Source organism: Lysobacter sp. 22409 (assembly GCF_052045105.1).
GTDB lineage: Bacteria > Pseudomonadota > Gammaproteobacteria > Xanthomonadales > Xanthomonadaceae > Lysobacter > Lysobacter antibioticus_B.
Genome location: NZ_JBQEOE010000001.1, coordinates 130,517 through 171,240 on the forward strand (window position 1 = coordinate 130,517; position 40,724 = coordinate 171,240).

The window sequence follows — 40,724 nt, forward strand, 5'->3', positions numbered from 1 at the left end:
GATTTTCCGATAAGACGTCCCTGTCTTATCGGAAAACGCCGCACGTCCTGTGCGGCGCCCTCCGGGTCTCCACTTGACCGACAAAGCGGCAAAGCAGCAAAGCGGCAAAGCAGCAAAGCAGCAAAGCTGCAAAGCTGCAAAGCTGCAAAGCAGATCAAAATCTCGGCAACGGCAACGGCAACGGCAACGGCAACGGCAACGGCAACGGCAACGGCAACGGCAGTTCAGCGCCGCAGCTCACGTAAATCGCGGAAGGAACGCGGTCGGGGCTTGCGCCGCTCCTACCCCCGCGAAAGTGCGCCGCTTCGATGGGCGTCATTTGCGCCATGGCCTCTACTCGTCCCTTGGTCGCGACTCACGTCGCTCCTACAGGAGGTAAGGATTCGCAGGCTACTTCGGAGCAGTTGCAGAGCTCGCGGCGGCCGACGCCCCATGCCAGCGGCACCCGCCGAATACCTACGGAAAACACATTGTTTTCACCGATTTCGGCGACCGCCCGTCGGCCAGACATCGATCTGTGACGGCAGCCGCACGTGGCCCCGCAACGGGCGGGGAATCCGTCGCAATCGTGTAGTCGTTTAGCGGCCACACTCCGCAACGTTCGTGGTCCGCCCGGACCCTTACCCGCCCGCCATCACCGTTACGGAGACAGCCAGTGAACCCCATGCTCAAGGGCCTGCCCGCCCAGGGCGCGATCGCCTCGTTGTTGATCGCCGCCGTTCTCGCGCCCGCATCGGCCAGCCAGCGCACGCTGCAGCTGTCCGAGGACGACACCTTCAGCAAGCCGGTGCCGGCGCCCAAGGCGACGCCGCTGGCCAAGGCCGCTGCGCTCGACCGCGTCTGCGAAAGCGGCGCCAAGTGGATGCGCCTGGGGTTCAAGCAACTCAACCTGGGCGGCTACGACTCGCTGGTGCTGACCAGCAGCGGCGGCGACCGCTTAGTGTTCGAAGGCAAGCACTGGAACGACCGCAGCTTCCACACCCGCGCCCTGCGTGGCGACTGCGTCGACATCAAGCCGTATTTCAGCCAGCCCGACAGCGCCTTCCAGCTCGACCGCTATGAATACAGCTCGACGGCGCTGGAACTGGCGAGCGTGGTCGTGGCCGGCGCCGGCGACATCTGCGACACCAGCGGCACCGCGTGCAAGGGCACGTCCGATCTGATCGTTTCGATCAACCCGACCGCGGTGTTCACTGCGGGCGACAACGCCTACGACAGCGGCACGTTGAGCGAATTCAACAACCGCTACGCACCGACCTGGGGCCGCTTCAAGGCATTGACCAGCCCCTCGCCGGGCAACCACGAGTACTACACCAGTGGCGCCAGCGGTTACTTCGATTACTTCAATGGTGTCGGCAACGCCGATGGCCCGGCCGGTAATCGCAGCAAGGGCTATTACAGCTGGGATGTGGGCGACTGGCACTTCATCGCCTTGAACACGATGACCGGCGGCACGGTGTCGTCGACCCAGATCACCTGGCTCAAGAACGATCTTGCCGCGAATACCAAGCCCTGCACCGCGGCGTATTTCCATCACCCGCTGGTGAGCCGGGGCAGCTATAGCGGCTACAGCCAGGTCAAGCCGTTCTGGGATGCGCTGTATGCGGCCAAAGCCGATCTGGTCCTGGTGGGCCACGACCACAACTACCAGCGCTACGGCAAGATGAATCCGAGCCAGGCCGCGGCCAGCGACGGCATCCGCCAGATCCTGATCGGCACAGGCGGGCGCGCGTTCTACGACATCGACGGCAGCCATGCCTCGCTGGAAGCGAGCAACGACAACACCCACGGCGTGCTCAAGCTGACCCTGACCGCGACCGGCTACACCGGCGACTTCGTGCCGCGCGCCGGCAGCAGCTATACCGATCATTTCACCGGCACCTGCAACAAGGGCGGCAATCCCTCGCAGTCGCTGACCCTCAATGCGGTGCGCGACGTCACCGTCAAATCCGGCGGCAGCCGCGTCAATACCGCGGTACTGTATGCCGACGGCAGCGACGGCGGCCAGCAATTGCGCGGTCTGATGGGCTGGAACGTCACGAGCGCCGCGGGTCTGAACCTGGTCTCGGCGCAGGTGAAGCTGCAGGTCAGCGATCGCGCGACCGGCGTCTACGACCTGTACCAGGTCACGACGAGCTGGAGCGAAAGCAACGCGACCTACAGCGGAGCCACGCTCGGCACCAAGCTCGGTTCGGTCACCCCGAGTGCGACCGGCGCGCAGTACGTGACCCTCAACGCCGCCGGCCTCCAGTTGGTGAAGAACTGGGCCGCGGGCACGGTCGCCAACAACGGCGTGATCCTGGTGGCGGCCTCCGGCGTCACCGACGGCGTCGACTGGTCCTCGCGCGAAGGCGCGAACGCGCCGCAGCTATTGCTGAGCTACACGACGCCCTGAGCCGGCGCTCCGAAGCGGCGTTTGAGCGGCCGACGATCGCTTCGTCGGCCGCTGCGATGGGTGGCGCACGATGCCGTCGCGACGAACCAGCTTCCAACGCCCGCAGCGAGCCTGCGGGCGCTGGACACCGGACGATGCCGTTGCCGGCGACGGCAACGGAGATTCGCGTTGCGGCAGATCGAATACGGGTCGATGCGTGTTGCGGGTCAGCCTATCGCCTGCAACAGCGTGCGCGATCCGACGCCGGCGCCGATCATGAGCTTGACCGATTCCTTGATCCGGTCCGCGCCGCCGAGTTTGACCGCGGCGACCAGACGCTCGCCGATGGTCTTGCTCTCGTCGGTGGAATGCGCCTGCGCGCCGAGCACCGCGAAACCTTTCTCGGTCAGGCGATAGCGCAAGGCCATGTGGACGAAGGCCACACCGTTCAAGGACTCTTTCACGCAGGCGTTGCTGCGCAGATAGCCTTCGTCGAGCAACCATTCGAACGTGGCGCCGCAAGCCAATACCGCGGCAGCCATGTCTTCGCGATTGGCCGGGTCCAGGCCTGGGATATGTCGCGCCGATTCCTCGGCGTTGAAGCGGGCTACGACGGGATGCTGTTCTAGCGCCGCTGCACAGATGCGCGCAGTGGCAATGCTGAAAACTTCGATATTTTTCATTGATGACGCCCCCTGACGTCCTTGCTATTTACGAGGGGCTTACGTCAACGCCGTGTGATGGAAAAAACGCGTAAAGATTTGAATATCAAGGCGATTTATTGATGTACGTCTCGTCGAATCTGTGACTGCCGATGTGCGGCCATCAACAATCTGACCCACTACGGCAGATGCACGCCAACAGCGGCACCCGCGTTGGCCCACAGCGTCAGGCAGACCGGGCCGCGCGCACAAAACGGCACAACTTCGTCGCAATCGGCGGCCTCAGGATTCTGTCGGAACCAGCTCGATCACGGTGTCGATCGCGTCGGGCAACTGCTTGGGCAACTCGACGATCAGTTGCCGGCCTTCGCGCCGCGTCGTCAATGCCGCGCCGCCGTCGAGCAGACGTGCGCGACGGGCACCGTCGACGTCCAGGCGCAAGCGGCCGTCGGCAGGGCGTTCGAACACGTGCAGATACATGCGGTCGGGTTTCGCGGTGATGCGCCCCCAGGCGACCGCGTCGAGCGGGCTGGCCTGGGTGGCGTATACCGATTCGCCGTTGCGGCGCAGCCAGGCGCCGATCTGTTCGAGCCGGGTCGCGCTGGCCTTGGGCACGCTGCCGTCGGCCTCCGGCCCGATGTTGAGCAGGAAGTTGCCGCCCTTGCTGGCGGTGTCGACGAGGTTGCGGACCAGCTCGCGCGTCGATTTCCACTGGTCGTCGAGCGCGCTATAGCCCCAGGTGCCGTTCATGGTCATGCAGGCTTCCCAGTCGACACCGGCCATGCCCTGCGCCGGGATCGCCTGCTCGGGCGTGGTGAAGTCGCCGTGCGCGCGATCGAACCAGCGCAGGCTGCCTTGCGGATCGTCGTAGCCGAGCGAGCGATACAAGCGATTGTTCATGACGATGGCGGGTTGCGCGGCGCGCACCATCGTCATCAACTCGCCGGCACGCCAGGTTTCGCCTTCGGCGCCGGGATTGGAATAGTCCCACCACAGCACGTCGATCGGGCCGTAGTGCTCGACCAGCTCGCGCACCTGCGCCTGCAGGAAATCCTGATAGGCCTTGAGGTTCGCGCGTCGGGCGTAGTCGGGATCGTCCCGGTCGGTGGCTTTCTCGAGCGGATGCGGCAGCGGGTGTTCGAGGCGGGCGAAATCGCGATACGGGTAGGCCGGGTGATGCCAGTCGATCACCGAGTGATACAGGCCCACCTTGAGGCCTTCGGCGCGCGCGGCGTCGACGATCTCGCGGACCAGATCGCGGTCGACCGCGTCTTTCGCATCGAAGCGCGTGACCGCGCTGTCGTGCAGGGCGAAGCCTTCGTGGTGCTTGCTGGTGAACACCAGATACTTCGCGCCGGCGTTCTTGGCCAGCTTCGCCCATTCGCGGGCGAAGCCGGGCTTGGGCTTGAACAGCGGCAACATCTGCCGTGCGTACTCGTCGGTCGGCACGTGCGCATTGCGCTGGATCCATTCGGCCGAGCCCTTGATCGGCTCGCCGTTCCAGCGCCCGGCCGCGCCCGAGTACAGGCCCCAGTGCACGAACATGCCGAAGCGCGCCTCGCGCCACCAGCGCATGCGCGCATCGAACGTGGCCTGGCTCTCGCTCGGCGCCGTCACCACCGGTGCGGGCGCGTCAGCGGCCGGCGTCGCCGCTATTGCGCTGCCGGCCGTCGCCCACAAGGCGCCAAGCAACGCGGCGGTGAGGGACGCTCGATGGGGCGAACGATGCTGGGGGCGACGCGTACACGACATGCTATTGCTCCGGCGGTGACGAACCGCAGGCATCGGAACAGACCGATGCCGATGCGGTCAACCGTTGTGCGTCGTCGATCGGCCGCCGTCATCGCGAAAGCGATAAGGTTTTTGACGCAGGTGCGAATCTCCAAAAAATTCCAATGTCTGTCCAGACATCGCATAAGCATGTGCGTGGATTCGAGTACGCATGCGGATTCATCCGCGCACGCCTGTGAGCGACGCGCCACTGCGACTAGACTCGGATCATCGAATACCGCCGTAGACCGCATCGGTCGCGGCCGCAACGCGAGGAGTTCCATGGATCGACGTCGTTTCCTGATCGCCGGCGGTGCCGGCGCCGTGGCATTGGGCGCCGCGCCGACGGTTTCTGCGCACCCGGCAACGTCGAGCGCACAACGCGAAACCTTGTCGCGGCCGCGGCCCACGCCGCAGCAATTGGCCTGGCAACGCGAAGAGCTGGCGCTGTTCGTGCATTTCACCGTCAACACCTTCACCGATCGCGAATGGGGCGAGGGCGACGAAGACCCGCAGGTGTTCGCGCCGACGCAACTCGACGCCGGGCAGTGGGCGCGCGCGGCCAAGGCCGGCGGTTTCCGCAGCCTGATCCTGACCGCCAAGCATCACGACGGTTTCTGCCTGTGGCCGACCGCGACCACCGCGCACAGCGTGCGCAATAGCCCGTGGCGCGACGGCCGCGGCGACGTGGTCCGCGAGTTCGTCGATGCCTGTCGCGCCGAAGGCCTCGGCGTGGGGTTCTATCTGTCGCCCTGGGACCGGCACGAACCGCGCTACGGCAGCGGGCAGGCCTACGACGACTTCTACATCGCACAGCTGACCGAGCTGTTGAGCAACTACGGCCCGGTGGTCGAAGTCTGGTTCGACGGCGCCAACGGCGAAGGCCCGAACGGCAAACGCCAGGCCTACGACTGGCCGCGCATCCATCGCACCGTGCGCGAGTTGCAAGCCGATGCGATCGTGTTTTCCGATGCGGGCCCCGACGTGCGTTGGATCGGCAACGAACGCGGCGTCGCCGGCAGTACCTGCTGGGCTTCGGTCGACCCGGCGCGCGTGCCCTATGCCGGCTTCGACCGCCCATGGGTCGGCGAAGCCCTGCAGCAGGGCGACCCTTACGGTTCGGTCTGGCGCCCCGGCGAAACCGACGTTTCGATCCGCCCGGGTTGGTTCTGGCATGCGGCCGAAGACGCGAAGGTACGCAACGCGCAACAGCTGATCGACTTGTATTTCAGCTCGGTCGGGCGTAACAGCAAGTTGCTGCTCAATGTGCCGCCGACCCGCGAAGGCCGTTTCCACGCCACCGACGTCGCCAACCTGGCCGCATTCGGACAACGACGACAGGCCCTGTTCGCCGGCGGCAATCTGCTCGCCGGGGCGCGGCTGCATGCGAGCGCGAGCGCCGACGGCCATGCGCCCGCGCACGTGCTCGACGGCGAGGCGGACTCGTATTGGGCATCGACGGCCGATGCGCGCAGCGGCTGGATCGAGTTCGAACTCGAACGCGAGATCGAATTCGATCTGTTGTGCCTGCAGGAAGCGATCGTTCACGGTCAGCACATCGCCAACCATCGCGTCGAACACTGGCGCGATGGCGTCTGGCAGCCGTTCGCCTGGGGCACGACCATCGGCTACAAGCGCCTGGAGCGCTTCGACCCCGTGCGCACCCATCGCCTGCGCGTGAGCATCGAGCATGCTTATGACACGCCGCGCCTGGCGAGCGTGGCTGTGTATCGCAGCCCGCGTTGATCGTCGCTCGAGGGTAGGAGCGGCGTCCCGGGGATTTCCTCCGGTCACAAGCCGCGACAGACCAAAGCGATGTACGTAAGCGTGGTGGGCGGATGCCGGATGCCTGAAGTCGGCCGGGACTATGCCGCTTCGGATGCTTGCGTGGTATTCGGCTGCTGCGGTTGGTCGCGCTTCGCGCCGCTCCTGCCCTGAAAGCCCGGGCCCAGGCGCCCCGGTAACCTGAACTGAAATTCAGCCGCACCCGTGCTAAGGTGCGCGCCAGAAGGGGAGTAGCTCCCGCTGTCGTATCGTCATTACGGGCTTACCGCCCCGGTGCGACAGGCGTCCGGACCTTGGATCGATCGATCCGGCCGTACGCGGGCAAGACCTTCGCCGCCAGCGGCGAAGCGCCCATCCTCCCCGATTCCTTCCGGATGAATGACGCCTCGCGGCTGCGGTCGCGCAGTTTGCCGTCAGCTTTTCATCTCCGGGAGAACCACATGCAAACCATCGGAAGTCCGATGCTCTGGGGGGCGTTCGTCGCCTTCGTCGTCGTCGCCTTGCTCGTCGATCTGGTGCTGATGCGCCACGGCGGGCCGCACAAGGTGACCTTCAAGGAGGCCGCCTGGTGGAGCGTCGGCTGGATCGGCCTGGCGCTGGCGTTCAACGCCGGCCTGTGGTGGTGGGTGACCCAGCAGTCCGGCGCCGAGATCGGCAACCGCATCGGCCTGGAGTTCCTGACCGGCTACTTGGTCGAGAAATCGCTCGCGGTCGACAACATCTTCGTGTTCCTGATGCTGTTCTCCTACTTCGCCATGCCCGAGGAGCAACGCCAGCGGGTGCTGGTGATCGGCGTGCTCGGCGCGATCGCGTTGCGCGCGATCCTGATCTTCGCCGGCGCCCTGTTGTTGGCGAAGTTCCACTGGATCCTGTACGTGTTCGGCGTGTTCCTGGTGGTGACCGGCATCAAGATGCTGTTGGCCGCCGGCAAGGCGCCCGACCTCGACAGCAACCCCTTGCTGAAATGGATGCGCAGCCATCTGCGCTTGACCGACGGCTACCACGGCGCGGCGATCTCGATCCAGCGCGATGGCCAGCGCTGGTACACGCCGCTGTTCGTGGTGATCGTGTTGATCGGCGTCACCGACGTGATTTTCGCCGTCGACTCGATCCCGGCGATCTTCGCGATCACCGAAGACCCCTTCATCGTGCTGACCTCGAACGTGTTCGCCGTGCTCGGCCTGCGCGCGATGTTCTTCCTGTTGCAGGGCATGGCCGACCGCTTCCATCTGCTGCCCTACGGCCTGGCCCTGGTGCTGGTGTTCATCGGCACCAAGATGCTGTTGATCGACGTGTACAAGGTGCCGATCCTGGTCTCGCTGCTCGGCGTCGCCGCGATCATCGGCGCTGCCATCGCCCTGAGCCTGCTGCGTCCGGCGCCGGCCAAGAGCGAGACCGAGACCGGCTCGACCGAGGTCTGATGCGGCGGGTCTGATCGCAAGCGTCGGGACATGGCGGACGGCGGCGCCGATGAGTACATTGGCGTCGCCGTCTTCGCGAGGGTAAGGACATGGCCCGCACTGCCGCCACTCAGGCCGTTGCCAAGGCGACCCGCACGCCGTCCGCGAGCAAGCGGGCGGCTTCCAAACAGGCGGCTTCCACGCGGGAGGCTCCGGCCGCATCGCCACCGCCGCTCGCCGAACGCTTGGGCGATGCGCTGGCGCAACTGCGCGCCGCCGCCAGCACGAGCCATCGCGATGGTTTGGCGCGCTACGCGATCCCCACCGAGCGCGCCTTCGGCGTGCCGATGGCCTCGATCCAGGGCATCGCCAAACGCCTCGGCCGCGACCGCGAACTCGCCGAGGCCTTGTGGGGCAGCGGCTGGTACGAGGCGCGCTTGCTCGCGTCCTACCTCGACGACCCGGCCCAAGTCAGCGCCGCGCAGATGGATCGCTGGGGCCGCCAATTCGACAACTGGGCGGTGTGCGACACCGTCTGCTTCGCCTTGTTCGATCGCAGCCCGCACGCCTGGCGCAAGATCGGGCAATGGGCCGGGCGTCGCGACGAATACCTCAAGCGCGCGGCGTTCGCACTGCTGGCCAGCAAGACCGTGCACGACAAAGCCGCCCCGGACCAAGCCTTCCTGCATGGGCTGGAACTCATCGAGGCGGGTGCCGGCGACGAACGCAACTTCGTCAAGAAAGCCGTCAACTGGGCCCTGCGTTCGATCGGCAAACGCAATGCCGTGCTGCACGCCGCAGCGCTCGCCGCGGCGAAACGCTTAGCCGCCTCGGAAGACGCCGCGCCGCGCTGGGTCGGCAAGGATGCGCTGCGCGAGCTCAACAGCGCCGCCGTCGTCGCCCGCGTGACGGCCAAGGCGGCGCGCGTGCCGGCACGCAAGGCCGCGGCGAAGGCGCCGCGCACACGCAAGTAAGCCCCGAGGCCGGCCTCTTTGCCCAGGCGATCGCGTACATTCGCTGCGGCCATTGCCTGATCGCGAATCGTCCATTAGCGTCCCAAGCTCGGCACGGTGGTCGGCGTGAGCGCCGTACTGTCTCGCCTCGTCTCCGCTTTCACTTTCCGGCCTTCCGCATGCTCGCTTCGATCATCGTCGCCAACCCCGATCCGCTCAGCTTGAGCCACGCCATGGCCCAGCTCGCGCAGCGCACGCTTGCCGTACGCGGTTACGAAATCGCGTTTCACGATCTCAATGCGGAGGGTTTCGATCCGGTCCAGCCCACGGGCGAAAGCGCCAACACCGCATCGGCCGATGCCCTGGTCGAACAGCACTGCGCCGAACTCGCGCAGGCCGACCTGATCCTGGTGTTCCATCCGAACTGGTGGGGCCAGCCGCCGGCGATCCTCAAGGGCTGGATCGACCGGGTGTTCCGGCTTGGCACCGCCTATGGCTATCCGCCGGGCGTGTCCTACGAGGGCGTGCCGGTCGGTCTGCTGCGAGCGCGCCACGCCATTGTCGTCAATACCTCGAACACGCCGCCGGAGCGAGAGGCGGCGGTATTCGGCGATCCGCTCGAGGCGATCTGGAAGCACTGCGTGTTCGGGTTGTGCGGGGTGGGCAGCGTGATCAGGCGGATGGTCGGGCCGGTATCGGGCAGCAGCGCCGAGCAGCGCGCGCAATGGCTGGCCGAGGTCGAGACCCTCGTCGCCGAGCTGGCCTGATCGCGCTCAGGCGCGCCGCCATTTCTCCGCCACGCCCTTGAAGAAGCTGTAGCAGAAAGTGCCGTCGGCGCGGGTGGTGCGGCGCAGGTCGGCGAGGCCGGCGTCGAACGCGGCCGGCGTGCTGAGCCCGGCGGCGATCGCGGCATCGCGCACGCCTTCGACCATCGCGCAGAAGGTCTTGTCGGTGAACCCGTCGACGAGCGCGGGACGGCCGGCATCGGCATAGACCATGCGCGGCGACACCGCGACCCGGTCGAAGCCGACCGCGACCAGCAGCGGATACAGGCTGCGACCGATCAGGGCGTTGCCGCCGGCGCGGCGTTGCAGTTCGACCTGGCAATCGATCGTCGCGCGTGCGGCGGCGCTGTCGGGGTGGAAGCAGATCGTGCCGTGGTCGCCTTCGATCACCGTGATCGTGCCGCCGGGCTTGAGCACGCGGTCGAGCAAGGCCAGGGCCGCGAGCGGACGCGCCAGGTGTTCGAGCACGAAGCAGACGAACACGTGATCGAAGCTGCCGTCCGCGAACGGCAGCTCGAACAGATCGGCCTGCAGGAACTCGACGTTGTCGAGGCCGGCCGCGTTGGCGCGCCGGCGCGCTTCATCGACCGACTCGGCGGAACGGTCGATCGAGGTGAACTGTGTTCCCGGGCTGCGTCGGGCCAGGGTCAGCGTTTGGGCACCGACGCCGCAGCCGACTTCGAGCACGCGGCTGCCGGGCGGATAGACGGTGTCGGCGTGCAGCAGGTCGGCGAGGGTGCCGGCCTGATCCTGCAGGCGTGCGTGTTCGCGCGGGTGATAACCGTGGACGTAGTTGGAAGTCATGGCGGCGGCATCGAGGACGGAGACGGCAGTCTCGTGCGGCCTCGACCGCGCGTCTTGAAGCTTATTGCGGCGGTGCGGCGCCGTCGTTGCGCGGCCGGCGAGCCGCTGCCGCCCGCTGCCAGGCGCCCGGGGTGAAACCGAACTGGCGCGCGAACGCACGCGTCATATGGCTCTGGTCGGCGAAGCCGCTGTCGGCTGCGGCATCGGTCAGGCTGCGGCCGCGCCGGATCAGGTCGCGGGCGCGCTCGACCCGCTGCTGGACCAGCCAAGCGTGCGGCGGCAGACCGTAGGCGCGCTGGAAGCGGCGCAGCAGTTGGTACTTGGTCAGCCCGAACGGGGCCGCCAGTTCGTCCAGGCTTGGCGCCCGCTGCGGGTCGTCGGCGAGCCGTTCGCGCACGTGGGCGAGGTCGGCCGACACTGCCGGCGCCGGCGCCTGGGTGCTGTGGCGTTCGAGCAATTGCGCGCAGACCTGCACCAGGGCTTCTTCGCAGGCCAGGCCGTCGTCGTCGTGGGCCTGGCCCTGGTTCCAGCGGTCGAGACGGGCGAACAAGCGCAACAGCAAGCCCTGCAATCGGGCGTCGCGGATGACCGGGCGGACCAGCTCCAGCGAGCCTGCCGACGCCAGCGACGGCGCAACGCAGGGCGCGCTCATCGAATGCATCAGCTGCGGATCGAGGTAGAGCATGCGCCAGCGCCGTGCGCCGCCGAGCGGACGGCCGTCGTGCACTTCGCCGGGGTTGGTCGTGATCAGGTCGCCGGCGCGGGCGTCGACCTGGCCGCGTCCGCTCGCCGAACTCTGCGCGCCGCGTTCGAGCAGGCCGAGGCCGTAGGTTGCGTGCCAATGGCGGCCGAACTCGCGCGCGCTGTCGATCTGGGTGCCGTACAAGCCGGCCCAGGGCGAGGCGGTGACGCGGCTGCGATGGTCCGGGGCGGCGGGCATGGCGCCAATCATCGCACCCCCATCGCATCTCATCGCATCGCTCTGCCCGGAGCGCGCCGCGCTGCGCCGTGCCGGTGCCAGCGGCATGGCCGCCAGCGGCCTAGGGACCGCCCTAGCGTTCGCCGCCGCCGCACCGGTGCTACGGTCCCCGCCAAACGACTTTCGCCCGAATCCGAGCGGACCACGCCATGAGCTTCATCAACTTCCTCGATTCCGTTTCGCGCGCGGTGCAGCAGCTCGCGACCCAACCGGCCGCGCCGGTGCACGTGGTCCAGCGCCACGAGACCTTGCCCGACATCGCCGCGCAACACCGAGGCACGGTGCCGCAGGAGGTCTACGAACAGAGTCTCAAGGACGCCAACCCGCAGGTGTTGAACTGGGAGGCGCTGTACCCGGACACGCCGTTGCAGTTGCCGCCCGCGCACGACGGCGAGGCCGATCCGGTGGTCCATGCCGCCGCGCCGGCCCAGGCCGACAAGCCGACGCTGTCGCCGGAAGCGCAGCGCGTCGACGCCGCGCTCAAGGCCGACGCCCAGCAGTCCACGCCGCAGACCCAGGCCGAGTTGAAGTCGGCGATCCAGGCCGAGATGAAGGCGCGTTTCCAGGTCGAGTTCGACGCGCGCCCGACCGGCGCGATCTACGACACCAAGGCGATCGCCTCCTATGGCGACAGCATCGCCGCGCGCCACGCCGACGACCCGGCGGCGCAGGCGAGCATCAAGGCCACGGTCAAGGACATCAGCATCGACCATGAAGTCGAATTCGCGCTGATGGTGTCCGGCGGCGGCGATGCCAAATCGGTCATGTCGATCCTGAAGTCGCAATGGGCGTCGATGTCGCCGGAAGCGCAAGCGCGCTTGTCGACCAGCCCCGAGCTGGGCCGCTTGCTCAACGACAAGGTCGAGCCCTACGTGGCGGCGCCGTATGCGAATTTCAGCAGCGACGACCCGCGCGAGCAGCGCGTGCCGGCCAACGAGGCGGCCAAGCGCCTGGCCGAACTGGTCGACGGCCTGCCGCCCGAACTCGCCAATGCGGTGGTGACGCAGAACCTCGACACGGTGATGCGCATCGTCCAGGTCAAGCCGATGTACGCCGGCGAGAAGTTCGGCGGCAGTTCCTATGCCGACATGGCGCGCGTGGTCGGCGCGCTCGGTAACGGCGAGGACGGCAAGCGCATGCGTGCCGACATCGCCAGCATGTACCTGGCCAAGCCCGAAGCGCTGCGCGGGCAGTGGGTGCCGTTCTCGGAGAACATCTCCAACGCGATCCGCGACGGCGCCAGCCCGGCGCTCGCGCTGGAGATGGCCCAGCAACTCAAGAATCAGGGCTTGAACGAACAGGCCGGCGTGTTCCTGCGCGGCATCAGCCACGGCGCCGAGTTGCTGCAAGGCAAGATCGACGCCGACCTGAAGGAATACCAGTCGATGATGGGCGAGCTCGGTCGCCTGTTGAAGTACTCCGAAGGCCTGCCGCCGGAAGCGATCTCGCAGGCGGTCGACAAATACCTGGCCGGCAAGGGCAAGACCGATCCGGGTTGGCTGGAGAAATTCCACGGCCTCGAAGAACGCCTGACCGCGAACGCGAACGTGCTCAAGGACACCCTGGGCGGCTTGAACGCATTGCCCGAGGACCTTAAGGCGACTTATCCGGACCTCGGCAAGGAAATGCAGGCGGTCGCCAACAACGACTCGGTGCTGCAGGCCTTCGGCCTGGCCGCCGCGCGCGACCGCGATTTCCTGATCGGCGCCGAGGCCGATGCGGCGACCAAGCTGTTCGACGTCACCAAGGTGTCCAAGGAAGGCGCCGAATATCTCAAGCGCCTGGCCAACGACGGCATCCAGCAGGCGGCGTTGAAGGTCTTCTCCGACCTCGATTCCTCCGACCCTACCAGCATCGCCAACGCCAAGACCCAGCTCGAATCGCTGAGCACGCGTTACGCCAGCCTGCTCGGCAAGGACTCCGAGCAATACCGCGAGGCGATCCGCGCGCTCGAAGGCCTGACCAGCGTGCCGGCGGGCGACACCGCGGCGATGGAGGCCCAGCTCAAGCAGTTCAATCAGGCGTTGAGCGGTATCGACGGCTTCAACGCCAATCAGCCCGCCGGCGTGACCTTCCGTTCGCTCGGCGTGGCCGCGGCCGGCCTGGCCTTCGCCAAATCGAGCAGCGACCTGATCAGCGACCCGGGCTGGGCCAACGCGGTCGGCGCCTTCGCCGATGCCGCGGGCTTGGCCAAGGACGTGCGCGATCTGATGCACCGTCCGGGCAGCATTCCGATCGACGCCGATTCGGCGCTGGCCGACAGCCACGCCCGCGCCGGCGTGCGCTTCGAAAACTGGAACCGCGCGCTGGGCCTGCTGTCGGCGACCGGCGACATCGCCAAGATGGCCGACGCCCTGCTGTCCGACCGCCCGTACAAGGAAGCCGAGGCGGCGTTGTACGGATTGGGTGCGACCGGCACGGTGGTCATGACCTTGTCGAGCGGCCCGGTCGGCGCCATCGTCGGCGCGGTGATGATCGGTGTGTCGGTGTTCGGCCAGTCGGCCCTGGCCGACGGCCGCGACAAGGACGCCAAGATCAAGGGCTCGCAGGAGTTCCTGCAGAACGCCGGCTTCGACGCCGATGCGGCGCGGATCATGGGCGATCTCGGCGAGGACGAGCACTACCAGTCGATCCCGGTGGTGCCGCTGATGATGGAATACGGCAAGCGCGACGGCCTGGGCACCGGCAAGCCGATGACGCCGGAAGAGACCATCAAGGCGATCAACGACATGCCGCCGGATCAGCTGCAGGCCATGGTCAACCGCTTGCGCATCGCCGCGCGCTAACGCCTGTGAGCGAATCGCGACGGCCGTTGCGGCCGTCGCGGCCGGTCGAACTGTACTGCTGCGGTCAGGGCGTGTCGGCGGGTTCCGCCAGGGCTTCGTCCTGGTAGATCGCCACGTGCGGCACGCCGTCGGCGCCGATCCAGCCGCGGTACATGCCTTCGGTGTTGAAGGGCAGGGCGAAACGGCCGTCGGCGCCGAGCGCGATCGCGCCGCCGTCGCCGCCGGCCTTCGGGATCGCCTCGTTGATCACCGCCTTGGCGGCCTCGCCGATGCTCTGCCCGGCGTACTGCACGCGCGCGCAGATGTCGTAGGCGGCCACCGCGCGGATGTAGTACTCGCCCCAGCCGGTGCCGGACACCGCACAGCGCGCGTTCGCATAGGTGCCTGCGCCGATGATCGGCGAATCGCCGACGCGGCCGTAGCGCTTGTTGGTCATGCCGCCGGTCGAGGTGCCTGCGGCGAGGCGGCCGTCGGCATCGAGCGCGACCGCGCCGACCGTGCCGAAGTGCTTGGCGGTTTCGACATCGGCGTGGGCCTTGCCCGAGGCCTCTTCCTTGAGCGCCTTCTGCAACTGCTGCCAGCGCTTCTCGGTGCGGAAATAGGACGGATCGACCAGCGTCACGCCCTGTTCGCGGGCGAAGGCTTCGGCGCCGTCGCCGACCATCATCACGTGCTTGGATTTCTCCATCACCGTGCGCGCCAGCAGGATCGGGTTCTTGACCCGGTGCACGCCGGCGATCGCACCGGCGCGCAGGCTGGCGCCGTCCATTACCGCCGAGTCGAGTTCGTTCTGGCCGTCGTGATTGAACACCGCGCCGCGCCCGGCGTTGAACATCGGCGCGTCCTCGAGCACGGTGATCGCGGCGGTGACGGCGTCCAGCGCGGGCTTGCCGGCCTTCAGCTGCGCATGACCGGCGCGCAGGGCCTGTTCGAGCGCGGCGCGTGCGGCGGTTTCGTCGGCCGGGGTCAGGCCGGCGCGTTCGACGCCGGCGCCGCCGTGGATCACCAGCACCGGTTTCGTCGCCTTTTTGTTCGCCGGCGGTGCGTCGGCGGCGTGGGCGAGCGTCGCCGAGCCGAGCAGCAGCCAGGCGAAACAATGATGACGCAGGGCAGTTGGCATGTTCGGCTCCGGACAGCCCCGGCGAGGGGCGAGAGTGATCAGGGCGGCGGCGGGGGCCTTGCGTTCTCATCGCGCCCGACCAGGCGCCCCGCTTCGACATCATAAAGCGCGGAGAAGGCCGGGCGCTCGACGCGAAAATCCGCCAGGTGCAGCACGCTGTCGCCGCCGACGCCGAGCACCGGCACCGCGCGCACACTGAGCGGCTTGCCCGCGGCATAGACCTCGGCCGCCGGCTGCGGACCCACCAGCCAGGCGTGCCCGCCGTCGCCGCTGAAGACGCGGCCGATGCCGTCGCCGTCGATGCACAGCGCGGTGTACTCGTCGACGCCGATGCCGACCAGGTCGTCGCGGCCTTGTTCCTGCGCCAGCCGCGCCAGCATCGCGATCAGGCGGCCAAGCCGCTCGCGCTTGCCGAAATGGCTGTCGGTGAGCACGCGTTCGAGATAGGGCAGATGCAGGAAGTCATCGACCAAGGTCAGCGCCGGTCCGGCCGGGTCGCGCAAGGCGTCCTTTGAGGTCAGGCTGCCGCCGTCCATGGCGCCGTAGGCGTGTGCGCCGAGAATCGCCAGCCCCGCGCTGGTGCCGCCGATCGGCTTGCCGGCGCGCACGTGCGCATCCAGCGCGCGATTGAGCGGCGTGCCTTTCCAATAGCGCACGTAGTTGGACTGATCGCCGCCGGCGAGGAAGATGCCGTCGGCCTGGCGCACGATCTCCAGCACCTGCGGGTCGCTGGCGGCGCGGCGATCCTCGAACACCAGGGTCTGCGCGGCGGTGATGCCGCCGATGTCCCGGAAGAACTCGTCCTGCGCCTCGGTGCTGCCGGAGGCGCGCAGGATCACGATGCGGCCGTGGCCGGCGCGCTCGATCATCCAGCGGAACGCCGGGTAGGGCCAATCGCCGCCACCGACCAGCATCGCCCCGGCGCGGGTCGGCGCCGGCCGCGGCGCGGCGAGGTCGCCGATCGCGTAGTAGCGATAGCCGTCGCGGCGCGACTCGGTGGTGTCCGCGGCCAATGCGCTGGTGCAGCCAACGGCCAGGACAGCGCCGAGCACGCCTTGGCACAGCGTTCGAGCCAACACGGACCGGCGGGACCACAGGCGCATCGTTCGACTCCGGCTGGGTATGAAGGGCCAAGACGAACCAGCGCCGGCTTTCCCCCATGTCCGTTCGCAAATTCGCGCCCGCGCGCGCAATCCGCCGATCGGCTGCCGCGGCCGCTACGGAATGGACGTCGGAATCGGCTAAGGTCGGCGCATGAACGCTGCCCTCGACGCTTGGTTCGCCCGCGAGATCCTCGTGCACGAAGAGGCGCTGGTGCACGTGCTGCGGCGTTATTGGCCGCATCGCGACGACCTTCACGACCTGCGCCAGGAGGTCTACGTCCGCGTGTACGAGGCTGCCGGCAAGGCCTTGCCGACCCAGCCCAAGTCGTTCCTGTTCGCGACCGCGCGGCACCTTATGACCGACCGCCTGCGCCGCGGCAAGGTGGTGTCGATCGAGCCGGTGGGTGATTTCGAGGCTTTGAACGTCTTGATAGACGAGGTCTGTCCGGAGCGCCGGCTCGGCGCGCGGCAGATCCTCAAGCGTCTCGCCGAAGCCTTCGACCGTCTGCCCGATCGCTGCCGCGAGGTGGTGTGGCTGCGCCGGGTCGACGAGTTGTCGCAGAAGGAAGTGGCCGAGCGTCTGGGCATCAGCGAGAAGACCGTGGAGAAACAGATGGCCAAGGGGGTGCGTCTGATCGCCGAGTATTTCTACGGCGGCGAACCCTCGCGTGCGGACTTGCCGCGCAAGCCGCAGGCCGACAAGGAAACGGAACATGGCAAGCAGCAGACAGATTGAGCGCGACGCAGCGCAGTGGTTAGCCAGGCGCGAGGGGGGCGATTGGTCGGCGCTGGAACAGGCCGAGTTCGACGCCTGGCTTGCGGCCTCGACCGCGCACCGAGTCGCGTTCCTGCGTCTGGACGCGGCCTGGGCACAGAGCGACCGGCTCAAGGCGCTCGGCGCCGGGGCCGCTTCGGACGGCGTGCCGGCGCGTGGGCAATGGCTGCATTCGAGCTTCGATCTGCAGGCGCCGCGCGCCGAGTCGATGCCGGAACCGCCGGCGCCGGCATCGACCGGTCACGACGCCGCCGCGCTGGTGTTCGCGCCGCGCCGCTCGGTCGCGCGCGGCGGCCGTGGCCTGCGTTATGCGGGCGTCGCGATGCTGGCGTTGTTGGGCGTCGCCTCGTTCTGGGGTTGGCAGCGTCAGGCCGTGGTCGAACAGGCTTCCTACCGCACCGCGATGGGCGACCTCAGCGACGTCGCCCTGGCCGACGGCTCGCAGGCCACACTGAGCAGCGACAGCCGCATCGAGGTGGCCTTGTCGCGCAGCGAGCGTCATGTCGAACTGCAGCAGGGCGAGGCCTTCTTCGATGTCGCCAAGGACGCGCGGCGGCCGTTTGCGGTGGTGGCCGGCGGCCGTCGGGTGATCGCGGTCGGCACCCGCTTCTCGGTGCGCCGTGAGGGCGCCGACCTGCGCGTGGTCGTCACCGAAGGCACGGTGCGGCTCGAATCCGAGCCGGTCGGCGGCCGTCGCCAGCCGACCAGCGTATTGCCGGCTGGCAGCACCGCCTTCGCCAGCCGCAGCGGCGTGTTGGTGCGCATCGGTTCGGTCGAGGACGCCGAGCGCCAGGTCGATTGGCGTCGCGGCTATCTGGTGTTCCGCGACACGCCGTTGAGCGCAGCCGCGGCCGAATTCAACCGCTATAACGCCCGCAAGATCGTCATTGGCGATGCCGCCGCGGGCGAGCTGCGGGTCGGCGGCAACTTCCGCTGGTCCAACACCGAAGTGTTCGTGCGCCTGCTCGAACAGGTCACGCCGGTCCGCGTCGAGCACCACCCGGACCGCATCGTCCTGCACAGCCGCTAGCCGGCTCCGCGTCGGCAGGCCGCAGCGCGTGCGGGATTTGCCGGCTTCGTTCGTCCTGATATCCCGATGGGCGCTGCAAGGCGCCGATGGGGAGGGGAACCCGATGTCGCGAAGTGCGCGTGTGTGGTGGTTGAGTCTGGCCTGTTCGGCCGCGTTGTCCGCCCAGGCGCAAGTCGCGGCGAAGCGGGAGGCGATCGATATTCCGGCGGGGGAGCTGGTGTCGGCGCTGGATGTGCTGGCGAGGCAGTCGGGGGTGCAGTTCGTCTACCGCGCCGATCGTCTCAAGGGGTTGCGTACTCGGGGGGTGCAGGGCGCGATGTCGGCCGAGGCCGCGCTCGACCGCCTGCTGCTCGGCAGCGGTCATGTGGCGCGGCGCGATGCGTCGGGGGCGATGGTGATCGTCAAGGATCCGACGCCGCCGAAGCCGCGCAAGAAAACCTCGCTGGCGCCGAAGGGGAGCGGCGCCGACATCGTCGAAGCATCGCCGCCGTCGACGACCGAGCTGGAGGGCGTGCAGGTCACCGGCTCGCGCATTCCGCGCAGCCAGATCGAAGGCCCGGCGCCGATCACGGTGATGACCGCGCAGGAGATCAAGGCCAACGGCTTCACCACCGTGCCCGACGTGCTGCGGGCGATGACCCAGAACGGCGGCGAGACCCAGAGCCAACAGTCGGCCAGCGCCGCCGACTTCTCGCCGGGCGCGCAGCAGGTCGACCTGCGCGGGCTCGGTCCGAACCACACCCTGGTGCTGGTCAACGGCCGCCGCATCGCCGACTTTCCGATGCCGTTCAAGGGCCGCAGCAACTTCACCGACATCTCGAATATTCCGCTCGGCATGGTCGACCGGATCGAGATCCTGACCGGCAGCGCCTCGGCGATCTACGGCTCGGATGCGATCTCCGGCGTGGTCAATTTCATCCTCAAAAAGCGCGCCGACGGCACCACCGTCGACTTCCGCCTCGGCGACACGACGCGCGGTGGCGGCGAGTCGTTCAACCTCAGCGTCTCCAGCGGCTACGGCAACGATCGCTTCGACGCGGTCTACGGTTTCGAGCTGCAGGTGCAGAACCCGTTGTGGGCCTACGAGCGCTCGATCCAGGACTCGACCCGGGATGCGCCGACCGCGCGCACGCGCGCCGCGCGACGCGCCTTCCTGCGCACCAACTGGGACGACGAATACCTCGATCCCGGCGCCGCCTGCGGCCCCTTGGCCTCGCTCAACGGCGGCACCACCTACCGCGCCTCGCGTTCCGGCTGGGGGCCGGACGGCGAGGACGGCTACTACTGCGGCAGCGACGAGTCGATCGGCTACGGCACCATGATCAACAAGCGCGAAGGCCTCAATGCCTACGCCTCGTTGAGCTACGCCTTCGGCGACGCCAGCGAATGGTTCGCCGATGTGCAGTTGGGTTATCACGAACTGTCGATGTACCGCGACGTCACCGAATGGAGCTACCAGGCCCCCGACGGCAACGAGGCCGGCTATTTCCACAACCGCGCCACCGACCAGGTCGAGTATTGGCAGCGGCAGTTTTCGCCCGAGGAAATGGGCGGCCTGGACCGCGGCATGATCCGCAACCGGCAGCGTACTTTCAGCTTGGCCACCGGCTTCAAAGGCCGCTTCGGCGAGGCCTGGGACTGGGAAGCCGCGCTGAGCCATTCGCAGTACCAATCGACGATCGGTTGGCCGCAGATCGTCGCGTCCCGGGCCAACGATCTGTTCCTCGGGCCGCAGCTCGGCGTCGACGACGACGGCTTCGCGATCTTCGACGCCGACCCCGAGCGCCTGTACCGGCCGCTGAGCCGGCAGGAGTACGACGCCATCGGCGCGCGTTCGACCTATCGGCCGAAGTCGCGCACCGACGCGCTGTCGCTGACCCTGACCAATACCGAGCTGTTCGCCCTGCCGGCCGGTGCGGTCGGCTTCGCCGGCACGCTCGAACTCGGCAACCAAAGCTACGACCTGCGCCCCGACCCGCTCGCCACCGGCTATCACTACTACAGCTGGCGCGATTCGGACGGCCGCGGCAGCCGCGACCGCTGGGCTGCGGCGGGCGAGTTGCGCCTGCCCTTGCACGAGCGCTTGAACCTCAGCGTCGCCGGCCGCTACGACCAATACCGCTACGGCGGCCACGACATCGACAAGTTCACCTACAGTGCCGGCCTGGAATGGCGGCCGCTCGACTCCCTGCTGCTGCGCGGCTCCTACGGCACCGCGTTCCGCGCGCCGGACCTGCATTACGTGTTCGCCGGCGAAGGCAATCAGGAATCGAGCGGGATCGATTATTACCGTTGCCGCAGCGAAGAGCCCGACAGCGACCTCAACGATTGCTCGTACGCCGACGAAGGCCTGGTCGTCACCCGCAGCGGCAACCGCAAGCTGGAACCGGAAACCAGCACCTCGTGGACCGCCGGCGTGGTCTGGTCGCCGCGTCCGAATCTGGATTTCTCCGTCGACTACTTCGACATCGATCTGCGCGACCAGGTCCAGGACCTGCGTATCGACGACGTGCTGCGCGACGAAGCCGGTTGCCGCCTCGGCACGCGCGCCGACGGCAGCGCGGTCGATACCGGCTCGCCGACCTGCGCCGATGCTTTGGCACGGATCCGGCGCTCCGGCGAAGGCAAGCTCTACGGCGTCTACGTCAACCCGATCAACATCGCCAGCGAACGCACCAGTGGCGTCGATTTCAGCACCCATTACCGCCTCGACACCGGCCTGGGCACCTTTCGCCTCGGCGCCAGCTACACCTGGGTGCGCGAGCACGAAAGCCAGCAGTACGCCGGCGACCGCGTCGAAGACCAGTTCGCGGTCAACAGCGGTTTCGACATCCCGCGCACCAAGGCCAGCGCCAGCGTGAGCTGGGAAAAGGAGCGCTGGTCGGCGACCGTGCACGGCGAACGCCTGGGCCGATTGCCGAGCGGGGATTCCTACAACGAGGTCTACGAGCCCGGCGGCGATGCCAGCGCCTGGATCGGCGCGACTTATCGCTACAACGCTTCGCTGCGCTACCGCTTCAGCGACCACGCCCAATTGTCGCTGGCGGTGACCAATCTGTTCGACAAGCTGCCGCCGAAGGATGCGACCTACAGCAGCTATCCGTATTACGACGTGTCCTGGTTCGATGCCGTCGGCCGCCAGGTCTTTCTGCAGTACACCCACAAATTTGGCGGCCGAGCTCTATAGGCCAACCCCGCGTCCCGCGGCAAGGATGGCCGCGGGACGATTTTCCATCGGCCGAATTCAGGCGGGCGCCTGCAACGACGTCAGCGCTGCGCGGTGCGCGCGACGACGAAGATGCGGCGGAACTCGAACCAGGTGGTGCCGTCGCTGCGCGGCGGATAGGCGCGGTCGAGCCGCGGCGCGAGCTCGCTGCGGAAGCGTTGCCAATCGGCGCCATTAAGCGCGGCCTGGATCGGTCGCAAGGCCGTGCCGCTGATCCATTCCAGCACTGCATCCGGGCCGGACAAGCGCTGGACGTAGGTGGTTTCCCAGGCATCGACTTCGCAGTCCTGCGTCGCCAGCAATTCGGCGTAGGCGCGCGGCGCATCGACCGCGCCGCCTTCGCGCAGCTCCACCGAGCCCAGCAGCGGCGCCCACGACGCGCTGGCCGCCAGCTCGCGCACCAAAGCGTGCGAGGGCGCATCGAAGTTGCCCGGCACCTGGATCGCCAACCACGCGCCGCCCGGCAGTTGACGCGCCCAACGTCGCAGCAACTCACGATGTTCGGGCACCCATTGCAGCACTGCGTTCGAGACCACCACGTCGGTGTCGGGCCGCGGCACCCAGTCGCGCACGTCGCGCAATTCGGCGGCGACGCCGGCGGCTTGCGCCGCCTGCACCATCTCCGGCGAGTTGTCGCTGGCTTCGAGCGCGGCCCTGGGCCAGCGTGCGGCCAAGGCACGGGTCAGATTGCCCGGGCCGCAGCCCAAGTCGACCACGCGGCGTGGGTGCTCGGCGCGCACGCGTTCGATCAGGTCGAAGAACGGCCGGCCGCGCAGATCGGCGAAGTCGAGGTATTTGTCGGGGTCCCACATGGCGAGCTCCGCGAACCGATGGTCGGTCTGTCTTGCTGGTCTTGCTTGTTCGTTTTGGGTGGTCCGCCTTCGTGCATGCGCGGCGCTGCGATCGGCCTGTGCGGTGGGCAGCTCGGCGTTGCAGTTCACGCTCAGCATTCCATCGCCGGCGTTAACGCGATGTTGAATCGTGTGGGCGATCACAACCCGAGCGTGAGCGACTAAGGCCTTCGGCAAGTCTATGAACGAACGGTCATAAACTTCGCCGCCGCATCGATTATGGTGCCGCGCACAGGGGGCTTCGTCCTGACCGGAGCCTTGCACCATGAGTACGAAACTTTCCGCGGACGCTACGACTCTGCCCTTGAGTTACTGGGCGTTGAACTATCGTCATGCGGCGTTCTATCGCGATGGCACCCGGTTCGAGGATTACGCACCGGCGATCTATCTCGGCATCACCGCGCAGATCGAGAATCCGGGCCTGGTCTTCGACGACGTGGTGCCCGAGCTGGAAGCGCGTTATCAGCAGATCTGTTCCGGATCGACGCTGTCCTGGTCGCAGGCCGCCTGTGCGGCGGAAGCGGCGTGGACGCGTGCGCGGATGATTTCCGGCGCGGCCCGCGCCGCGTTCGAATCCGAGCTCGCCCGGCGTCGCGCCGCCTGAGCCCGGCGATGCGCGCCCGCGGCCGTCGGCCCGGGCGCGCCGATTCTTTATTCGCTGCTTTTTCGCTCAGGCGCGCGCTTCGTACCAGCCCTTGCTGGCGTTGACGATCCGCACCACCGACAACATCACCGGCACTTCCACCAGCACGCCGACCACCGTCGCCAGCGCGGCGCCGGAGTGCACGCCGAACAGGCCGACCGCGGCAGCCACCGCCAGTTCGAAGAAATTGCTTGCGCCGATCAGCGCCGACGGGCCGGCGACGCTGTGCGCCACGCCCAACTTCCGATTGAGCAGATACGACAGGCCCGAAGTGAAATAGACCTGGATCAGGATCGGCACCGCCAGCATCGCGATGATCGCCGGCTGGGCCACGATCTGCCGGCCCTGGAAACCGAACAGCAGCACCAGCATCAGCAACAAGGCGGCCAGCGACAACGGCCCGAGACGATGCAGCAGCTTCTGCAAAGCCGCATCGCCGCCACGGCGCAGCACCGCCTTGCGCAGCAACACTGCGATCGCCACCGGCGCGACGATGTACAGCCCGACCGACAGCAGCAGGGTCGACCACGGCACCACGATCGACGACAGCCCCAGCAGCAGGCCGACGATCGGCGCGAACGCGACCACCATGATCAGATCGTTGAGCGCGACCTGGCTCAGGGTGAACTCCGGGTCGCCGTCGCACAGGTTGCTCCACACGAACACCATCGCCGTGCACGGTGCGGCTGCGAGCAGGATCAGGCCGGCGACGTAGGAATCGAGTTGCTCGACCGGCAGGCGGTCGGCGAAAGCGTGGCGGATGAAGAGCCACGCCAGCAGCGCCATCGAGAACGGTTTGACCGCCCAGTTCACGAACAGAGTCACGCCGATGCCGCGCCATTGCCGCCGCACCTGCGCCATCGCGGCGAAGTCGATCTTCAGCAGCATCGGCACGATCATCAGCCAGATCAGCGCCGCCACCGGCAGGTTGACCTTGGCGACCTCGGCCTCGCCGAGGGTCGCGAACAGGTCCGGCAGGGCGTAGCCGAGCGCGGTGCCGGCGACGATGCAGGCCAGCACCCACCAGGTCAGGTGGCGCTCGAACGCGCCCATGCGCTTGGACAACAGGGTCGGCGCGGCGGCTTGCGCGGCCGCGCTCATGCCTGCGCCTGCTTGGGGCTGGTGCAGCTGTCGGCCTGCGGATCGCAGCTGGCCGGCGCGCACTGCTGCGGCTGGCCGCCGCAGCAGTTGCGGGTCAGGAACTCGATCAGGCCGTTCATGGCGCCGAAGTCGGCCCGGTAGCAGATGTAGCGGCCCTGCGACTCGCCCTGGACCAGGCCGGCGGCGCTGAGTTCCTTGAGGTGGAAGGACAGGGTCGCGCCCGGCAGCGCCAGGGCCTCGGCGATCTCGCCGGCCATGCGCCCGGCCGGGCCGGCCTCGACCAGCAAACGGAAGATCGCCAGGCGGGTGGACTGGCCCAGGGCGGCGAGGGCGGTGGTGGCTTGATTGATTTCCATAATTCCAGAATAGTAGAAACAACAACCGACCTCAAGCCGAGCCGCCATGACCCACCTACCCAACCTCGTCAGTGCCGCCCTGGACCTGCCCGACCTCGGCAAACTCGCGCTCACCGGCGCGACCCACCCGCCGCGGATCCTGATCCTGTACGGCTCGCTGCGCCCGCAATCGTTCAGCCGCAAGGCCGCGCTGGAAGCCGAGCGCATCCTGCGCCACTTCGGCGCCGAGACCCGGGTGTTCGACCCGCACGATCTGCCGATCCTCGACAGCGTGAGCGCCGACCACCCCAAGGTGCGGCAACTGCGCGAGTGGTCGCTGTGGTCCGAGGGCCAGGTCTGGGTCAGCCCGGAGCGCCACGGCAGCCCGACCGCGGTGTTCAAGAACCAGATCGACTGGCTGCCGCTGGAAGAGGGCAGCGTGCGCCCGACCCAGGGCCGCACCCTCGCGGTCATGCAGGTCTGCGGCGGCTCGCAATCGTTCAACGTGGTCAACGCGCTGCGCGTGCTCGGCCGCTGGATGCGCATGATCACCATCCCGAACCAATCCTCGGTGCCGAAGGCCTGGCAGGAGTTCGACGAACAGGGGCGGATGAAACCCTCGCCGTATTACGATCGCATCGTCGACGTGATGGAAGAGCTGTTCAAGTTCACCCTGCTGGTGCGGGATCGCAGCGACTACCTCAGCAGCCGCTACAGCGAACGCAAGGGCGATCTCGCCGCGCAGGCGTTGGCGGTGGCTTCCGGCGCGGTAGCGCTGCCTGGGAGCGCCGCTGCGGACAGCGCCGCGAACGATGCCGCGACTGAGGCTGCGAACGAGGCCGAAGCCGATACGAACACCGCAATCCACCCCAGCGCCGCTGCGCGCACGCCGTCGGCGTGCTGCGGCAGTGCCTGCGCCTCCAACGAGAGCTGAGCCATGGACATCACCATCTACCACAACCCCGCCTGCGGCACCTCGCGCAATACCCTGGCCTTGATCCGCCACGCCGGGATCGAGCCGACCGTGATCGAGTACCTGCAGGACCCGCCGTCGCGAGCGGCCCTGGTCGAACTGATCGCCGCGGCCGGCCTCAGTGTCCGCGAGGCCATGCGCCAGAACGTCGCGCCCTATGTCGAGCGCGGCCTCGACGATACGACGCTGTCGGACGATGCCCTGATCGAAGCGATGCTGCGCGATCCGATCCTGATCAATCGTCCCTTCGTGGTCAGCCCGCTCGGCGTGCGCCTGTGCCGTCCGTCCGAACTCGTGCTCGACCTGCTGCCCCCGATCACCCGGCCTTTCAGCAAGGAAGACGGCGAAGTCGTGATCGATGCCGATGGGCGCCGGGTGTCGTAGCCTCGCAGGCTGATCGGTCAAGATATGTTCGAACCTCCGCCTACCCGGAAACCACGATGACGCCCGCCATACGCCCGCTCGCCGCCGACGAAACCGCCGCCGTGCGCACCTTGTTGCTCGACAGCGGCCTGCCGGTCGACGATCTGGCCAGCGCCGCGATCGAATTCCGCGTCGCGGTCGACGAAAACCAAGCGATGCTCGGCGTGGTCGGCATCGAGGTCTTTGACGAGGCCGGCCTGCTGCGCTCCCTCGCGGTCGAGCCGCGGGCCCGCCATCGCGGCATCGGCCACGCCCTGGCTTCGTCGCTGGAAGCCGATGCGCGTGCGCGCGGCTTGCGCCAACTGGTGCTGCTGACCCAGACCGCCGAAGCCTTCTTCGCCCGCCGCGGCTACACCGTCATCGACCGGGCCGCCGCCCCGGCCGGCCTCCAGCGCAGCGCGGAATTCCGCTCGCTGTGCCCGGCCTCGGCGGTGTGCATGCGTTTGCTGCTGGAGCCGGCGCGGGTTGGTTGACGCCATGCGTCGGTACCGCGCTGCCGGCAGGACCGTATATGCCCTCGCACCGGCGTCCGCATCCTGCCGCGGACCGCGTTAATCGAATGGGGCAGAACTGGAGACGGATCTCGGATATGGCGGGTTTGGAGCTATTGGAATCGCCGCGGGCTGCGGCGGTGAGCGGGCCTTTGGCAGAAACGTCGGTGTTGCAGCAGCCATCGGCCGATGACGGATCGGCGCTTGGCGGACCGGCGCTCGGATCGGAAGCGGCCGGCGCCGAAGTAACGGCGCTATTGCAGCGTTGGGGCGCGGGCGATGCCAAGGCGCTCGATGCTTTGCTGCCCTTGGTCTACGCCGATCTGCGCGGGATCGCGCGACGCGAGCTGTATGGCCATCGCGGTCACGACACTTTGCAGCCGACGGCGTTGGTCAACGATGTGTTCGTGCGTCTGCTCGGCAGCGATCGGCCGCAGTGTCTGGGCAGCCGCGCGCACCTGTTCAATACCGCGGCGCGGATCATGCGGCAGTTGTTGGTCGACCGCGCCCGGCGCGCAGCGTGCGACAAGCACGGTGGCGCCTGGAGGCGCGACGATTTCGCCTGCGCGCTCGATCTGCCGATCCCGGAGCGCACTTTGCTGCCGGAACTCGATGCGGCCTTGGACGAGTTGGCCAAGTTGGACGAGCGCATGGCCAAGGTCGTCGAACTGCGCTATTTCACCGGGCTCAGCGTGGCCGAAGTCGCGCGTTTGCTCGAGGTCGAGGAGCGCACGGTCTATCGCGATTGGGCTGCGGCCCGCGCCTGGCTGCGCGACCGTCTGTCCGAGTGATGGCAGGTTGAGGCGGCGCTTCGCGTTGTCTTTTGCGACCCGAGCCAGAGCTTCCGCATGACCTCCAACGAATCGTCGTTCGAACGCCGCGCCCTGCAGTTGTTCCGTGGGGTGCTCGACGCCTCACCCGCGGAACGCGAGCGCTTGCTCGGGCAGGCCTGCGCGGGCGACGAGGCGCTGCAGGCTCGTGTGCGGGCGCTGCTGGCGCAGGTCGAGGAGTCGCAAGCCGGTTTCGATCCGGGTGCGGCATCGCCGCAAGGCGACGCGACGGGATTGCAGATCGGGCCCTACCGATTGCTCGAGCGGATCGGCCGTGGCGGCATGGGCGAGGTGTTCCGCGCCGCGCGCTGCGACGGCGCGTACGAGCGCGAGGTCGCGCTGAAACGCATCTGGAGCGGTTTTGCGCCGCTGGGGACGGCGCCGTCGACCGAACGTTTCCTACGCGAACGGCAGGCGCTGGCACGGCTGCAGCACACGGGCATCGCCCAGTTGTACGACGGTGGCGTCACCGAGGCCGGTCAGCCGTGGTTCGCGATGGAGCTCGTTCGCGGCGAACCGATCACCCGCTGGTGCGCGGCGCGCGCGGCGACGATCGAGCATCGGGTCGAACTCATGCAGCAGGTTTGCGCGGCGGTCGACTTCGCCCACCGCGCCTTGATCGTGCATCGCGACCTCAAGCCGGCGAACGTGCTGGTCGACGAGGCCGGCCAGGCCAAGCTGCTCGACTTCGGTATCGCCAAATGGCTCGACGAGGCCGATCCCAACCAGGACCCAGCCCAGACCCAGACCCTGGCGATGACGCCGGCCTGGGCCGCGCCGGAGCAGCGCGAGGGCCGCGCGGTCACCACCGCGACCGATGTCTATCAACTGGGCATGCTGCTGCGGGTGTTGCTGTCCGACGATCTGCCGGCGCTCGGGCAGGCGCCGACGCGGCTCGCGGCTGCCTACGAGGCGCTGTGCAGGCGGGATGCCACGGCGGCGCAGCGGATCGCGCACGAGCGGGCGACCACGCCGGAACGGTTGCTGGCGCGCTTGCGCGGCGATCTCGACTGCATCGTGGCCCAAGCGACCGCGCAGGCGCCGCCGCAGCGCTATCGCAGCGCCGCGGCCCTGGCCGACGACCTGCAACGCTGGTTGGAGAAGCGCCCGGTGCACGCGCGCGGCGACGACCGTGCCTATCGGTGGCGGCGCGCGGCGCAGCGGCACTGGCCGGCCTTGACCACCGCGGTGGCAGCGCTGGTCCTGGCCAGCGGCATGGCCTTCTATCACTTCGCCCGGCTCGGCGACGAACTGCAACGTACCCGCGTCGCTCGCGACGAGGCCACCGCGGCGCAGGCCAAGGCCGAGGCGCAGCGCGGCCAGGCCGAGGCGACCGCCGAGTACTTCGTGGATCTGTTCAAACAGGCGCGGCCGCGCGAGACCACCAGCGGCGAAGTCTCGGCGCGGGCCCTGATGGCGGCCAGCCTCGACGAGTTGTTGGCCGATCGTAAGCGCGACCCGCTGGTGCGTGCCTCGTTGTTGGCCGCGAATGCGCGCGCGTCGGCTTATCTAGGCCGCGACCGGGATGCCGACCGGGCCGCGGCGGCGGCCATCGCGTTGTGGCAGGCGCATCCGCAGGCGGATCGGGAAACCCTGGCCAAGACCCGGTTGCTCAGGGCCGGGTATCTGCACCATCTGCAACGGCCGGAAGAAGCGCAGCGCGAATTGGATCAAGCCATTGCGCTGGCCGCGCGCATCGCGCCGCGCGATCCCGACCTGCGGACCAGCCTGCAACTGTGGCGCGCCAACCTGGCCGGCGAGCGCGAAGACGCCGCGACGATACGCGACGCCTACGAGCAGGTGCTGCGCTTGACCGAGCATTCGCTGCAGCGCAGCTTGGCCTGTCGTTCGCACTACGCCGGGCTAGGCAACCTGGCCATGCTCGATATCGACGAGGGTCGTCCGGCCGATGCCGAACGGCGTCTGCGCCGCGCGCTGGCCATGATCGGCCCCTGCGGCATCCGCGACCAGGCCGACGGTCTCATACTGCGCCGCGTCCTTGCCGTCGCCTTGATCGATCAGGCGCGGTTGGGCGAAGCGCGAACCCTGATGGCTACCGCGCTCGAAGAGTCGCGTGCGCATTTCGGCGCGACCGATTCGTTCCTCGCCCACGCCTTGTTCGTGCAGGCCTTGCTCGAAGTAATCGAGCGGCGGCCGGCGGCGGCGCAGAAGCTGCTGGCCGAGGTCGCGCGTATCGACGATGCGATGCTGCCGCCTGCCAGCCCGATGCGCTATTCCCGCACCGGGCTGGGGGCGCTCTCGCTGATTGCACAGGCCGATCATGTCGCCGCCGACAAAAGCGCAATGGATGCCGCGCTGCGCGGTGCGGTGAAGGCGCTGCGACCGATCGTCCACGCCGACGGTAGCGCGTTGCGCTCGGGTTCGCTCAACGAGCGCGCCAGCGGGCGTTTCCACGCTCTGGCACTGGCCTATGCGCAATGCCGGCTCGATGCGTCGAGCAGCAACCGCGAGGCCTTCATGGTGGCGCTTGCTGCCGCCGGCACCATGCGCCCATGGCGTACCCGTATCAGCCGAGACTGGGGCCAGCGCTGCGGCGTGTGAGGACGAGGCGCCCGGGTGCACCGGGCGATCGATTCGGCATCGTCGTCCGGATGCCCCGCTGACCGCGCTGCAGGCGTAGGCCTGCCGGGTCTATCCCTTGCGCCATTCCCACCCGGCGCAGGTGCGGCCGGACCGCGCCCGGTGGAAGTGCGGCGGGCGAGACCGCGCCGTCCCGATGCGGCGATGGGTCGGGCGACAACCGCCATGTCAGGTTCCGCAGCCTCCTCTCGTACCCCTGTATGCCACCCACGTGGCATCCCTCGCTCAGGTATCGGGTCGTAACGGACTGCGACGACGCAACGGCAACGCATTCGCATCGAACACCGCTGCCTTCCATCAGGAGTTTCACCATGCAACTCATCTTCCATCGCAAACCGGGGCGGCGCCTGCCGCTGCTGTCGACCGCGCTCGGCGCGCTGTCGCTCGCTTTCGCCGCGACCGCAATACCTGCTACGGCAGCGACCGCAGCCGGCCCGGCGTCGGTCGTGCAAGGCCGCACCAACACGCTTGCCTCGTTCAGCCCGACCGTCTATTCCGACGGCCTGCAGCGCCAGTACCTGGTCAAGAACGGCCGCGTCTACAAGCGCACCGAACCCAACTGGAACACCTGGGAGAACATCACCGCGGCCTTCAATACCGTTCGGCAGGGCATCGGCGAGATCACCGCGTTCGACGTCGAGCTGTACCGCGACGGCCTGCACCGGCAGTTCCTGACCCGCGGCGGCCATGTCTACCGGCGCATCCAGACCGGCGTCGACCAGTGGGGCGCCTGGGAAAACATCGATGCGGCGTTCCCGGGTACGGGCAGCGCGCCGATCAGCTCGTTCTCGGTGGCGGTGTACGCCGATGGCCTGCAGCGCCAGTTCGTGGTGCGCGGCGGGCAGGTGTTCCGCCGCACCCAGACCGCGAGCGGCGGCTGGCCGGCGTGGGAAGACATCACCTCGGTGTTCTCGGGTGTCGGCGGTTCCGAGTCGACCATCACCGCCTTCCACGTGGCGCTCTACAGCGACGGCAAGCTGCGCCAGTTCCTGACCCGCGGCGACCTGGTCTACCGGCGCACCGAGCCGAACTGGAACACTTGGGAAGACGTTTCCTCGCTCTTCGATGGCGTCGGCCGCTCCAGCGACCCGCGCGTCGACGAGCCGATCCATAAGCGGGTGATGGTGATCGAATTCAATCCGACCATCCGGAGCATGAACCATCAGCGCCTGAGCCAGGCGAAAGGCTGGTACGACCCGCGGGTGCTGGAGCAGCAGTACATCCAGTTCCTCGAACAGGCCAGCAGCCAGGTGGTGCAGTACTCCATCGCCGAGCACGTATTCGTCGATGCGTTCACGCCGCGCACGCAGAACCCGATCTATGACGAAGCTACCTATCTGGGGTGTCTGGCCGACGAGCCCGACACCTGTCCGCTGGAGAACGACTTCGACTACGTCAGCGTGCTGCGCCAGTACGGCGTGTGCGAGAAGGCCAACGCCGGCGAGATCGACGAGCTGTGGCTGTGGGGCGGGCCGTACTTCGGCTACTTCGAAGCCAATATGGCCGGGCCCGGCGCGTTCCCGACCAACGGCGATCCGATTCCCGTCGAGCTCACCACCTGCGAGGTCAAGCTCAACATCATGGGCTTCAACTACGAGCGCGAGCCGGAGCGGATGCTGGAAGATATGGGGCATCGCGTCGAAGGCACGATGAAATACCGCTTCGGCCGTTGGGCGAACACTCCGCCGGACCCGCCGCCGGCGGTGTTCCCGCCCGATGCCAACCTGCTCGAACGCTTCACCGCGCGCGGCTTCGATGCCACCACTGCGGCCTGCGGCAATATCCACGGCAGCCTCAACGCCCCGCAGTACGATCCGGGCAATCGCTGGGGCTACGACTTCACCAACGGCCATTACGAGTACAACACCTGCGACGACTGGGAGAACTATCCGAACCTGAGCCCCGGCGCGACCACGCTCAACAACTGCACCAAATGGGGCGGGCCGCGTTGCACCTTCCCGGACGGCTACCGCACCGCCGACCGAGGCTGGCATCTGTACTGGCTCGGCAAGGTGCCGAATTTTGTCGGCCGCCACTTCAACGTGCTGAACAACTGGTGGTGGTACGTGATGGACTGGGACGCGGCGGCGCCATAGGCGCGGCACTTGGGTGCGACATCGAAGCGACGGGCGGGGCGAGAGCCTCGCCCGTTCTTCGTTACGGCAGTCGCCATCGCTTGCGCAAGCTTCAATCCGTCGATCGGTCGAGCAGCGCCGCCAGCTTCTTCGGCGCCAGCACGCAATAGCTCTCGGTCAACAGATCGGCGACTTCGTCCCAGTCGGTCGCGCCGTCGAGGGTCATGCCGACGATGTTGGGAAACCACACCGGCCGGAAGAACGGCGCACGTTTGAAGCGCGGCGCATCGGCGCGCGGCAACGGCAAACGGAAGGTCAGCACCGTCGCCGGCCCTTGCGTGCCCGCGGCCTGCACATAGGCCGGCGGCCAAGCTGCGGCGATCGTCAGCACGTGGGCGAAGTTCTTCTTGCCGATCATCCAGCGCGTGCCGACCCAGGCCCGCTCTTCATGGGCCTCGGGCAGGCCGAGGCAGATCGAAGAGAGTCGGGCGACGATATCGGCAGAGACGTCGGGGTGGTCGGCCATGGCTCGGTCCAGCGCGGCGGAGGCGGATCGGAGTGTGCCAGTTCCGCCGCAAAGCCGGCCACCTACCGCGCCTTCAGCCGTAAACGATCGCCACGACCCCGTTCGGGTTGGAGATCTGGTCCACCATCACCCCGGTGACCTTGCCCTCGTAGAACACCTCGCGCAGCGGCGCGTGGTTGCGGTCGTCGAAACCGGACGCAATACCCCTGCTTTGGGCGTAGTACTGGCAGTACATGGGCGGCGGATCATCGTTCTTGCGCTGCGTGGTCACGGCGATGTAGAAGCCTTCCATCGATTTGTAGCCCACGCCGCCGAACACGGTGAAACCGACGCAGTCGTAGTTCTTCTTGTCGACCGGGTTCATGATCGACTTGGCCGCCGGTATCTTGGCCGACAGCGGCAGCAGGTTGGCTATGCCGTTCGGGCCGAAATGGAAGTCGATGTTTTCCAGGTCGGTGGAGGCGGTGTTGAACAGCAGGCCCTGCAGGTGCAGCGTGATGTCGAACAGCTCGATCAGATCCAGCACCAAGTTGTAGAGGCTGATGCCGATGCCGATCTCGGTCGATGCCGCGCCAGCGATGCCTTCGATCAGGTCGGTGGCGAAACTGTTGCCCGGGTCGTTGGGGTTGCTGGGGATGTCGGGCAGGGTGAATTCCCGGGTCGAGATGATGCCGGTCGCATCCTGGTAAGCCCGCAGCAGGGCCATCATGTCCGCGTGCGGATGCAGTCCTCTCTTGAACGCCTGGTGCGCTGCGGTCATGTTGGTGAGGAAGGTCGTCACCGCGCCGGGCGCGGTGTGCGGATTCTTCAAGCCTTCGCTCAGTGCCTTGAAGGCCGCGCTGTCCTTTCGGACCCAGGTGACGTGCGAGTACTGGCAATCCGGATAGCTCATGGTCGTGTCCTTCTGGGTGATGGCAGGGCGAGGCGAAGCGCTCGACGCGTTGCGCGCGAGCGCTGCGGCTGACGGAGTCGGATCTGAACCTTGTCGCCGCGCGCATCAGAGGCGTCCTCGCGCGGTAGCCCGGCCTTCGTCGCCCCGGATAAACGCTCCCCAACGTTTCCAACAGGCAGGCAGCACGGCTTCGTGCGGGTTAACGGGGCGGGCCGGAGCGAGCGGCCAATCGGGCCATGCTCCGAGCGCGGCTGCACCGGAATGGGCCTGCCTCGCTACGCCTATCGCGGCTCTTGCCAACGCCGCCGCCGCTTTGCACTAGTATGGTGCAATGCCCTCCGATCCCCTGCCCGCGCCGGACCCCAGCCTCGACAGCCTGACCACGCCGATGGCCTGGAGCGACGCGGCCGGGGCGATCGTCGGCTGCAATACCGCGTTCTCGCGCTGGTTCGGGATCGGGGCGCGGCGCCTGCTGGGCTGGACCCTGGCCGGGCTGGATGCCGGCGACGGCCGTTTGGCCCTGGCCCTGACCCGTCAGGGCGGCGACGAGGCGCCGCTGCGGATGCGGCGCATGCGCCTGCGTTATGCCGACGGCGAGGATCGCTTCGCCGACCTGTGGCTGAGCCGCCGCGACGACGGCGGCTGGCTGCTCGAGGCGCACCCGGTCGATGAGTTTCCGGGCGACGACCCGGCGCTGCTGCTGCCGTCGGCGCTGTCGGCGTCGTTGAAGGGGCTGGCGCACGAACTGCGCAATCCTCTGGCCGGGCTCAAAGGCGCTTCGCAGTTGCTGGCGCGCCGGGCCGAGGACAGCGAATCGCGCGAGTTGATCGAGCTGATCGACAGCGAAGTCGAACGCCTGACCGAACTGGTCGACCGCCTGCTGACCCCGGCGCCGCCGCGGCCGCATGCCTTGCTCAACATCCATGCCGTGCTCGAACGCGTGCTGCGCCTGGCCGAAGCCGATGCCGGCTGGGCGGTGCGGTTGGTGCGCGACTACGACCCCAGCCTGCCCGAGTTCGCCGGCGATGCCGACCGCCTGATGCAGGCGGTGTGGAACCTGGTGCGCAACGCGATCGAGGCCAAGGCGACCCACGTCAATCTGCGCACCCGCATCGAACGCGGGGTGCGCATCGCCGACACCGTGCATCCGATCGCGCTGCGCCTGGAGATCATCGACGACGGCCACGGCGTGCCCGACGAACTGGCCGAGCAGTTGTTCCTGCCGCTGGTGTCGGGCCGCGCCGAAGGCAGCGGCCTGGGCCTGGCGCTGGCCCAGCAAGTCTCGCGCGAGCACCGCGGTTCGCTGGCCTACCGTTCGCGCCCGGGCCATACCGTATTCACGCTGTTGTTGCCGATGCAGATCGAAGCCGAAGAGGAGGCGACATGAGCGCTGCACGCATCTGGGTCGTCGACGACGATCGTTCGGTCCGCTTCGTCCTGTCGACGGCCTTGCGCCAGGCCGGCTACGACGTGGACGGGTTCGAGAACGCCGGCGATGCGCTCGATGCATTGGAACAACGCGGCGTGCCCGATCTGTTGTTCACCGATGTGCGCATGCCCGGCGACGGCGGCCTGGTGTTGCTGGAGAAGCTCAAGGCGCGCGCGCCGTCGTTGCCGGTGGTGGTAATGAGCGCCTACACCGATGTCGCCAGCACCGCCGGTGCGTTTCGCGGCGGCGCCCAGGAATTCCTGTCCAAGCCCTTCGACCTCGACGATGCGGTGGCCCTGGCCGCGCGCACGTTGGCGGCGAGCGAGCCGCAGGAGCAGGCCAGCGTGGTCGCCGACGGCGCTGCCGACGACAGCCTGATCGGCGACACGCCGGCGATGCTGACCTTGTTCCGCGCGATCGGCCGCCTGGCCCAGGCGCCGTTGTCGGTGCTGATCACCGGCGAGACCGGCACCGGCAAGGAATTGGTCGCGCGCGCGCTGCACCGCGAGTCGCCGCGTGCGGCGCGGCCGTTCGTCGCGCTCAACACCGCGGCGATCCCGGCCGAGTTGCTCGAAAGCGAGTTGTTCGGCCACGAGGCCGGCGCTTTCACCGGTGCGCAGCGCCGCCATGTCGGACGCTTCGAGCAGGCCCATGGCGGCAGTCTGTTTCTCGACGAAATCGGCGATATGCCCTTGCCCTTGCAGACGCGCTTGCTGCGCGTGCTGGCCGAGGGCGAATTCTTCCGTGTCGGCGGGCGCGAGCTGATCCGCGTCGACGTGCGGGTGATCGCCGCGACGCATCAGGACTTGGAGACCTTGGTCGCACAGGGGCGCTTCCGTGCAGACCTGTTGCACCGCCTCGACGTGGTGCGGCTGCGCTTGCCGCCCTTGCGCGAGCGTCGCGCCGACGTGCCGCAACTGGCCGAGCGCTTCCTGGCGTCGGCGGCGGTACGTTTCGCCGCGCCGGCCAAGCGGCTGTCCAAGCCGGCGTTGGAGCGCTTGATGGCGCACGACTGGCCCGGCAACGTGCGCGAGCTCGAGAACGTGTGCTGGCGCTTGGCGGCCTTGGCGCCCGGCGAGAGCATCACCCGGCAGGACATGGACGACGTGCTCGGTGTGTCGGCGCAGACGGCCGCCAGCGCTACCGAATGGGAGGCGCAGTTGTCGAGTTGGGCGCGCGCGCAACTCGCCGAAGGCCGCGCCAACCTGCACGCCGATGCGCGCGAGCGTTTCGACCGCGCCTTGCTGGAAGCCGCGCTCGAACACACCGGCGGGCGGCGCACCGAAGCGGCGACGCGGCTCGGCCTGGGGCGCAATACCTTGACGCGCAAACTGGGGCCCGGGCGTCGCGGCGGTTAGGGACCGGGTTTTCGCTTCCGTTCCAGACGGTGTCGGGCCTGCAAGGCGGCGATGCGTCGCGCTTGCGTGCGCACGAACATGCCGTGGTTGGCGGAATGCGATCGCGGGCCGCGCCCGCGCGATATTCATGCCCATAATCGCTCATGCCCCTGGCGATGCCGGCGGTGCGGCGGCGCGTTTCACTCGCGCTGAACCTGCGCCGGGCTAGCGTCGAATCACCTTCTACCGTGCGCCGTCGCCGGCGCCGACGACAGGAGTCCCGCATGAACCCGATCCTTCGCAGCGTATCCATCGCCACCGCCGTGCTCGCGCTCGTCGCCTGCGGCGGACAGACGACGCGGCCGACGCCGCCCAAGCCCGTGGGCCCCAAGCCGGTGTCCACGGCGCAGGCCGGGCAGGTCATCCTCGCTTCGGCCTCGGGCAGCCTGGTCAGCGGCAAGCTGGCGTTGCGGCCGATGGGCGACGGCGTGCATTTCACCGGCGAGATCGGCGGCCTCATGCCGAACAGCTCGCATGCGATCCACGTCCACGAGAAAGGCGACTGCAGCGCGGCCGATGCCAGCAGCGCCGGCGGCCACTTCAATCCGGTCGGCCAGCCGCACGGGCAGGTCGATCACGGCCCCCACCATGCCGGCGACATGAACAACATCGTCGCCGATGCCGAAGGCGTGGCCAAGGTCGACGTGCATGCCAGCGGCGTGACCCTCGGCGGCGGCGCCATGAACGATGTCGGCGGCCGCGCGGTCATCGTGCACGCCTCGGCCGACGATTACCGCAGCCAGCCGGCCGGCAATGCCGGCGCGCGCCTGGCTTGCGGCGTAATCAAGATCCTGCGCTGACCCCAGCGCCGCGAAGGCGAAGCATGGCGCCCCAGGTGGGCGCCGTCGCTTTATCCTGTGCGCTCTGCCCTTGCGAAGCTCCGTCATGACCCGCCTGCGTATCCGCGATGCCGTTCCGACCGACCGCGACCTGATCGCCGAGTGGATGATCGCGATGGCCTGGGAGACCGAGCACAAGCGCCTCGATCCGGATACCGTGCACGCCGGGGTCGCCAACGGCCTGGCCGACGCGGCCAAGGCGCGTTACTTCATCGCCATGCGCGAAGCCGATGTCGGCGGCCACGAAACCATCGCGGTGCCGGCCGGCACCCTGATGCTGACCCACGAGTGGAGCGACTGGCGCAACGGCGACTGGTGGTGGATCCAGAGCGTCTACGTGGCCCAGGAGCATCGCCGCCAGGGCGTCTACAACGCTTTGCACAGCCACGTCGCCGCGCTCGCCCAGGCGACCCCGGGCGTGGTCGGCCTGCGGCTGTATGTCGAACGCGCGAATGCCAATGCCCAGCAGACCTATGCGGCGATGGGCATGGTCGATGCGGGCTATGACATCTACGAACAGCACACCTGATGCGGTGGTGAGCGTGGGGCCTGTTTGCCTGCGTTCGTGCAGCAAGAGCAAATCCCCCACGTCCGCTGCGCGGCCGTTCGCCCCCTTCGCAAAGGGGGCAACAGCGAAAGCTGCGTCGGTAACGGCAGGTCTGTCCTGGTGGCGGTGTGGTAGTCATCGCCCTCCCCAGCGCCGATGGCGATGCCGTCGAACCGCCCCGCGCTGCTTTGCGCGACCACCGATTCGCTCCCCCCTTTGAAGAAGGGGGGCAGGGGGGATTTGCTCTTCGTGCGGCGGTGAGGCGCTGCATCCGTGCCGCGGTCTTCTCGCGGCCGCACTTGGAGCAAGAGCAGTCCCCCACGTCCGCTGCGCGGCCGTTCGCCCCTTTTCAAAGGGGGCAACAACGGATGCGGCTATCCGTGGTTCAAAGCTGGTTGGCTTCGCTCTCGCCGTCGCAATGCACGAACGTCACCGGCACCGCGTGGGCGCCCAGTACGGCCGAGATCTGCCGCAGCCGCGCTTCGAAATGCTGATAGCGGCGATTGAGCTTGTCGCGGCATTCGTCGGTGTTGCACGGCGCTTCGGGCGCATAGCGCGCATGCCAGGCGGCCGGCGAGAACAGGGCGATGCGCGCCTCGCCTTCGCTGTAGTGGATCAGCGGTTCCGGACGGGCGTCCAGCCATTCCTCGCCGTCGGGCTGGAGTAGGGCGGTTTCGAGCAGCGGCCACAGCGGGCCGAGGCCGGCGTGTTCGTACTGCATGGCCATCATCGCGGCCAGGTCGTGCACGGTCAGGTAGCGGGCGTGCTCGACCTGCAGGCCGAACGCGGCCTGCGCCGCCAGCGCGGTGCCGGCGCCGGCCATGCCGCGCTCGAGCAGGCTGGATTCGAGGATCTCGCCGACGCGGGCGACGACGTCGGCCTCGCCGCTGAGGACGAACGGCACCAGCCGCAGCGGACCGCCAGCGAAGTCGGGCGAGGGCGCCAGGGCGCCGGGCAGGCGTTCGTCGTGGGCGCCGAAGGCGATCACCCGCGCGGCCGAGGCGGCGGCGCGGTCGCGTGGCGCGTTGGCGGCCAGTTGGTCGAGTTCGCGGTGCAAGGGCCAGCCCGGGCGCAGCAGTTCGACCGGGTCGTAGTGCGCGCCGACAGTGATCAGGTCCAGGCCGCCGGCTTCGGCGGCGAACGTAGCCAGGTCGCGCGCGATCTTCTCCGACAGCGCCCCGGCATCCTGGAGCGGCAGGGCATTGCGGTCGACCGCGGCGTCGCCCTTGAGCTCCAGCGCGAGAGCGCCGAGGACGTGCAGGGGCGCGGACGGAGCGCTGGCGGGAGAGCTGGCTGAGGTCATGATTACCGAGGATACGCTGGCGTTTGGTAGAGCGCGTGTGCAGCGCTACACTGGGCGCCATTATGCCCGCTCCGCTGCGGCGGGTCGGTTCGAAACTCCCTGTGAGGTGTACCGATGCGTCAAAACCGTCCCGTCGCCGTGCTCGGTGGCGTGCGTATTCCGTTCTGCCGCCAGAACACCGCCTATGCGGATGTCGGCAACCTCGGCATGTCGGTGCGTACCCTCGGCGCGTTGGTCGAAAAGTTCGGCTTGCACGGGCAGCAGCTCGGCGAAGTGGCGATGGGCGCGGTCATCAAGCACAGCGGCGACTGGAACCTCGGTCGCGAGGCGGCGCTGTCGTCGGGGCTGTCGCCGCTGACGCCCGGCATCACCCTGCAGCGCGCCTGCGGCACCTCGCTGGACTCGATCATCACCGTCGCCAACAAGATCGCCCTGGGACAGATCGACGTCGGCATCGGCGGCGGTTCCGACACCACCTCGGACGTGCCGATCGTCTATGGCAAGAGCCTGCGCCGGCGTCTGCTGGAAGCCGCGCGCGCGCGCAGCACCAAGGAAAAGCTGGCCGCGTTCAAGGGCTTCAGCCTGCGCGAACTCAAGCCCGAGTTCCCCGGCGTGGCCGAGCCGCGCACCGGCAAGAGCATGGGCGAGCACTGCGAGGACATGGCCAAGCAGTGGAACATCTCGCGCGATTCGCAGGACGAGTGGGCGCTGTCCTCGCACCAGAAGCTCGCCGCCGCCTACGAGCGCGGCTTCTTCGAAGACCTGGTGGTGAGCTTCCGCGGCGTGTCGCGCGACAATAACCTGCGCGCCGACAGCAGCCTGGAAAAGCTCGCGACCCTGAAGCCGGCGTTCGACAAGACCTCCGGCCGCGGCACGCTGACCGCAGCGAATTCCACGCCGCTGACCGATGGTGCGGCGGCCTGTCTGCTGGCGTCAGAAGAGTGGGCGCAGGCGCATAACCACGAAGTGCTGTGCTACCTGCGCGACGCGCAGGTCGCCGCGGTCGATTTCGTTCACGGCGAGGGCCTGCTGATGGCCCCGACCGTGGCCGTGCCGGAGATGCTCAAGCGCAACGGCCTGAGCCTGCAGGATTTCGACTTCTACGAGATCCACGAAGCCTTCGCCGCCCAGGTGCTGTGCACCCTGCGCGCCTGGGAGAGCGAGGACTACTGCAAGACCCGCCTCGGCCTGGACGCGCCGTTGGGCCGGATCGACCCGGCCAAGATCAACCCCAACGGTTCCTCGCTGGCGGCGGGTCACCCGTTCGCCGCGACCGGTGCACGCGTGGTCGCCACGGCCGCCAAGGAGCTCAAACAGCGCGGCGGCGGCCGCTGCCTGATTTCGATCTGCACCGCCGGTGGGATGGGCGTGGTGGCGATTCTGGAGCGTTGATGGGGTGGGCTGCTGCCTGCGGCCCCTCGCCCTAATCCTTCCCGACTTTGCATGTCCTTCTGTCGTCGGCAGAGGGGCTGTGATTTTCTTTGCCGCTCTGCCGCTCTGCCGCTCTGCCGCTCTGCCGCTCTGCCGCTCTGCCGCTCTGCCGCTTTTTGCTTTGTCGCTTTGCCGGTCAACCGTAGACCCGAAGGGCGGCCCGCATGGATGCGGGCCGTTTTTCATCGGGACAAGGATGTCCCGTATGAAAAAAGCCCTGCGTCGGCATCGAGCGCGCGGGCCCTTGATTCAAAGAAAAGCATTTTTCTTTGGTTACCTTTGACCGAAGGGAATCCAGACGGACTTTTGTTGCTTATGACAAAAGAAAGTAACCCGCCGCTTTAGTGGCGGAAGCTTTTGGCGTTTGATCTGGATTTTGATTCTGATCTTGCTTCAGTGATACGCAGCAAGACCGAAACAGCGTGGTCGCGGCTTGCGCCGCTCCTACCCTGGGCTCCACTCAGAAACGACTAGATATTGAGACG

At 68.0% G+C, this 40,724-nt stretch carries 33 protein-coding genes; 21 read left to right on the top strand and 12 right to left on the bottom strand.

The features are described 5' to 3' along the window. Positions 1-664: 664 nt before the first annotated feature. On the top strand, positions 665-2,395 hold the full coding sequence (locus tag ACTJJK_RS00595) for a DNRLRE domain-containing protein (RefSeq protein WP_051884990.1): 1,731 nt from the start codon (positions 665-667) through the stop codon (positions 2,393-2,395). Positions 2,396-2,601: 206 nt separating this feature from the next. On the opposite strand, the gene ACTJJK_RS00600 is transcribed toward ACTJJK_RS00595, so the two are convergent. Beyond that, positions 2,602-3,057 (bottom strand): hypothetical protein, encoded by a 456-nt coding sequence (locus ACTJJK_RS00600; protein ID WP_152566223.1) that lies wholly within the window; start codon positions 3,055-3,057, stop codon positions 2,602-2,604. 261 nt (positions 3,058-3,318) lie between these two features. Beyond that, positions 3,319-4,788, bottom strand: a complete 1,470-nt coding sequence (locus ACTJJK_RS00605; RefSeq protein WP_161786115.1) for an alpha-L-fucosidase — start codon at positions 4,786-4,788, stop codon at positions 3,319-3,321. A gap of 300 nt (positions 4,789-5,088) precedes the next feature. On the opposite strand from ACTJJK_RS00605, the gene ACTJJK_RS00610 reads away from it, so the two are divergent. The 4 genes from ACTJJK_RS00610 to ACTJJK_RS00625 all read left to right on the top strand — a co-directional run bounded on the left by ACTJJK_RS00610 (position 5,089) and on the right by ACTJJK_RS00625 (position 9,711). Beyond that, positions 5,089-6,552: an alpha-L-fucosidase gene (locus ACTJJK_RS00610; protein ID WP_081930875.1), complete on the top strand. Its 1,464-nt coding sequence runs from the start codon at positions 5,089-5,091 to the stop codon at positions 6,550-6,552. A gap of 479 nt (positions 6,553-7,031) precedes the next feature. Then, positions 7,032-8,012, top strand: a complete 981-nt coding sequence (locus ACTJJK_RS00615) for a TerC family protein (protein WP_031372085.1) — start codon at positions 7,032-7,034, stop codon at positions 8,010-8,012. 89 nt (positions 8,013-8,101) lie between these two features. Continuing rightward, positions 8,102-8,965, top strand: coding sequence for a DNA alkylation repair protein (locus tag ACTJJK_RS00620; protein WP_081930876.1), 864 nt, complete (start codon positions 8,102-8,104; stop codon positions 8,963-8,965). 158 nt (positions 8,966-9,123) lie between these two features. Further along, complete coding sequence (locus tag ACTJJK_RS00625; RefSeq protein WP_440729189.1) at positions 9,124-9,711, top strand: NAD(P)H-dependent oxidoreductase; 588 nt, start codon at positions 9,124-9,126, stop codon at positions 9,709-9,711. 6 nt (positions 9,712-9,717) lie between these two features. Here ACTJJK_RS00625 and ACTJJK_RS00630 read toward each other — a convergent pair whose 3' ends face one another. Next, positions 9,718-10,533: a methyltransferase domain-containing protein gene (locus tag ACTJJK_RS00630; protein WP_031372088.1), complete on the bottom strand. Its 816-nt coding sequence runs from the start codon at positions 10,531-10,533 to the stop codon at positions 9,718-9,720. A 61-nt stretch (positions 10,534-10,594) separates the two neighbouring features. Next, positions 10,595-11,473 (bottom strand): helix-turn-helix domain-containing protein, encoded by an 879-nt coding sequence (locus ACTJJK_RS00635; protein WP_440729190.1) that lies wholly within the window; start codon positions 11,471-11,473, stop codon positions 10,595-10,597. A 188-nt stretch (positions 11,474-11,661) separates the two neighbouring features. On the opposite strand from ACTJJK_RS00635, the gene ACTJJK_RS00640 reads away from it, so the two are divergent. Further along, positions 11,662-14,298, top strand: a complete 2,637-nt coding sequence (locus ACTJJK_RS00640; protein WP_440729191.1) for a LysM peptidoglycan-binding domain-containing protein — start codon at positions 11,662-11,664, stop codon at positions 14,296-14,298. Positions 14,299-14,362: 64 nt separating this feature from the next. On the opposite strand, the gene ACTJJK_RS00645 is transcribed toward ACTJJK_RS00640, so the two are convergent. Together ACTJJK_RS00645 and ACTJJK_RS00650 are read right to left on the bottom strand one after the other, a co-directional pair. Further along, positions 14,363-15,418, bottom strand: a complete 1,056-nt coding sequence (locus ACTJJK_RS00645; RefSeq protein ID WP_440729192.1) for an isoaspartyl peptidase/L-asparaginase family protein — start codon at positions 15,416-15,418, stop codon at positions 14,363-14,365. A gap of 38 nt (positions 15,419-15,456) precedes the next feature. Further along, on the bottom strand, positions 15,457-16,521 hold the full coding sequence (locus ACTJJK_RS00650) for a cyanophycinase (RefSeq protein ID WP_081930879.1): 1,065 nt from the start codon (positions 16,519-16,521) through the stop codon (positions 15,457-15,459). 151 nt (positions 16,522-16,672) lie between these two features. On the opposite strand from ACTJJK_RS00650, the gene ACTJJK_RS00655 reads away from it, so the two are divergent. From ACTJJK_RS00655 to ACTJJK_RS00665, 3 genes are all read left to right on the top strand, one after another. Then, the gene (locus tag ACTJJK_RS00655; protein ID WP_031372093.1) at positions 16,673-17,257 is read left to right on the top strand and encodes an RNA polymerase sigma factor; all 585 of its coding nucleotides are present in this window, start codon (positions 16,673-16,675) and stop codon (positions 17,255-17,257) included. Beyond that, positions 17,235-18,326 carry a FecR family protein gene (locus ACTJJK_RS00660; protein WP_031372094.1) on the top strand — a complete coding sequence of 364 codons (1,092 nt, stop codon included), beginning with the start codon at positions 17,235-17,237 and terminating at the stop codon, positions 18,324-18,326. The genes ACTJJK_RS00655 and ACTJJK_RS00660 overlap by 23 nt, the downstream gene beginning before the upstream one ends. Before the next feature lie 103 nt (positions 18,327-18,429). Further along, positions 18,430-21,513 carry a TonB-dependent receptor domain-containing protein gene (locus tag ACTJJK_RS00665; protein ID WP_440729193.1) on the top strand — a complete coding sequence of 1,028 codons (3,084 nt, stop codon included), beginning with the start codon at positions 18,430-18,432 and terminating at the stop codon, positions 21,511-21,513. 80 nt (positions 21,514-21,593) lie between these two features. On the opposite strand, the gene ACTJJK_RS00670 is transcribed toward ACTJJK_RS00665, so the two are convergent. Continuing rightward, on the bottom strand, positions 21,594-22,364 hold the full coding sequence (locus ACTJJK_RS00670) for a trans-aconitate 2-methyltransferase (protein WP_031372096.1): 771 nt from the start codon (positions 22,362-22,364) through the stop codon (positions 21,594-21,596). Between the two features lie 304 nt (positions 22,365-22,668). Here ACTJJK_RS00670 and ACTJJK_RS00675 point away from each other — a divergent pair, with 304 nt between their 5' ends. Continuing rightward, on the top strand, positions 22,669-23,007 hold the full coding sequence (locus ACTJJK_RS00675; RefSeq protein ID WP_152566224.1) for a hypothetical protein: 339 nt from the start codon (positions 22,669-22,671) through the stop codon (positions 23,005-23,007). A gap of 66 nt (positions 23,008-23,073) precedes the next feature. Here the strand turns inward: ACTJJK_RS00675 and arsB are convergent, their stop codons facing one another. Then, a complete protein-coding gene (arsB, locus tag ACTJJK_RS00680; RefSeq protein ID WP_031372097.1) occupies positions 23,074-24,099 on the bottom strand; it encodes an ACR3 family arsenite efflux transporter in 1,026 nt (341 codons plus the stop codon). A 44-nt stretch (positions 24,100-24,143) separates the two neighbouring features. After that, positions 24,144-24,503, bottom strand: coding sequence for an ArsR/SmtB family transcription factor (locus ACTJJK_RS00685; protein ID WP_440729194.1), 360 nt, complete (start codon positions 24,501-24,503; stop codon positions 24,144-24,146). Positions 24,504-24,549: 46 nt separating this feature from the next. Here ACTJJK_RS00685 and arsH point away from each other — a divergent pair, with 46 nt between their 5' ends. From arsH to ACTJJK_RS00715, 6 genes are all read left to right on the top strand, one after another. Beyond that, positions 24,550-25,416, top strand: coding sequence for an arsenical resistance protein ArsH (gene arsH / locus ACTJJK_RS00690; RefSeq protein WP_440729195.1), 867 nt, complete (start codon positions 24,550-24,552; stop codon positions 25,414-25,416). Positions 25,417-25,419: 3 nt separating this feature from the next. Next, positions 25,420-25,839, top strand: coding sequence for an arsenate reductase (glutaredoxin) (gene arsC, locus ACTJJK_RS00695; protein WP_031372100.1), 420 nt, complete (start codon positions 25,420-25,422; stop codon positions 25,837-25,839). A 56-nt stretch (positions 25,840-25,895) separates the two neighbouring features. Next, positions 25,896-26,351 carry an arsenic resistance N-acetyltransferase ArsN2 gene (arsN2, locus tag ACTJJK_RS00700; RefSeq protein WP_440729196.1) on the top strand — a complete coding sequence of 152 codons (456 nt, stop codon included), beginning with the start codon at positions 25,896-25,898 and terminating at the stop codon, positions 26,349-26,351. 116 nt (positions 26,352-26,467) lie between these two features. Further along, positions 26,468-27,160 carry an ECF-type sigma factor gene (locus ACTJJK_RS00705; protein WP_440729241.1) on the top strand — a complete coding sequence of 231 codons (693 nt, stop codon included), beginning with the start codon at positions 26,468-26,470 and terminating at the stop codon, positions 27,158-27,160. A 57-nt stretch (positions 27,161-27,217) separates the two neighbouring features. Next, complete coding sequence (locus ACTJJK_RS00710; RefSeq protein ID WP_440729197.1) at positions 27,218-29,761, top strand: protein kinase domain-containing protein; 2,544 nt, start codon at positions 27,218-27,220, stop codon at positions 29,759-29,761. Positions 29,762-30,111: 350 nt separating this feature from the next. Beyond that, positions 30,112-31,896 carry a hypothetical protein gene (locus ACTJJK_RS00715; RefSeq protein WP_440729198.1) on the top strand — a complete coding sequence of 595 codons (1,785 nt, stop codon included), beginning with the start codon at positions 30,112-30,114 and terminating at the stop codon, positions 31,894-31,896. Between the two features lie 91 nt (positions 31,897-31,987). On the opposite strand, the gene ACTJJK_RS00720 is transcribed toward ACTJJK_RS00715, so the two are convergent. Both ACTJJK_RS00720 and ACTJJK_RS00725 read right to left on the bottom strand, forming a co-directional pair. Continuing rightward, positions 31,988-32,401, bottom strand: coding sequence for a hypothetical protein (locus tag ACTJJK_RS00720; RefSeq protein WP_440729199.1), 414 nt, complete (start codon positions 32,399-32,401; stop codon positions 31,988-31,990). Between the two features lie 73 nt (positions 32,402-32,474). Further along, the gene (locus tag ACTJJK_RS00725) at positions 32,475-33,293 is read right to left on the bottom strand and encodes a hypothetical protein (RefSeq protein WP_440729200.1); all 819 of its coding nucleotides are present in this window, start codon (positions 33,291-33,293) and stop codon (positions 32,475-32,477) included. A gap of 331 nt (positions 33,294-33,624) precedes the next feature. Between ACTJJK_RS00725 and ACTJJK_RS00730 the strand changes: the two genes are divergently transcribed. The 4 genes from ACTJJK_RS00730 to ACTJJK_RS00745 all read left to right on the top strand — a co-directional run bounded on the left by ACTJJK_RS00730 (position 33,625) and on the right by ACTJJK_RS00745 (position 37,487). Continuing rightward, positions 33,625-34,680 carry a two-component system sensor histidine kinase NtrB gene (locus tag ACTJJK_RS00730; protein WP_440729201.1) on the top strand — a complete coding sequence of 352 codons (1,056 nt, stop codon included), beginning with the start codon at positions 33,625-33,627 and terminating at the stop codon, positions 34,678-34,680. Next, positions 34,677-36,080, top strand: a complete 1,404-nt coding sequence (ntrC, locus tag ACTJJK_RS00735) for a nitrogen regulation protein NR(I) (protein WP_440729202.1) — start codon at positions 34,677-34,679, stop codon at positions 36,078-36,080. Before ACTJJK_RS00730 ends, ntrC begins: the two co-directional genes overlap by 4 nt. A gap of 263 nt (positions 36,081-36,343) precedes the next feature. Beyond that, complete coding sequence (locus tag ACTJJK_RS00740) at positions 36,344-36,919, top strand: superoxide dismutase family protein (protein WP_440729203.1); 576 nt, start codon at positions 36,344-36,346, stop codon at positions 36,917-36,919. Positions 36,920-37,004: 85 nt separating this feature from the next. After that, complete coding sequence (locus ACTJJK_RS00745; RefSeq protein WP_031372110.1) at positions 37,005-37,487, top strand: GNAT family N-acetyltransferase; 483 nt, start codon at positions 37,005-37,007, stop codon at positions 37,485-37,487. Between the two features lie 403 nt (positions 37,488-37,890). Here the strand turns inward: ACTJJK_RS00745 and ACTJJK_RS00750 are convergent, their stop codons facing one another. Then, positions 37,891-38,808: a hypothetical protein gene (locus ACTJJK_RS00750; RefSeq protein WP_223621567.1), complete on the bottom strand. Its 918-nt coding sequence runs from the start codon at positions 38,806-38,808 to the stop codon at positions 37,891-37,893. Between the two features lie 114 nt (positions 38,809-38,922). On the opposite strand from ACTJJK_RS00750, the gene ACTJJK_RS00755 reads away from it, so the two are divergent. Further along, entirely contained in the window at positions 38,923-40,200 is a 1,278-nt protein-coding gene (locus ACTJJK_RS00755) for an acetyl-CoA C-acetyltransferase (protein WP_440729204.1), read from the top strand. Positions 40,201-40,724 lie beyond the last annotated feature (524 nt).

What these genes read in the sequence shown, in the direction of transcription:
- ACTJJK_RS00745 (WP_031372110.1), top strand. Translation starts at nt 37,005, where the DNA reads ATGACCCGCCTGCGTATCCGCGATGCCGTTCCGACCGACCGCGACCTG.
- ACTJJK_RS00685 (WP_440729194.1), bottom strand. Translation starts at nt 24,503, where the DNA reads ATGGAAATCAATCAAGCCACCACCGCCCTCGCCGCCCTGGGCCAGTCC.
- ACTJJK_RS00645 (WP_440729192.1), bottom strand. Translation starts at nt 15,418, where the DNA reads ATGCCAACTGCCCTGCGTCATCATTGTTTCGCCTGGCTGCTGCTCGGC.
- ACTJJK_RS00640 (WP_440729191.1), top strand. Translation starts at nt 11,662, where the DNA reads ATGAGCTTCATCAACTTCCTCGATTCCGTTTCGCGCGCGGTGCAGCAG.
- arsN2 (WP_440729196.1), top strand. Translation starts at nt 25,896, where the DNA reads ATGACGCCCGCCATACGCCCGCTCGCCGCCGACGAAACCGCCGCCGTG.
- arsH (WP_440729195.1), top strand. Translation starts at nt 24,550, where the DNA reads ATGACCCACCTACCCAACCTCGTCAGTGCCGCCCTGGACCTGCCCGAC.
- ACTJJK_RS00600 (WP_152566223.1), bottom strand. Translation starts at nt 3,057, where the DNA reads ATGAAAAATATCGAAGTTTTCAGCATTGCCACTGCGCGCATCTGTGCA.
- ACTJJK_RS00665 (WP_440729193.1), top strand. Translation starts at nt 18,430, where the DNA reads ATGTCGCGAAGTGCGCGTGTGTGGTGGTTGAGTCTGGCCTGTTCGGCC.
- ACTJJK_RS00595 (WP_051884990.1), top strand. Translation starts at nt 665, where the DNA reads ATGCTCAAGGGCCTGCCCGCCCAGGGCGCGATCGCCTCGTTGTTGATC.
- ACTJJK_RS00670 (WP_031372096.1), bottom strand. Translation starts at nt 22,364, where the DNA reads ATGTGGGACCCCGACAAATACCTCGACTTCGCCGATCTGCGCGGCCGG.
- ACTJJK_RS00610 (WP_081930875.1), top strand. Translation starts at nt 5,089, where the DNA reads ATGGATCGACGTCGTTTCCTGATCGCCGGCGGTGCCGGCGCCGTGGCA.
- ACTJJK_RS00625 (WP_440729189.1), top strand. Translation starts at nt 9,124, where the DNA reads ATGCTCGCTTCGATCATCGTCGCCAACCCCGATCCGCTCAGCTTGAGC.
- ACTJJK_RS00705 (WP_440729241.1), top strand. Translation starts at nt 26,468, where the DNA reads ATGGCGGGTTTGGAGCTATTGGAATCGCCGCGGGCTGCGGCGGTGAGC.
- ACTJJK_RS00720 (WP_440729199.1), bottom strand. Translation starts at nt 32,401, where the DNA reads ATGGCCGACCACCCCGACGTCTCTGCCGATATCGTCGCCCGACTCTCT.
- ACTJJK_RS00650 (WP_081930879.1), bottom strand. Translation starts at nt 16,521, where the DNA reads ATGCGCCTGTGGTCCCGCCGGTCCGTGTTGGCTCGAACGCTGTGCCAA.
- ACTJJK_RS00675 (WP_152566224.1), top strand. Translation starts at nt 22,669, where the DNA reads ATGAGTACGAAACTTTCCGCGGACGCTACGACTCTGCCCTTGAGTTAC.
- ACTJJK_RS00660 (WP_031372094.1), top strand. Translation starts at nt 17,235, where the DNA reads ATGGCAAGCAGCAGACAGATTGAGCGCGACGCAGCGCAGTGGTTAGCC.
- ACTJJK_RS00710 (WP_440729197.1), top strand. Translation starts at nt 27,218, where the DNA reads ATGACCTCCAACGAATCGTCGTTCGAACGCCGCGCCCTGCAGTTGTTC.
- arsB (WP_031372097.1), bottom strand. Translation starts at nt 24,099, where the DNA reads ATGGGCGCGTTCGAGCGCCACCTGACCTGGTGGGTGCTGGCCTGCATC.
- ACTJJK_RS00655 (WP_031372093.1), top strand. Translation starts at nt 16,673, where the DNA reads ATGAACGCTGCCCTCGACGCTTGGTTCGCCCGCGAGATCCTCGTGCAC.
- ACTJJK_RS00730 (WP_440729201.1), top strand. Translation starts at nt 33,625, where the DNA reads ATGCCCTCCGATCCCCTGCCCGCGCCGGACCCCAGCCTCGACAGCCTG.
- ACTJJK_RS00725 (WP_440729200.1), bottom strand. Translation starts at nt 33,293, where the DNA reads ATGAGCTATCCGGATTGCCAGTACTCGCACGTCACCTGGGTCCGAAAG.
- ntrC (WP_440729202.1), top strand. Translation starts at nt 34,677, where the DNA reads ATGAGCGCTGCACGCATCTGGGTCGTCGACGACGATCGTTCGGTCCGC.
- ACTJJK_RS00635 (WP_440729190.1), bottom strand. Translation starts at nt 11,473, where the DNA reads ATGCCCGCCGCCCCGGACCATCGCAGCCGCGTCACCGCCTCGCCCTGG.
- ACTJJK_RS00620 (WP_081930876.1), top strand. Translation starts at nt 8,102, where the DNA reads ATGGCCCGCACTGCCGCCACTCAGGCCGTTGCCAAGGCGACCCGCACG.
- ACTJJK_RS00615 (WP_031372085.1), top strand. Translation starts at nt 7,032, where the DNA reads ATGCAAACCATCGGAAGTCCGATGCTCTGGGGGGCGTTCGTCGCCTTC.
- ACTJJK_RS00715 (WP_440729198.1), top strand. Translation starts at nt 30,112, where the DNA reads ATGCAACTCATCTTCCATCGCAAACCGGGGCGGCGCCTGCCGCTGCTG.
- ACTJJK_RS00605 (WP_161786115.1), bottom strand. Translation starts at nt 4,788, where the DNA reads ATGTCGTGTACGCGTCGCCCCCAGCATCGTTCGCCCCATCGAGCGTCC.
- ACTJJK_RS00740 (WP_440729203.1), top strand. Translation starts at nt 36,344, where the DNA reads ATGAACCCGATCCTTCGCAGCGTATCCATCGCCACCGCCGTGCTCGCG.
- ACTJJK_RS00755 (WP_440729204.1), top strand. Translation starts at nt 38,923, where the DNA reads ATGCGTCAAAACCGTCCCGTCGCCGTGCTCGGTGGCGTGCGTATTCCG.
- ACTJJK_RS00750 (WP_223621567.1), bottom strand. Translation starts at nt 38,808, where the DNA reads ATGACCTCAGCCAGCTCTCCCGCCAGCGCTCCGTCCGCGCCCCTGCAC.
- ACTJJK_RS00630 (WP_031372088.1), bottom strand. Translation starts at nt 10,533, where the DNA reads ATGACTTCCAACTACGTCCACGGTTATCACCCGCGCGAACACGCACGC.
- arsC (WP_031372100.1), top strand. Translation starts at nt 25,420, where the DNA reads ATGGACATCACCATCTACCACAACCCCGCCTGCGGCACCTCGCGCAAT.